Below are 54240 nucleotides of genomic sequence, written 5' to 3'. Positions count from 1 at the left end.
AATCTCGTTTAAAAAAGTGGCTGTTGCAGAAAAAAACACAGTTACAGAAGAAAGTACAACATCTGTTGATGATGCTCATGTTGAAATCCAAGTTGAGCAACCAGCGCCTGTACAAAAAACCGTTGCTGAAAAAGTGACGCCATCGGCAGAACCTGCTAAAGCACCAGCAGCATCGGCAGCACCAACGAAAAGACCTGTTGCCGCTGCTGCACCGAAAACAGAATCAAGCAGTATTCGTGTTGCCGTTGAAAAAGTTGACCAATTAATCAACTTAGTGGGTGAGCTGGTTATCACTCAGTCAATGTTGGCACAGCACAGTGGTAGTCTTGATCCAGCAATATATAGTGATTTACTAAGTTGTATTGCTCAGCTACAGCGTAATTCTCGTGATTTACAAGAATCTGTTATGTCAATTCGTATGATGCCGATGGAGTATGTTTTCAGTCGCTTCCCTCGAGTTGTGCGTGATGTTGCAGGTAAAATGAATAAGAAAGTTGAGCTAAACATGATTGGTAGCTCAACAGAACTTGATAAAAGCTTAATTGAAAAAATTATCGATCCTTTAACTCACTTAGTGCGTAACAGTCTTGATCACGGTATTGAAATGCCCGCTGATCGTGTTGCGGCGGGTAAACCGGAAGCGGGGCAATTAACCCTGTCTGCGGAACATCAAGGCGGTAATATTTGTATTGAAGTGACTGATGATGGTGCTGGATTAAACCGCGAACGTATTTTGAAAAAAGCGATTTCCTCTGGGCTTGCTGTTTCTGAAAATATGAGCAATGAAGAAATTGCTATGCTGATTTTTGCACCCGGTTTCTCTACCGCAGAAGTAGTAACAGATGTTTCTGGTCGCGGTGTGGGTATGGATGTTGTAAAACGAAATATCCAAGAGATGGGTGGTCAAATTCAAATCAGTTTTGAAGTGGGTAAAGGAACGCGCATTCGTATTTTACTTCCACTGACATTAGCAATTTTAGATGGTATGTCCGTTAAAGTTCATGACGAAGTCTTTATTTTACCATTAGGAACGGTAGTCAGTTCTTTACAACCGGAAGAAGACGATATTTATCCATTGGCTGGCGATGAGAAATTATTGCAGGTCAGAGGGGAATATTTACCACTGATTGAACTGCATCGTACTTTTAATATTGAAGGCGCTCAAACTGATATTACCCAAGCAATTGCGGTTATTGTTCAGAGTGCCGGACGTCGTTATGCTTTATTGGTAGATCAATTAGTTGGCCAGCATCAAGTTGTTGTTAAAAATATAGAAAGCAATTACCGAAAAGTTCCTGGTATATCTGCTGCAACAATTATGGGCGACGGTAGTGTGGCTTTAATTCTTGATGTACCAGAATTGCAACGTTTAAGTCATACACAAATGACGAATAAGAAAAAGAATACAACTGCAAGCGCAGTCATTTAATAGTGAGGATAAAATAAGATTATGGCTTCGGAACATTTCGAGAAATTATCCGGTGAAACTGTTGGACAAGGATTTCTAATTTTTACGCTGGGCGATGAAGAATATGGAATTGATATTTTAAAGGTTCAAGAAATTCGCGGATATGACCAAGTTACACGTATTGCTAATTCACCTAGCTTTATTAAAGGCGTAACTAATTTACGGGGCGTTATTGTTCCGATAGTTGATCTGCGTATTAAATTTTCACAAGAAAGTGTAACTTATAATGACAATACTGTTGTTATTGTGGTTAACTTATTAAATCGAATTGTAGGAATTGTTGTTGATGGCGTTTCTGATGTTCTTACGCTAAAACCAGAGCAGATCTGCCCCGCGCCAGAGTTTGCGGTCACAATGTCTACTGAGTATTTAACAGGTTTAGGTACTTTAGATGAAAGAATGCTTATTCTTGTGGATATTGAAAAATTACTCAATAGTGAAGAAATGGAATTAGTCGATAGCGCAACAATTCAAGCTAAATAAGTTTTGTTTTTTTTAAAATAATCTAAATACTGTTCCGGTAATTTTGCCGGAATAGCTATTTCTATCTTTTTTTATTTTATTAGCGAGTGCTAAAGCATTAAATTAACTTTAAGTAAAATTAAAAGATAAAAAAGAACTAATAATTTTAGTTAAGTTCTATTTTATTATTTATCAACTTATAAGTAGCTATCACCTAGCTATAATATTTTTCTACTGACGGAAATAACTTTAAAGTTTTTTATACTTATAATTTTAATTAAAAACAGTATTACCACCGCTTTCTAATGGAGCAAAAATGCGACTAAGGCGAAATGAATCCTATAAAGTTTCTCTTAAGTCTGCCGATAACTTGCTCATTACCATTTATTATAAAAAGGGAAACTATGTTTAGCCGAATGAAAATAGTGACTGGATTATTATCCATTCTTCTGTTGTTTGGTGTTTTGCAGTTTGTATCTGGGGGTGTTTTTTACTCAAATATCGTTGAGACAAGAAATGACCTGAATAAAACACTAACAATACAGGATCAACGTGAGCGTCTAGATGAAAGCTGGGCTAACTTACTACAAGCGCGTAATAATATTAATCGTGCAGCGATTAGTTTTTTATTACAAGATAAAAATCTTAATGTAGATGATTCTCTGTCTGTTGACTATTTGACGGGGCTTGCTCGTAAAAATATGTCTCGTGCAGACGAGAAATTTAAAGAATTTGAAAAGAATATTACCGCTTATCAAGTTCACTCAGAAGATGATGTTCGTAGCTTAAAAGGGCGTTTTATCGAATATTTCTCTGCATTAAACCAACTAGAAATTTTACTTCAAGATAGAAACTTAAAAGACTTTTTTGAGCAACCAACCACGGGTTATCAAGACGCTTTTTATAAAGAATATCTTGCATATGTCATGCGCAATGAAAAATTTAACGAAGAGTTAAATGTGGCACTAGAAGCCTCTCATCAACGTACTGTCATTACTATGGTTGTGTTAGCTATTATCGTTATCTCGGCATTAATTCTATGCTGGTTTGCATTACGTAATGCCTTAATTAGACCATTAAATTCACTTCTATTAAGTATTAAAACCTTCTCTGAAGGTGATTTACGTCCAAATATCGAAGTGAATGGTCGCAATGAAATGAGCTTGTTAGCAAATGGTTTAAAACATATGCAACAAGAGCTTATTCAAACTGTTCGTGGTGTCTATCAAAGTACGGAAAACATTTATAACAGTACAAGTGAAATTGCTGCTGGAAATAATGACTTATCTGCTCGTACAGAAGAGCAAGTGGCTTCGTTAGAAGAAACTGCTGCAAGTATGGAACAGTTAACGGCGACCGTGAAACAGAACGCGGACAATGCTCGCCAAGCAAGTAACCTTGCTAATGACGCCTCAGATATTGCCCGCCAAGGCGGAAAAGTTGTTGCTAATGTGGTGCAAACGATGCACGACATAGCCGGAAGTTCTCAGAAAATCACCGATATCACAGCTGTTATCGATGGCATTGCATTCCAGACCAATATTTTGGCACTGAATGCAGCTGTTGAAGCTGCAAGAGCCGGTGAGCATGGTCGCGGATTTGCGGTAGTTGCCGGTGAAGTTCGTAACCTTGCACAGAGAAGTGCAGAAGCTGCTAAAGAAATAAAAACACTGATTGAAGATTCTGTAAATCGTACTGAAACGGGTTCTGTACTCGTTGAAAGTGCGGGTGAGACGATGACGCGTATCGTGGATTCAGTAACGCGTGTTACTGACATCATGGGCGAAATCGCTTCTGCATCAGATGAGCAAAGCCGAGGTATTTCACAAGTTGGCCTTGCGGTTTCTGAAATGGATCGTGTCACTCAGCAAAACGCCTCTTTAGTAGAACAATCTGCAGCCGCTGCTGCTGGTCTTGAAGATCAAGCAGTTGCATTAACCCGCTTAGTTTCAATCTTCAAATTACCGGGTCAGGAAGAAAAAACGCTAGAAAGAAAGGAATCGGATGCAACCCCTGTAGTTAAAGCCGCTGCTCCACTTATAAAACCAGGAACCTCAGAAAAGAAAAAGAGCAGCAGTGTTGAAGATCCCGCTAACTGGGAAACTTTCTAACAACAACAAGTGGCTGACAAGCGGTGGCTTTTAACCACCGCTTTAAACGAGGTGAAGGCATGTTTAGGTTTCGCAAATTAAAGATATCCACCAGTCTCTATTTATTACTGATGATGTTTTGCGTTATGCAGGTGATTTCTAGTGGTATTTCGCTAGGGATCGTTCATTTGAATAACGAACAACTCACCAAAGTAGATATAGATACATCTAAGCGAGATGAATTAGGATTAAGTTGGGCATCTTTAATACAAACACGTAATGCGATTAATCGTGTAGCTATTGCAGTGAAAACTGAACAGTCAACGGATTATATTCAATCTATTGAATCAATTGCACTTTCACGTTTGGAAACGGCGAATACTCATTTTCAAAATTTCCTTGCTGAGATAAATAAAGAGGCAATCCCAACAGAAGAAAAAGAAATCGTTGAAGCTGTAAAAAACGATTATCACGTTTTATATGGTGCATTAACTGAATTACATAGCATGTTAAAAAACAATAACTTCCAAGGTTTTTTAGATCAACCAACGGAACGTTATCAAACAGCGATGGAAAATTCATTTAATACCTATATGAATTATGTTCAGAGCGAAATTACTGAATCTATAGAGCAGGGACATCGCTCTTATACTATTGCTATCTTGATGTTTATCGGTGCAATAGCGATGGTTATTGTTGTATCACTCGCCGCTCATCGCTGGCTAAGTTTTAATATCATTAAGCCTTTCGCAAGTTTAAGCCGTTATTTTAATGATGTTGCTACCGGTAAATTAAATCGTGAAATTCTTGTCTTCACCGATGATGAAATAGGGGATGTGTTTAGACGACTACGAGATATGCGTGGTGAGCTCGCGCGTTCTATTCGTATCGTTCGAGACAACAGCCATGCTATGTATTCTGGTATTCAAGAAATTTCCAAAGGAAATACGGATTTATCCTCAAGAACTGAACAACAAGCTGCTTCGTTAGAAGAAACTGCGGCAAGCATGGAAGAGTTAACAGCAACGGTAAAACAAAATGCTGATAACGCCCTGCAAGCGAGCAAGCTCGCAGAGTCTGCTTCTGAAACAGCCATTCGTGGTGGCCAAATCACGAATAGTGTTGTTGAAACCATGGATGCGATTACACAAAGTTCTCAAAAGATAGGGGCTATTATCAGTGTGATTGATGGTATTGCGTTCCAAACCAATATATTAGCACTTAACGCGGCGGTTGAAGCTGCTCGCGCGGGTGAACAAGGACGTGGATTCTCTGTTGTTGCTGGAGAAGTTCGTAACCTTGCTCAACGTAGTGCTGATGCTGCAAAAGAAATTAAATTGTTGATTGATGAATCTGTTTTACGTGTCTCTCAAGGTTCTCAACTCGTTAATAATGCAGGGCAGACAATGGAGGAACTCGTCACATCAGTAAATAAAGTCACTGAGTTAATGGCAGAAATTGCCTCAGCTTCTGATGAACAAAGCCGAGGTATTCACCAAGTCGCTGATGCAGTCAGTCAGATGGATCAGGTGACACAGCAAAACGCTGCTTTGGTGGAGCAATCAGCATCTGCTGCCGCAGCATTAGAAGATCAGGCTAATAACCTTGTTAATGCTGTATCGGCATTCGAGTTGCCTGACACGGATGAGGATAATAACTCTTCATCCCTAGAAGGTAATGGGTTGAAAAAAGCAGATAAAAAATCATTTTTTAAAAAGACCCATTAAAAAACAATGAAACGTAATGTTACTGAAGTCTTATCAGATATCGCTGCTCAACCGTTGGATATTTTTACCCAACGGTTTATGTTGTCCGATGATCAGTTCCAATCTATATGCCAATTGATTTATCAAAAGGCAGGTATTGTGCTGACTAACAACAAAAGGGAGATGGTTTATAACCGTCTCACTAGGAGGTTACGTGAATTACGGATGAATAACTTTGGTGACTATCTTGCGTTTCTTAAAAGTGATGTACGCAACCCTGAATGGCAAGAGTTTGTAAATGCATTAACAACCAATCTCACCGCATTTTTCAGGGAAGCGCATCATTTTCCTATTTTGGCAAAACATGCCAGAAAAAGAGCAGGAGGCGTCTACCGAGTATGGTGTGCAGCTGCATCTACTGGAGAAGAACCTTATTCAATTGCGATGACTTTACGCGATGTTTTTGGAAATAACCCTTATAAAACCAAAATTATTGCCAGCGATATCGATACTAATGTGTTGGATAAAGCACGAAAAGGTGTTTACCGACAGGAAGAGCTTAAAACATTAAATAATGAATATTTGAAAAAATATTTTCTCAAAGGTGTCGGCGATTTTGAAGGATACGTGAAAATTAGACAGCAAATTAGCGAGATGGTCTCTTTTCAGTATTTGAATTTACTCGATAAGCAATGGGATTTAGAAGGCAGTTTTGATGCGATTTTTTGTCGTAATGTCATGATCTATTTTGACAAAGCGACACAACAAACCTTACTTAACCGCTTTACCTCATTACTTAAGCCAGACGGAATGCTGTTTGTTGGACATTCTGAAAATGTAAGCCAGCTTAGCAAGGATTTCTACTTGCATGGGCATACCGTTTACGGGCTGACACCAGCAAGGAGAGGTTATGAATAAAATAACGGTACTCTGTGTTGATGATTCGGCGCTAATGCGTCAAATCATGCGAGAAATCATCAACAGTCATAGCGATATGGAAGTTGTTGATTGTGCACCAGATCCTATAGTGGCTCGTGACTTAATAAAAAAGTACAACCCACAGGTATTAACGTTAGACGTTGAAATGCCACGCATGGATGGTATTGATTTCTTGGAAAAACTGATGCGATTAAGACCAATGCCTGTCGTTATGGTCTCATCATTAACAGCAAAAGGCTCAGAAGTGACGTTAAAAGCGTTAGAACTGGGCGCAGTTGATTTTGTGACTAAACCACAGCTTGGTTTGCGTGAAGGTATGATGGCTTATAGTGAACTGATTGCCGAGAAAATTCGTGCTGCTGCACAGGCACGAATTAATCGCCGAGAAGTACAAGCACCTCCTTCTAAATCATTGTCATTTACACCGATGATTTCGAGTGAAAAGTTGATTGCAGTAGGCGCATCAACTGGTGGCACAGAGGCTATTCGTAATTTTCTAGAACCATTACCTATTACCAGCCCTGCGATATTAATTACGCAACATATGCCCGCAGGGTTTACACACTCATTTGCAGAACGATTAAATCGTTTATGCCAAATTAGTGTAAAAGAAGCAGAAGATGGCGAACGTGTATTACCTGGGCATGCTTATATTGCGCCAGGTGATTATCACATGGAGCTTCGTCGTAATGGTGCTAACTACCAGATCCACATTAATAAAGAGCCTGCGGTCAATCGTCATCGTCCTTCCGTCGATGTGCTATTTAGGTCTGTCGCAAAATATGCGGGACGTAATGCCATCGGTGTGATTTTAACCGGAATGGGAAGTGATGGTGCTGCTGGTTTATTAGAGATGCGTCGCGCTGGTAGTTATACCTTTGCACAAGATGAAGCGAGTTGTGTCGTCTTTGGTATGCCTCGTGCTGCGGTTGAATTAGGCGCAGTAGACGAGGTGAAAAGCATAAGCGCAATGAGTAAAGCTGTTCTGATGAAAATCAGTAGCACACAATCATTGCGTATCTGATTAAGTTCAGTTTAAAAAGCAACACAGTAATTTGCCGATATATTTTGAAGGAGTTTTCAATGGCAAGTAAGGATCTGAAATTTTTAGTGGTTGATGATTTTTCAACAATGCGCCGCATAGTTCGTAATTTGCTAAAGGAATTAGGATTTACGAATGTAGAAGAAGCAGAAGATGGTGCTGACGCGTTAGCTAAATTACGCAATTCGGCAATCGATTTTGTGATCACAGACTGGAACATGCCAAACATGGATGGTCTAGAGCTTCTTAAAAATATTCGTAGTGATGCGGGACTTGCAGCAACACCAGTACTCATGGTGACCGCTGAAGCTAAAAAAGAAAATATCATTGCAGCAGCGCAAGCTGGTGCAAGTGGATATGTTGTTAAACCTTTTACAGCAGCAATTCTTGAAGAAAAACTAAATAAAATTTTTGAAAAACTGGGCATCTAAGGAGTCGCAATGAGTGGGAATCCAATTATGCCGAAAGATAATATTGAAATGACATCTGATATTATCAGCCGGATCGGACAATTGACGCGGATGTTACGCGACAGTTTGCGAGAATTAGGATTGGATAAAGCAATAGCCGAAGCAGCAGAAGCCATCCCTGACGCTAGGGAACGACTGGACTATGTTGCTCAAATGACCGCTCAGGCAGCTGAGCGTACATTGAACTGTGTCGAAGCTGCGCAGCCTAAACAGGATGCGTTAAGTGCCGATGCGACTAAGCTTACTGAACGTTGGGACCAATGGTTTGAACAGCCAGAAGAGCTGAAAGATGTACGCTCTCTTGTAACAGATACCCGCAATTATTTGCGGGATATCCCTGAGAGTACGGCTTTTACTAACAGTCAGTTATTGGAAATTATGATGGCACAGGATTTCCAAGATCTGACCGGCCAGGTAATTAAGCGCATGATGAGTGTCGTTCAAGAAATTGAAAAACAACTTGTGATGGTCCTAATGGAAAACCTGCCACCAGAGCAACTTGAAAAGTCTAATGTGAAGAAAGAGACTGACTCTTTATTAAATGGTCCACAGGTTAATAAAAACAACGCTGGTGTGATCAAAAATCAAGATCAAGTTGATGATTTACTGGAAAGTTTAGGTTTCTAACCTTCTAATGAGTTTTAGGGCGATAAGGACGTTGAGATATGCAGGACGCATTCGCTCTATGCTCAGCTCTTTTAGGATGATGTATTTTATGGATAAAAAAGTACGTAATAATGCTTTAATAGCCCACGCTATTGAAGAAAATGTAAGCCGCTTTTTTTAAGCGGCTTTTGATGTTGTCGAAATAATCATCAAAAGCAAAATTACTCAATTTTACTGTGAATTTTGCTGATTTCCTTATAATCAGCGTCAATATTGCTTATATCTCCATTTTTATCATTGAGTTGTTTTTCCAGTGCATACCGTCATAGCCCAAAAAGCCCCGTAAATTTGCGATTGTTCAGCCCATCAATTTCCTCTGAATTTGTCATGCTTAGAGTCATTTCATTCATGCTTTTAATCTCAATATCTAAATCGGACAGACTGTGGCTGAAGATAGCGATCTCGAAAAAACAGAGGAACCCACACCCCATAAACGGGAAAAAGCCAAAAAGGATGGACAAATTGTCCGTTCTAAAGAGCTATCGTCCGTATTAATGATCTTGGGGGGCGTGAGTTTGCTGTGGATGAGTGGTGGATTTATCACCCGTGGGCTACATGCCATGTTAACAGAAGGATTTACGTTTAATCATCACCTTATTGGTAATGAGAATTTGTTGATCCCTCGATTTGGTAGCTTGATTAAACAAGCTGTTTTTGCGCTATCTCCCGTGTTTTTGGGGTTAGTGATCGTGGCAATTGGTGGCTCTGCCTTATTAGGCGGGATTAACTTTAGCAGTAAATCCATTAAGTTTGATCCAAAAAAATGGAACCCTATTTCTGGGTTAAAACGCATATTTTCAATGAATGCGTTGGCTGAATTATTTAAAGCGATACTGAAATCAACTTTTGTGGGGATCGCCGCAACCGTTTTTTTATGGCACAACTGGAACGATATTCTCCATTTGATCACACTGCCACCGCTTAGTGCGCTAGCCAATGCAATGCAACTGCTGATTTTTGCCGTCTACATTACGGTTTTTATGCTGATACCGATGGTGGCATTCGACATTATTTTCCAAATTCGTAGTCATTTGAAAAAGCTACGTATGACGCGCCAAGAAATTAAAGATGAATTTAAACAGCAAGAGGGTGATCCGCAACTTAAAGCGCGTATCCGTCAGCAACAACATGCGATGTCTCGTCGCCGAATGATGGCGGATGTACCGAAAGCAGACGTTATTGTTACGAACCCAACACATTATGCTGTTGCACTGCAATACAACGACAAAATGACCGCACCTAAAGTTTTAGCAAAAGGTGCAGGGGCTATTGCGTTAAAAATTAAAGAGATTGGTGCAGAAAATCGAATTCCGCTTCTAGAAGCACCACCGCTTGCTAGGGCGTTATATCGTCACAGTGAAATAGGTCATGCAATACCTTCAACCCTTTATGCTGCGGTTGCCGAGGTGCTTGCATGGGTTTATCAACTGAAACGATGGAAAACCGAAGGTGGTTTAAAACCTAAACAACCTATGAACTTGCCAGTGCCTCCCGCACTGGACTTTGCTGGAGAAGATAATCGTCATGGCTAATTTGGCCTCATTACTCCGCTTGCCGGGAAATTGGAAAAGTTCTCAGTGGCAGATACTGGCAGGGCCAGTGCTTATCTTGTTGATACTGTCAATGATGGTATTGCCATTGCCACCTTTTCTATTGGATTTATTATTTACCTTTAACATCGCACTCTCCATCATGGTGCTGTTGGTCGCAATGTTCACTCGACGTACTTTGGACTTTGCTGCTTTCCCTACTATTTTGCTGTTTACTACGTTGTTACGTTTATCATTAAACGTGGCTTCAACACGTATCATCTTAATGGAAGGACATACAGGGCCAGATGCTGCGGGACGCGTTGTTGAAGCCTTTGGCCATTTCCTTGTTGGCGGTAACTTTGCTATCGGTATTGTGGTCTTTATCATCCTTATTTTGATTAACTTTATGGTTATCACTAAGGGGGCGGGACGTATTGCTGAAGTAGGTGCGCGTTTTGTGTTAGATGGAATGCCGGGTAAACAGATGGCAATCGATGCTGACCTGAATGCAGGCATTATCAACGAAGACGAAGCAAAAAAACGCCGTAAAGAAGTTTCATTGGAATCCGACTTTTACGGTTCAATGGATGGTGCGAGTAAGTTCGTTCGTGGTGACGCCATCGCAGGCTTAATGATCCTTGTGATTAACGTGGTGGGTGGTCTTATTGTCGGTGTCGCTCAACACGGGATGGCATTAAACGATGCTGCAACGACTTATACTCTTTTAACCATCGGTGATGGTCTGGTTGCTCAAATTCCTGCATTGATTATCTCAACAGCAGCGGGTGTTATCGTTACTCGTGTTGCAACAGATGAAGATGTTGGGCAACAGATGGTTACCCAACTGTTTGACAACCCTCGTGTTCTACTGTTAACCGCAGGTGTGCTAGGTCTGTTAGGTTTAGTACCAGGAATGCCTAACTTTGTTTTCCTTTTCTTCACCGCAGCATTAGGTGGATTAGGTTGGTATATCTTACGTCGCAACGCTAACCCTGAAGTGCATCAACAAAAAGAGATGGAAGAAGTTGAAAAACAAAATCGTGTTGTTGAAGCTTCATGGGAAGATGTACAACTTGAAGATCCATTAGCGATGGAAGTAGGGTATCGCTTAATTCCAATGGTAGATAGTCGCCAAAATGGTGAGTTGTTAGGCCGAATTAGTGGTATCCGTAAAAAGTTTGCTCAGGAAACGGGGTATCTTCCTCCTGTTGTTCATATCCGAGACAATATGGAATTAAGACCTTCTTCTTATCGCATTCTAATGAAAGGGGTTGAAATTGGTCATGGTGAAGCGCATCCAGGTCGTTGGTTAGCAATCAATCCGGGTAATGCCGTTGGCTCTTTAGAGGGCGATATTACTCAAGAGCCTGCATTTGGTTTACCTGCTGTTTGGATTGATGACAGCTTAAGAGAGCAAGCTCAGGTTCAGGGCTATACCGTTGTTGCTGCAAGTACCGTTATTGCAACACATTTTAACCATGTATTAGCGAAATATGCATCGGAATTATTTGGTCGTCAAGAAGCACAAATGCTGTTTGATAGGGTGAGTAAAGAGCTCCCTAAAATGACAGAAAATATGATCCCAGATATGCTTTCACTCACTGTATTGCACAAAGTATTGCAAAACCTGCTGTCTGAACAAGTGCCTATTCGTGATATGAGAACCATATTAGAAGCCTTAGCAGAGCATGCACCAGATCAAAAAGATCCGGCTGAATTAACGGCGGTTGTTCGTGTTGCACTTCGTCGTGCGATTACACAACACTGGTTTGGCGATCAAGATGAAATCCAAGTCATTGGGTTAGATGCAAGCTTAGAGCGTATTCTTGTTCAAGCAATGCAAAGTGGCGGCGGTTTAGAGCCAGGACTGGCTGAAAATATTGAACAACAAGCAGCGGATGCGGTACGTCACCAAGAGATGTCAGGTGGAGCTCCTGTATTATTAGTCAATCATGCGTTACGTTCATTATTGTCACGTTTCTTACGCCGTAGCCTGCCACAATTAGCTGTATTGTCGAATATGGAAGTCAGTGAAGGTCGCCATATTCGTATGACATCAATGATTGGTGGACAACCTCATTAATCATTCTCGCTAATATGTCATTATCTAAATTTAAGGCCACTTTATTAAGTGGTCTTTTTTGTGTTTGTAATGGTTGATAAAACTGAAGAGTGCGATGGGTTAGTGTGTTAGAAAAGGTGCGGTAATAAAGGCTCAAATAAAAGCCAATGTTTAGAGAAGAAAATGATGTGCCACTAAAAGATGATAGATAACAGTGCTAGTGTGATCTGCTGGTGGCTTAAAGTGAGAGGTGTTTTATTGGAAAAGCAAAACGCTATCAATATTGATAGCGTTTCGTGTGAATTCTGATAATTATTGAAAAAACCTAAACCTGAATTTTACGCCCAGCCAGTGTTGAACGCTGTGCTTGCCCATCAGAACCATAAAGGGTTGGGCTGTGGTTCTTCTGCAAAAAACGGATAGCATCACTATTACGAGAGATGTGTTGATCGAGTAGTAATCCGTTATGTTGATTTAGATATCTTAACTCCGCCGTGATGTCTATTATCTGTGTCCATAAATCAGATAAGAACGGCAACCCTGTATAAGGTTTTTCTACACCGGCTTGTTGGCTTAGCGTATGACGCTGTTGGTCTGTATGACCTAAAGCAGACAAGACAAAATTCTTCTGTTCAGTCACTTCGTGCAGGGCATTGATATCAATATTACCTGCGCATAATAACTGTTGTTCAGCACGTAAAATACCCGCAATGGTATTAAGCTGTGATAATTGAAGATCTAAAGTCTGGCGGAGTTCTTCCATCATAATCATTAAAATATTATTGAGTTATGCTTTCAGCAGCTTCACGGAAAAGAGCATCCGCAATTTTACCACTGTCCATGGTTAATGTTCCGTTGGCAATTGCTTCTTTCAAGTGAGCAACTTTCTCAACGTTAATGTCTTTATTTCCAGGTTGAACAAGTTTTTTCTGCGCTTCACTAAGTTTTACAGAAGTGTCGCCTGTTGCAGTTTTTTGTTCAGTTGTTCCCGATTTACGAGAGCCCTGAGTGATTTCACTCGGGTTGCGTTGTGCAATTGCGTTAATCGGAAGCAGTGGATTTGCGCGTTCAATACTCATAGGAAAATCCTTTGTTAGGCATCAATTAATAGTCAGATGAAGCCATTGTAAAACAACCTATGTGTTTTCGCCTATCATCTTGTTTCTTTATATCGGCTGTGAAATCAAAAACTTTAATCTTAGTCGTGATACTCGTTATACTTTAAGTTGTAGCGTTGTTAGCTACATTCACTCGCACTAGTCACACTACTCGTCATACTTCAAGCCGTAGCGGTGTTGACCGCATTCACTCACACTAGTCACATACTTATGTATGCTCCTAGCGATTCGTTCATTTGTCGCCTAGCTACAACTTGAGTTATTTAGAGTATCTATATGCGATGCTTTAAATATGCGATGTTTTAAATTATTGTCTAACTACAGCTTTAATTATTTAGAGTGAAAAATGTAGCGCAAGAGAGTTTACCTTGGCTTGCCATAACTGAAACGGGTAACAAGCAATTCAATATAGGCTTATTCTGCTTATCAGCTTTTTTATCCATTAAAGAGGGATGCGTACAGAGCCGTTTTCAAGTGCTTCGCCAGTGACAATTTGGCCTGATTTAACTCTCACTCGAATGGTTTCGTTGGCAACCGCGTTGTTTACAGCTTTGCCTTCATAACGGATCTGAAAGTGAGGGCCTTGTGCAAATACGGTGACGGTTTGTCCTGCCAAAATAGCCCAAGGGCGACGAACCATTGTGGAGGTTAAAGGTTTTCCTGCGGATATTTGTCGCATTGCGATCGCATTTTTAATTAATGCGGGATCACGTAATACATCATAAGGTAATTTTTCTAATTCGCCCGTTGCCGTACTAATAGCAGACGTTTCAATAATATCATCACGATTGATGTCTTTTTTCGCGATTAAGTATTCACCATTAACGCTAACATCAATTTGAATAAAACGACGTTGCTTATCGCACTGAATTGGGATTGAAAGACGTCCCCAATTACGAGAGCCAGCATGACGTTGGATCTCTTGTGTTTGGCAGACAGGCCATTTCTCTTCTGGCGTTAAAACTGTCACAGTCACTTTATCGTCTTGTTGGTGAAGTGCGACAAAGAAATCTTGCAGTTCTTCAGGCAGTGATTTCGCGATACTCACATTCACCATAAAGAAAAAAGAAAATAGACCGATAAGAGTTCTAACTAACATAATTTGTATCACCTTACAGAGTTGATGCTAATTGTGCGTTTGTCATTATTTAGCAATAACAGTGTACATCGACTTTGCACGCCTTAAACGCATAAATAGCAATCCAATTTACGCCTATTCCTCCAATCATCTTTTTTTTGAGCGTTTATTCTGTCAACTGAAATTGTTTTATCAGCTGAGGTAAGTGGCTTAGCCACCAAGGATAGAAGATGCTCGATAAATTAGAAAATACGTTTCATTTTCAACAAGAAGCGCTCTCAATACGCAATAAACGCCAAGAAATTCTCGCTGCGAATATCGCAAACGCAGATACCCCAGGCTTTCAGGCTCGTGATATTGATTTTGCTTCTGAATTGAAGAAAACCATTGAAAACGGACGTACTGGTAGTCATGGCATGCAATTGGCGATGACATCAGAGCGCCATATCCCGATCAAACCCGGTTATCGCTTAGAAGCGGACTTACTCTATCGCGTGCCTCATCAGACTGCGATGGATGGTAATACCGTGGATATGGACATGGAACGTAGTAATTTTGCTGACAATAGCCTTAAGTATCAGGCTGATGTGACATTTATTAATTCACAAGTTAAAAGCATGATGTCTGTATTGCAACAGTAGGGTAAAGAGCATGTCTTTATTTAGTATTTTTGATATTTCAGGTTCAGCACTTTCAGCGCAATCTCAACGTTTAAACGTAAGTGCTAGCAATATGGCAAATGCCGACAGTGTTGCGGGCCCAGATGGTGAACCTTATCGTGCAAAACAGGTTGTTTTTCAGGTAAACGCACCTGCTGGTCAAGAAGTTGGTGGTGTTCGTGTCACTGAAGTGGTGGATGATCCTGCTCCATTTCGCATGGAATATCAGCCGGGACATCCTTTTGCCGATGAAAAAGGGTATGTACGTATGCCGAATGTTGATGTTGTGGGTGAAATGATTAATACCATTTCTGCTTCAAGAAGCTACCAAGCTAACGTCGAAGTGATGAACACGGCAAAATCGCTGATGCAAAAAACACTGATGATAGGTCAATAGGGAGAATAAATTGTGGGTATTTCCTCCTCAATGAATGAACCTTATGATAATACCATTATCGGGGATACACCTTCTTCATACCATACGAAAAAAAGTGGTAGTGAGGATATTAAAGGGAATTTCCTGACACTTCTCATCACTCAGATGAAAAATCAAGATCCAACAAACCCAATGCAAAATAATGAGTTAACCTCCCAGTTGGCTCAAATTTCAACCGTTGAAGGCATTGAAACACTGAATAAAACAGTGAATAACATTGTTGGACAGATTGATCAAAGTCAGGCGTTGCGCGCTTCTTCTCTAGTAGGCCGTGGTGTTATGGTCTCTGGGAATAAAATTGTTGTCTTTCAGCCAACCGACGGTAAAGGTGAAACTGAAAAGCCCAGTGATGGGGATGACACAATTCCAACACCTGATACTCAAAATGAAAAAACGCGCCAGCAAATGGGAATATATAAATCAGGTGATACTGACCCAACTGCGCCTAGCGATGAACACCTATTTTCAACACCTTTTGGTTTTGAATTACTCAGTCCAACCGATTCTCTTACGATAAACATCACTAATGCCAGTGGTGCTACCGTTCGTACAATCCAAATGGACAAAAAGATGCTACCGGATGTTTATAACTTCTCTTGGGATTGTACTGATGAAGATGACAATCCTGTTCCAACTGGCAGTTATAAATTTACCGTTAACGCCACGCTTAATGATGCTCAGGTCCCTGTTAAGACACTGAATTATGCGCTGGTGAATAGTGTGTCCATGGTGGATGGTGGTGCCCGCCTTGATATTGGCTTAGGTAATACCGTTTCATTGGATGAAATTCGTCAGGTTCTTTAACTAACACATATTCAACTTGGAGGGCGCATGTCCTTTTCACAAGCAGTAAGTGGTTTAAACGCAGCCGCCGCTAACTTAGATTCTATCGGTAATAATATTTCTAACTCCGCAACCTATGGCTTCAAAGGTGCAACTGTCTCTTTTGCTGACGTTTTCGCCGGCTCTGGTGCAGGTCTAGGTGTTAAAGTGGCAGGCATTAGCCAAAACTTTAAAGACGGTAGTATCACAACCACTAACCGCCCAACAGACGTAGCGATTTCTGGCGGTGGTTTTTTCCGCATTGAAGACCAAAACGGTGGCGTTTTCTATTCACGTAATGGCGAATTCGGTAAAGATAAAAATGGTTTCCTGACTAATATGCAAGGTATGCGTATTACAGGTTATCCAGTACAAGTTGTTGATGGTAAAAACGTTGTTCAAAAAGGGGCAACACCAACACCTATCGTTATTCCTACCGATATGATGAATGCCAGCGCAACCAACAAAATTGATATGGCGGTTAACCTGAACTCTGGTGAAGATAAACCCGCTAAAGCTCCATTTGATGCTAAAGATGGTGATACATATAACTTTAGTACTAACGTTACCACTTACGATAGCTTAGGTAATGAACATAATCTGAACTTATTCTTTGTAAAAACGAATGACAATGAATGGAAAGTTTATGGACAAGATACATCAACTAAGACTGCTGGTGGTACTCCAACTCTTCACCAAGATTTAGGGACTTTAAAATATACTAAGTCAGGTGTATTAGAGAGTTATACCGCAGCGGGTGTAACACCACCAGCATTACCAAGTATGTCTATTGATTCTTTAAATGGTTCTGCTGTAGGCAAAATTGAACTTGATTTCACCGGTAGTACCCAACAAAAAGTTGCTGAATCAAGCGTTTCTAAATTAGCGCAAAACGGTTACCAAGCGGGTGAATTCACCAATTTCCGTATTGAGCAAGATGGCTCCATTATGGCGACCTACTCAAACCAACAAAGCCAAGTTGTTGGTCAAATCGCACTCGCTAACTTTGCAAACCCAGGCGGCTTAAGCTCACAAGGCGACAACATGTGGTCTGAAACTAACGGTTCAGGTTCACCAATCGTGGGTGTTGCAGGCGCTGGCGTATTCGGCAAATTAACCAATAACGCATTAGAAGCGTCTAACGTGGATATGAGCCAAGAGTTAGTCAACATGATCGTTGCTCAACGTAACTATCAATCAAACGCACAAACCATCAAGACTCAGGATCAGATCCTGCAGACTCTGGTTAGCTTGCGCTAATAACGCAGGAAATAATCTGTTATGGATCATGTGATTTATACCGCGATGGGCGGCGCCAGACATTCGATGGAAAACCAAGCTGTCGTGGCGAACAACTTAGCAAACGCATCAACGCCGGGATTCAAAGCGCAGCTTAGTGCAATGCGAGCCGTACCTGTCAATGGCGATACCTTACCAACTCGTACATTAACGGTAGCCTCAACGCCAGGTAGCGATCAGAGTCAAGGAACGATGAACTATACCGGCAGATCAATGGACGTTGCTTTAAGTGATAACGGCTTTTTGGCCGTTCAACTTGAAGATGGCACAGAAGCGTATACCCGAAACGGGAATATCCAACGCAACGCTGATGGCATGTTAATGGTACAAGGGCGTTTGTTAATGGGCGATAACGGTGCGATTGAAGTGCCTGCTCAAGCAAACGTCAGTATTGCCAATAACGGTATTGTGACTGCGCATGTACCGACTGATCCACCGAAAATGTTGGGTCAAATTGGTCGTTTGAAAATGGTAAAACCAGAGCAAAACGACTTAGTTCGTGGCGATGATGGTTTATTCCATTTATCCCCTAAAGGGGCTGCGCGTGCCGGTGAGGAATTACCTGCGGATGATAGCGTGAAGGTGCTAGCTGGTGTTTTAGAAGGCAGTAATGTTAATCCAGCAGAAGCCATGGTCGATATGATAGCAAACGCAAGACGTTTCGAAATGCAAATGAAGGTTATCCATAGCGCTGATGAAAATGCGCAAAAGGCTAACCAATTGCTATCACTGAGTTAAATAGTGTAAGGGGAAAACCATGATCCGTTCTTTATGGATTGCTAAAACTGGGTTGGATGCACAACAAACTAACATGGATGTGATTTCCAACAACCTCGCAAACGTCAGCACCAATGGCTTTAAACGCCAACGTGCGGTTTTCGAAGATTTACTGTATCAAACGATCCGCCAGCCGGGTGCAATGACATCAGAACAGACGAATGCACCGTCAGGTTTACAAATTGGTACAGGTGTTCGTCCTGTTGCTACTGAGCGTTTACATAGTCAAGGTAACTTGGCTCAAACAAACGGTACTCGTGATGTGGCGATTAAAGGACAAGGTTTTTTCCATGTTCAGTTACCTGATGGTACCGATGCTTATACTCGTGATGGTTCTTTTCAAATGGATCAAAATGGGCAATTAGTGACAACTAGCGGTTTCCAAGTTGTTCCAGCCATTATTTTACCTGATACCGCCAAAAAAGTGATGATTGGTCGTGATGGTACTGTCAGTGTTGAAATTGAAGGCTCACCTGCACCACAACAAGTGGGTCAATTGACGCTAACAACCTTCATTAATGACAGCGGATTAGAAAGTGTTGGTGAAAACTTGTACTTAGAAACCGCAAGTTCTGGCGCACCTACTGAGAATGCCCCAGGTATCAACGGCGCAGGCTTGTTGTATCAGGGATATGTTGAAACCTCTAACGTTAACGTAGCTGAAGAGCTGGTCAATATGATCCAGACTCAACGTGCTTATGAAATTAACAGTAAAGCGATTTCAACATCTGATCAGATGTTACAGAAACTAACGCAACTCTAATTTCGTTTGTTTATTAGCCTGGCAGGGGTTCCTGTCAGGCGTATTACTAAAAGAGTATCGAAGATGGATACAAAGGTCATTACTGACAATTCTGGGGCAAGAAAGCTTAGTGTCAGATGGCGTCGTCATCAACGTTTAGGTACCGCCCTGTTGGTACTGACACTGGCAGGATGCGCACATATACCCAAAAAACCGTTAGTAGAAGGTAACACAACGGCGGTTCCAACGGCACCAACAGCACCTGCACCTAATGGCTCTATTTTTCAGTCAGCTCAGCCTGTTTATTTTGGCTATCAACCTCTATTTGAAGACAGACGTCCTCGAAATATTGGCGATACGCTAACGATTACATTGCAAGAAAACGTGAGTGCAAGCAAAAACTCATCCGCAAATGCGAGCCGTAATGGCAAAGCAGGATTCCTTGCTTCGATCACGCCAAGATTTTTGGAAGGATTGTTTGGTAATAGCCGTGCTGATATGGGAATGGAGGGAAACAGTGACTTTGGCGGTAAAGGTGGCGCAAATGCAAACAATACCTTTAAAGGCACCATCACTGTTACCGTCGATCAGCTTCTTGCCAATGGAAACCTGCACGTTATCGGTGAAAAGCAAATTGCTATCAATCAAGGTACTGAATTTATCCGTTTTTCAGGTGTTGTGAACCCAAGAACAATCAGTGGTGCTAATACCGTAAATTCAACCCAAGTTGCTGATGCTCGTATTGAATATATCGGAGACGGTTATATCAATGAAGCACAGTCTATGGGATGGCTACAACGCTTCTTCTTAAATGTATCACCTTTTTAATGAGTAGGGTCCAGATGAAAAAAATAGCGATGAGCCTTTTCTTTATCGTGATGACATGTGTCGGTTTTTCCGCTCATGCCGAACGGATCAGAGATCTCACCTCTGTTGAAGGGGTAAGAGAAAATGCGCTGATTGGTTATGGTTTGGTTGTGGGATTAGATGGAACGGGTGACCAAACAATGCAAACCCCGTTTACCACGCAAAGTCTGAATAACATGCTCTCACAATTGGGGATCACAGTACCACCTGGCACCAATATGCAATTGAAAAACGTTGCAGCGGTAATGGTAACTGCAAAATTACCGCCTTTTGGTCGTACAGGGCAATCAATCGACGTCGTTGTTTCATCCTTAGGTAATGCCAAAAGCTTACGTGGTGGTACGTTGCTGATGACACCATTAAAAGGTGTCGATAATCAGATTTATGCTTTAGCACAAGGCAATATTGTTGTCGGAGGAGCAGGTGCATCTGCGGGTGGTAATAGTGTTAAAGTGAACCAGTTAGCGGGTGGACGCATTAGCAGCGGAGCTATCATTGAACGTGAACTGCCTTCGCAATTTGGTCAAACAGGTCTGCTGAACCTACAACTGAATGAAGAAAACTTCACTTTGGCACAACACATCTCTGATACCGTTAATAAATTGCGCGGTGTAGGTACAGCTATTCCTTTAGACGCTCGTACAGTTCAATTGCGTGTTCCTATTGGTAAAAGTGAACAAGTACGTTTTCTGGCTGAAGTTCAAAACCTTGAAATTAAACGTGTTGTTGCAGATGCGAAAGTGATCATTAATGCAAGAACAGGTTCTGTTGTTATGAATCGTGATGTGACATTAGGAAGCTGTGCTATTGCTCAAGGCAACCTTTCCGTTACGGTTGATAGCCAAGTTAATGTAAGCCAACCTAATACTCCGTTTGCAGGGGGTAGCACTGTTGTAACGCGTAATACTAGCGTAAATATGAGTGAACAAGGTGGTTCATTACAACAAGTGAATGCAAGCGCAAGCTTAAACGAAGTGATCCGCACATTAAATGCACTTGGTGCAACACCAACAGATTTAATGTCAATTTTGCAAGCAATGGAAAGCGCGGGTTGCTTACGTGCGAGACTGGAGATTATCTGATGAAAGATTTATCTCTGCTTTCTTCAATGCCGACGATGTCTGCGCCGGCATATGACAGTAATGCATTGAATAAACTTAAATATCAGGTTGGGCAAAATGCTGATCAGCAAGGGCTGCGCCAAGTGGCGCAGCAACTTGAAGGTGTTTTTGTTCAAATGATGTTAAAGAGCATGCGTGATGCTATTCCTCAAGAAAGCATGTTCAACTCAGAAAGTACCAAGATGTACACCTCTCTTTATGATCAACAAATCGCTCAAGACTTATCACAAAAAGGCTTGGGCTTTGCTGACATGATAGAAAAACAACTTTCTGCCAAAGTCACGCTAGACCCAAGTGAAATGGCGGGCAAAACACCTATGCCATTAGATGGTAGTGATATATTTCAATCCATGCCAACGCAAGCATTGGGGCAAATTTATCGTGCGATGCAGCCCTATCAAAATGCAGTTGAAAGTACGATTGGCAAGCTTAAGGGCTTATCTGAAAGCAGTGCTTCTTTTGCTTCAAAACTGTTAGGGCCTGCAAAACAAGCCACAGAAGGTACTGGTGTACACCATCTTTTAGTTGTTGCTCAGGCTGCACTTGAATCAGGTTGGGGTAAGCGTGAAATTCTAACTGGTGACGGTAAACCGAGTTATAACCTGTTTGGTATTAAAGCAGGAAGTAGCTGGAAAGGGCCTGTTACGAATATCATGACAACTGAAGTGATCGATGGTAACTCGATTAAAATGCGTGACAATTTCCGTGTTTATGGCTCGTATGTTGAAGCTATTCAAGATTACCTTAGATTGATCACTGAAAGTCCTCGTTACGCTAAAGTACCTCAAGCTCAAACTCCTGAACAAGCGGCTTACCGTATCCAAGAAGCAGGCTATGCTACCGATCCGGGTTATGCCAAAAAACTGGTTTCAATTATTGGTCAATTAAAAGGAAGTGGTGAGCAAGTTGCTAAAACTTATACTCACGATTTAAGCGACCTATTTTAATCATTTTCCCCTCAAGTTTAGAGGGGAAGAACCGATAATAAAGACCAGAGCATCCATTTAACTTGCCAGCTATGCTCCGTGCATACGGGTGATGACTAAACGTAAAAGGATAGACAAATGTCCAACAGTTTAATTAATACAGCGATGAGCGGACTTAATGCGGCACAAGCTGCGATGAGCACTGTGAGTAATAATATCGCTAACCAAAATGTGAAATGGTACAACCGTCAAATGACTGTTTTTAATGAAAACAGTGGCACAATGACCGGTAATGGTTATATCGGTAATGGTGTTAATGTTAGCCGTATTCATCGAGAATATAACGAATTCCTTGCTGGCCAAATGAACCGTGCAATGGCAAAACAAAGTGCTTTAAACAGTTATACCAAAAATATCTCACAAATTAATGATTTGTTAGCAGATAAAGGGAATGACGTTTCGAGCGCAATTGACGAATTTTTTACAAGCTTACCTAACGTTACCAATAACGCAGAAGATAATCCTGCGCGTACAACCGTTATTGGTAAAGCGGAAGCGATGGTTAATATGTTTGCTAAAGCAGACCAATCATTGCGCGATCTAGAAAAAGATATTAATAGTCAGGTCACTAACACCTCTAAAAATATCAATGAATATACAAAACAGATCGCAAAATTAAATAATGAAATCAGTCGTGCTAAAGGCTTTAATGGCGCTGAACCTAATGATTTATTAGACCAACGTGACCGTTTAGTTCAAGAGCTAAACACACTGGTTGATGTACAAGTGACTCAACAAGACGGTGGTTTTGTTAACGTCACATTTGCTAATGGTTTGCCATTAGTGTCTGGTACTCGCTCTTATGAAGTTTCTGCTATTCCATCTAATAAAAACAGCGAACGCCTTGTTATTGGTTATAGCAACGGTATTGATGAAGTTCGTGAAGTGGATGCAAAACGTATTAAAGGTGGCGAACTCGGCGGTGCTTATCGTAGCCGTGAAGAAGTGTTAGATCCAAGCCGTAATCAATTAAACCAATTAGCGTTAGTGTTGGGCGATCAATTTAATAAACAGCATGAGCAAGGTTTTGATTTAAATGGCGACAAAGGTGGAAAATTCTTTGACCTTGGTGGCGCTCATGTTATGCCAAACGGCAAAAACAAAGGTAATGCCACCTTTGATGTGAAATATACTGACACTAAAGAAGTAAAAGCGGCTGATTATACGGTTAAATATGACGGCAGCAATTGGAATGTGACGGTAGAGCCGGGTGGTCGTAAAGTTGCATCTAAAGTTGGTGCAACGGGCGAATTAGAATTCGAAGGGATGAGTATCAAAGTCAATGGTACACCACAAAAAGACGATTCCATTGTCGTTCAATCTGTGGGTAACGTGATTGCTGGTATGAAAGTTGCTTTGACTGATCCTAGCAAAATTGCGGCAGCAGGTTCTAAAGATACTGGCCCAAGCGATAACGAAAACATGAAAAAACTGTTTGAGTTACCCGATGAAAAAATTATTGATGGTAAAACAACAATTGCTGGTGGTTATGGCTCATTGATCAGTATGGTCGGTAATAAAGTGAATACCGCTCAAGTTGACTTTGATGCTCAGGTTTCTATCACTAAAAGTATTGTAGAACAACAACAGTCTGTTTCTGGCGTGAACTTGGATGAAGAGTATGGCGAGATGTATCGCATTCAAGAATATTACATGGCAAATGCGAAAGTTATTCAAACAGCAAACAGTATGTTTGATGCGATTATGCAAGTTCTCTAAGCCTTCATCAGAATAAGGAATAACACGGTGCGTTTAAGTTCAAATCAAATTTTTAGTCAGCGAGTGGACAATATCACCAGTTCGCAAAGCAAATGGATGACTGAAGGAAATAAAATCTCCAGTGGTCGTCGCGTTGAAAAACCATCAGATGATCCAATGGCGGCTTCTCAAGCGGTGATGGTTAAACAATCTGAATCGCGTAATCAGCAGTATGCGACAGCTCGTGGATTTGCAAAAAACAGTATGTCTTTGCAAATGAGCTTAGCAAGCCAAATGGTGAATATTACAACCAAAATTCAAGAAACACTGGTTGCAGCAGGTAATGATGCAACATTAAGTGATGAAGACCGTTCGTCTTTAGCTGAACAATTAGCTGGTTTAAAAGACCAGCTAGTGGGTATTGGTAATACAAAAGATGGTGTGGGGCGTTATATTTTTGCAGGCTTCCAATCAGACAAACCTCCTTTTGTCGCTGATGCAACAGGCAAAATCACCTATCAAGGCGGTGATAAGCAAATTACCCAAAAAGTAGATAGTAATATTGAAATGGTCACTAACTTTACAGGGATCGAAACATTACAATCTTCAGGTAGTAAAGGGACAGAGCCAGACATTTTTAATGCCCTTGATGATGCGATTACAGCATTGCGTGACCCTTTAACAGGTAAATCACAAGCTGAGCGTGATGCTGCATTAGATAAAATTGATGCGGCAAACCGTATTAACCGTGCAACGCTAAATAATATTTCTAGTGTTGAAGCTAAATTAGGCTTACAACTTCAAGAGCTTGATAATTTAGATGATTTAGGTGCGGATACGTCTTTAAGAAATGCAAAACGTTTAAGCGAATTGCGTGATTTAGACTGGACACAAGCAATTTCAGATTATTACCAAGAAGAGTCTGTATTACAAGCTTCTTATAAAGTCTTTAACGACATGAAAGATATGTCGATGTTCAAAATGTATCGCTAATTATTTAGTTCGGTTCTAAGACATTTTGATATCACCCCTGGTATTTATTTATCAGGGGTTTTTTTTTATTGAATACAACAGATGAGTTCATTTCTTTAATGCTAGAAATAAAGTGTCTTTTTGTATTGAAGAGGCTTTAAAACCATTATGAAGATAAAACTGTTTTGCATTTTCTGTAAGAGCATGAACCATAATCGTTTGAACGCCCGCATTGACCGAGGGTTTACGGCGTTTTTCGCTAAAATGATGACAGGTATAATGATATACAAGGATTGTGGAATAAATGACCATTGATGGCTAGAGTGAAAACAGATTAATTTTAATGAGTGAGATGAAAAATAACTAATTAAAAGTTAATAATCCGAAATCTCAAGAAACCAACTGTTGCAATATCAATGTAATACGATTAAACGTATCGCTAAAGACACGCTCTGTAAACACAGGTAATGCAGGCATAATCATGGATAATGCTAACATACCGATAGTCAGCGTAAGAGGGAAGCCAACCACAAAGACTGAAAGTTGTGGTGTCATTCGGTTTAGAATACCTAATGAAAGGTTGAGTACTAAAAGTAGAGTGATTAATGGCATGGCTAACATCATACCGTTAATAAAGATTGTGCCACCACTTTGAACTAAAGTGAGAATACCTAATGAGTTAAACGTCTGATTTCCAATAGGAACAACATAGAACGTATCAACTAATATAGACAATAGCCATAAATGTCCATCAAATACCATAAATAATAGCATTGTTAGCATATTAAAAATACGTGCCAGAATAGGCATATTAGGGCCGCCTGATGGATCGACGAAGGTGGCGAATGAAAGCCCCATCTGTAAGCCAATCACTTCACCAGCATGACGAACAGAAGCGAACGCCAACTGCATTGATAACCCTAAAATTGTGCCAATTAGAATTTGTTGCAACAGTACCCAAAAGGCAATAAGCGAGAATAAAGGTACATTACTTTGCGGTAAGCCTGGTGCAACTAATGCAGTAATTAAAAAGGCGAGCGCAATGCGAAATTTTTTAGGTGTCTGCTTTTCACTAAATAGCGGTGCAGTGCTAAAAAGGGCGAGTATACGCACAAATGGCCAGAAAAAATCACTAATGTAGCCGTTAAGCATTTCACTGGTCAGGGTTATCATTGCTATTAACCAATCATCCCAGGAATGCCAGTAAATAAGTTATGCATATAATCGACAAGTAAACTTAACATCCAAGGACCCGCAACTAAAATAGCAGCTAATACAGCAAGAATTTTTGGAATAAACGACAATGTCATTTCGTTTATCTGCGTTGCAGCTTGAAGCATACTGATCACAAGACCCGTCACTAGAGCGGACAATAAAAGAGGGCCAGCTAGTGATAAAGCGATTTTCATCGCTTCAGTACCTAGTGCTAAGACGGATTCTGGTGTCATGGGGTTACCTCTGCGCTAATTGAAAAAGCTTTGTGCAAGCGAGCCTAGTATTAATTGCCAACCATCTACTAAAACAAAAAGCATGAGTTTAAATGGCAATGAGACTGTGGCAGGTGGCACCATCATCATACCTAGCGCCATTAATACACTGGCAACAACTAAGTCGATAATAAGAAAAGGAATAAAAATCATAAAACCGATTTGGAAGGCGGTTTTTAACTCACTCGTAATATAAGCAGGCACCAAAATACGCATTGGTACACTTTCGCGAGTTTCAAACGCAGGCGCATCGGCAAGACGAGCAAACAGAGCTAAGTCAGTTTCACGCGTTTGTTGCATCATAAACTGACGCAAAGGTTTAGAGCCATTCTCTAAGGCTTGCTCGAAGGTAATTTGATCTTCAGTAAATGGCATATAGGCATCTTGATAAATTTTATCAAAAACCGGTGCCATAATGAAAAAGGTCATAAATAACGCCAAACCAAGAACCACTTGGTTTGGTGGTGCAGAAGGTGTACCTAAAGCATTACGTAGTAATCCAAGGACAATAATAATGCGGGTAAAACTTGTCATCATCAGCAAAATAGCAGGAATAAACCCCAACGCTGTAATGAAGATTAATGTTTGTACTGGTAATGACCAACTTTGACCACCACCCGGTAAAGGCTGTGTAATAACACTCGGAAATTGGGCAAACGCACTGGTAGGTAACAAGATTAAAACCAGCACACTAGCGAAGAGACGCCAACGCTTTAATGCGTTAAAAAAAGTGACACACTGATGCATTATGAGTTGCCTTTATCTCGCTTTAGCGTTTTTTGTAATATTTGAGTAAACAATGGCGATGTTGGTGATGAGTTCGCTTCCTGCGAGGCTTTATCAGGGATGGGTAATTTATGCAGCAGATTTACCTGCGATGCAGTTACACCTAATACGAGCCATTCCTGTTCTACTTCAACCACCACCACACGTTCTTTTGCACCTAATGAACAACTTGCTTTAACGCTAAGTTGTGCTGTCGTTCCTTTAAATGAACCACGGGTAAAGCCAAAACGGCGAAATAACCACATAGCAACAATAATAAGAACGATAATGCCTGCAAGTGCCGTGCTAACTTGAGCAAGACTTTGACCTACAGGCAACGGCTGTGTAGGTGTTTGAACAGTTTGTGTTGTAGCGGGTGCGGTAGTATTTACCGCACCTTGGCTGGAAAAGGAAGGAAGCTGTTCCATAGATTAACGGCTCAGACGACGCATACGTTCTGATGGCGTAATGATATCGGTAATGCGAATACCGTATTTATCAGAAACAACAACAACTTCACCTTGAGCGATTAAATAGCCATTGATAAGAATATCAAGAGGCTCACCAGCTAAACCATCCAGTGAAACGACAGAACCTTGTGACAGGCTCAGTAATTTTTTAATGGTCATTTTGGTACGGCCTAACTCTACTGTTAATTTGACTGGAATATCCATAATCAAATTGATATCAGATAGATGGTTCAGCGTATCGTCTTCAGGTAAAAGATGTTCAAATAGATCGGAACTATTATCCTGGCTTTTCCCAGTTTGCTGTTCCATTGCATCAGCCCACATATCCTCAGCCGATTGTGAATTATCAGTTGGGCGATTTGCATCACTCATTGGTTTGTTCCTCATCCAGAGCGTTTAAAACAGGGTTAATTAGGTGTTCAACACGAAGGGCATATTGCCCATTTACTGTACCGTATTGGCTTGTTAATACGGGCACACCATCAACATGTGCAATCAATCTTTCTGGTCTATCAATTGGGATAACATCCCCAGCTTTAAGTGTTAGCACTTTTGATAAACGCAGTGGGATGTCAGCAAAGTTTGCGACCAGTTCTAGCTCTGAATGCTGAACTTGGTTGACTAAACTATCTAACCAAACCCCATCTTCTTGACGAACATTTTCAATTGGTGGATTAATCAGTCGTTCACGTAATGGTTCAATCATGGCAAATGGAATACAAATACTAAATTCCCCAACCATTGAACCAATTTCCACCTGAAAAGGTGTTGTAACAACAATGTCATTCGGTGATGAGGTGATATTGGTAAATTTCACCTGCATTTCAGAACGAACATATTCCACCTGAATTTTGAATATGGAATCCCAAGCATCACGGTAGGCATCAAGTGCCAGTTTCAACATTTTGTTGATGATCCGCTGCTCTGTGTTGGTAAATTCACGTCCTTCCACAGGGATTGGAAAACGGCCATCACCACCGAACAGGTTATCTACCGCGATATAAACCAGATTGGGTTCAAAGGTAAATAATGCTGTTCCTCGTAAAGGCTTTAAATGCACCAAGTTAAGGTTTGTTGGCACAGGTAAGTTACGAGCAAAGTCGTGATAAGGGTGAATTTTAACGCCACCAACAGTAATGTCAGGACTCCGACGGAGCATGTTAAACAGCCCCATACGGAATTGACGTGCAAAGCGTTCGTTAATAATTTCTAACGACTGTAAACGTTCTCGAACCACACGACGTTGCGTGTTGGGGTCATAAGGCTGAATATCCGGTTCATTCGGATCCTTCGCTATCGCAGGTTCCCTGTTCGCGCTTTTTTTGGCGTCGTCACCTGATGTGTCATCATTCAGCAGAGCATCAATCTCTGCCTGTGAAAGGATATTATCGCTCATAATGATTATCGCAGAATAAACGTGGTAAACAGTACATCGGAGAGGATCTGTTCAGATTCTCCCGGTACGAGAGTCGGTCTCAGCGTTTCTTTTACATCCGTCATTAGCTGGAGTTTTCCATTGTCTGTCGCAAGCTTATTAGCCTGTTGACGAGAAAGCAGTAATGACAAGCGGCTACGAACCTCAGGTAAATAATCATGTAGACGTTTACGAGTTTCTTCATTATGTAATCTTAATGTGATCCCTATGTAGAGCACTCTGTCTAAGTGTTCTTCGTCATCAATTAAATTTACCGTAAAGGGTTCTAATGACATAAAAACGGGTGCTGGTATAACTTTTTCCTGATTTGTGCCCGCTGAACCTGATTTAGCATGCTTCAATGCCCACCAACTATATCCACCGAATGCCGCTGCAATAATGGCGATCACCAATAATACGATGATCAGAATTAAGCTATAGCTTTTACGTTCATTGCTGTAATTAGACATGGACAGTTAAATTCCTGTTTTGTAGTGGATACGTGTTCACTGTTGTGGACTTCCATATCCATCTAAATCAACCTTAATTATCCCGCTATTTCTGTTTTTTAATTGCAGAAACAGATAGGGAAAAAACCATTAACTCTTACGTTTATTGACATAGGGTGTCCTCCCAATACATTTGTATTAGGCAAAAATATCAACACCACCACGAGCAGATGCTAATTCTTGAGGCGTAAGGGTTATCTTTTGTAGTGCCGTTTCAGAGGCTAATTGCAGAGAATTACCCTCGCTTCCTTGATGATTATCGGCACCATCTCCACTAAATTGAGAGGAATCTGACATATTTTGTTGTTGCCAACTGTCATGAGTGTCGCTAGACACCTGACTCTGCGTGAGCTGGATCCCATTTTCAGAGAGAGCTTGACGCAATTGATGCATGGCATTTTCTAATACAGAACGAACTTGTCCGTTTTGTGAAGCAAGGTGCAACTGCGCTTGCCCATCTTCTATTTTCATGCGGATATGCAATGAACCTAGCTCTTCAGGGTGTAAACGTAGCTCTGCCTTTTGTAAGCCATTACGGCTAAACATCACAATTTGTTGATTTAGTTGCTGTTGCCACTCTTGTGTTCCCACTTGTGCATTTAATACCTGTGTTGCCATCGGTGAAAATTGCATTTGTGGTTGTGTTGAAGAGTGAGCATGACCCGTAATGCTTTGCGAAGCCAAAGAAGAAGAGGTAGAAAGGGTGTTGTGAAGATCGCTTTCTACAACACGATTACCTGTCACCATTTGCTGAGCAACATTGTCCGCTAATTTTGCATTTGCAACTTGCTTATCGCCGTTTAGCAATGCATTCACTTTTTCTGCTGTTGGCGTTAAAAGTGTCGCGATGCTATCTACTTTTTTCGCAGAAGGCTTTTCTGTTTGATTAGCAGAGACAAGCGTACTTTCTGTTGCTAATGTCGCCGTCTCTGGGCGTAGCTGGGTTAACAAGGACTTTTCATCTGATTTTGATAGATTAAGCTTGTCGGTAAGGTTGAAGTCCGACATATCACCATCTTTTGAAATAGTGCGTGCTAACGAGGCTAAATCTTCACCACGTTTAACTGATTGAGGCTGTTGTAATGCTTGAGTCAGTTGCTCTGAGGGAAGGCTAAGCCGTTTTAATCCAGGTAGTCCTGCTAACTGAACGGGAAGTTCAGCAGCAAGTTCTTCTGCTGACATTAATAAAGAAGGGGTTTTATTTTCAACAATAGCCGCAAATTGTTCATTATCTGGCAAAGTCAGAGTCAATTGAGATTTCTCAAAAGATGGCTCTTCTATCACATTGGGTTCTGTGGTGACAGACGCAAGATGACTACCGTCTTCTTTTGTTTTGTCTTCATCAGAGTGTGAATGTGCTTTGTTTTCTTTCGTTGAATGGTTTGTGATATTGGCTGTCTTTTTATCACTCTGTGTATTTTGGGGTTGAGAGCCCAAAAGCTGAGCAAATGTCGGGGCATTATCACCGGGCTGACTATTTGAAGCGGATGTCGTTCCCGAAGAGGTTGCAGCGACATCCATGGTCAGAAGCGTTATCTCCATCAAGTTGTTCTCCGTAAAGTACTACGCTGTGCGTACTCGTCCATTTGTTTCTGTTCAATACGATCAAGATGTCGCTTACGGCTATCTTCAGCACGTTGCTCCAAAGTCTCAAATGCATTGAGTCGTTGCTGTTTTTCTCTCCATTGTTCAGTTGCAAGATCGAGCTGCGCCTGCCAATGTTGAAGTTGTTGTTTATGTTGTTCGATAGTCAATTCGAGCGTTTTGAGAAATTGTTGGTAGTTTTGCCACGATGCTGACGACATCCCCCCCAAATTCAACGTTTCATTTAGACGTACACGGTATTCATCCTGATACCCAATCAACATATTGAGTTGCTGTTCCATTTGTTGATGACTCTGCCGGACCTGAGCCAGTTGAATAGCGGCTTGCTCAGCCGCTGTCTGTGCCAGTTCTCTCAGTGTCACTAAAGGTGACTGCTCCCGCATTGGAACCCTCTTTACTTTCTCTGATTATGTTCAGAATTAGTTTACTGTGATCAGTTGATTAAGTTGCTCACATGCACTTTGATAACTGCATTGCTCTTGGATATCTTGCTGTAAGAACTTCGCGAGGGACGGATAAAGTGCAATGGCTTTATCAAGCATAGGATCACTACCCGCAGCATAAGCACCTACGTTAATTAAATCGCGGTTACGTTGATAGCTAGACAAAAGCTGTTTAAATACTTGTACGCGACGATAATGTGTTTTATCAATCAGTGATGTCATTGCACGGCTAATAGAGGCTTCGATATCGATAGCAGGGTAGTGCCCAGATTCTGCCAGAGAACGCGAAAGCACAATGTGACCATCTAAAATCGCACGAGCAGAGTCTGCAATTGGATCTTGCTGATCATCACCTTCAGTTAAAACAGTATAGAACGCCGTGATAGAACCACCACCATCAACGCCGTTTCCCGCACGTTCGACGAGTGCAGGTAATTTAGCGAAGACAGAAGGCGGATACCCTTTGGTTGCAGGCGGTTCGCCTACAGCAAGAGCGATTTCACGTTGCGCCATACTGTAACGTGTGAGTGAGTCCATAATCAGTAAGACATGTTTTCCGCGATCACGAAAATCTTCTGCAATACGCGTTGCATAAGAAGCACCTTGCATACGAAGAAGTGGTGATACGTCAGCAGGCGCTGCTACAACCACTGAGCGTGCTAAACCTTCAGTACCGAGAATATTTTCGATAAAGTCTTTAACTTCACGTCCACGTTCACCAATTAATCCAACAACAATGACATCAGCTTGGGTAAAACGCGCCATCATGCCTAATAGCACACTTTTACCTACACCAGAACCTGCAAAAAGCCCCATACGCTGACCACGACCCACGGTTAACAGTGAGTTGATTGCACGCACGCCTACATCCAGTACATCAGTAATAGGGGTACGTTGTAGTGGATTGATAGGTGGAGTGATCAGTGGCGCACGATAACCTGTATCGGGTGGTGGTAAACCATCTAAAGGATAACCAGAGCCATCTAAAACACGCCCTAACAGCGCATCGCCAAGAGGCAATTGGCGACCTTCATTTTCACCACTCGGAGTGGCCTGTGCATAAACACGAGCACCCGGTGTTAATCCCTCGACTTCCTGTAAAGGCATTAACAACATTTGGCTACCATTGAACCCAACGACTTCACTTTCAACTTCTTCAACAGTTTTACCAATGGTACGTTCTATTAAACACGTAGAGCCAAGGGGCATAACAAGCCCCTTAGCTTCCATGACTAAACCTGTTGCTCTGGTTAAACGACCATATTGACGTACACGCGGAATTTTATTTAAACGTGCTTCTGCATCACTGAGTTTTTCTAACCAACGCCCCAATCTTGCTGTCATTACAACGCCTCCGGAGCAGCAAGACGACAAAGCTCATGCCAACGAGTTGCAATCGTGGCATCAAGATCGCCATCATTTGTCACAACACGGCATCCACCAACATGAATACTGTTATCGGCAACTACTTTCCAACCATGAGCAGAAAGTGAATCACCCAGCTCTTTTTCAATTTGTGGAATATGTTTTGGGTTAACTCTTAACTGTGGGTTGTTTGAGAACATTTGTTCTTGTTGCAACATTAAGGTTATTTGCGCCAGTAATGCAGACCCATCACAAACAGCAGGCTGACCCAGAACTTCTTTTGCCGCTGTGAGGGCGATTTGCATTAAACGTGAAGCAATAACACTGTCTAACCCATTTAAAGAGTGCCTAAATTCAGCCAACAATCCTTGCCATTCATTAATTAATGGCGATTGTTGAGCAATGCCTTGGCGAATACCTTCTTCAATACCTGATTGTAATCCAGCCTGATAGCCTTCCTGATAACCCTGGTTTTTCCCTGCCTCAAAGCCTTCAGCGTGGCCCAATTTTTGAGCCTTTTCTTTCATGTCATCAAGCATATTAATTTGCTCAAGGACTTTCTGTTGCTGAACGACTTCTTTTTCCTGTTTTTCGACTTCCTTTTCGTCTTCTGTCGTGTCCTCGACATTTAATGCCCAATCAGTGAGTTCTTTGGGAACCCAAGGCTTCCAGTTAGTATCAGTATGTTTATCAGACATAGGTATCGTCTCCTCCATGAAGAACAACCTCACCAGTCTCTGCTAATTTGCGTACCACAAGCAGAATTGCTTTCTGCTCTGCTTCCACTTGAGACATACGAACAGGGCCGCGAGAACTCAAGTCATCACGCATGATCTCAGCAGCACGTTGCGACATATTGGCAAGGAAGTGATCGCGCAGCTCTTGATCGCACCCTTTCAATGCCACAACCAAGGAGTCGGATTCCACTTCCTGTAGAATGCGCTGAATTGAACGGTTGTCGATATCGATAAGGTTTTCGAACAGGAACATTTCGTCGATAATTTTTTGTGCCAATTCACCGTCGTAATCGCGAACTGCAGTAATGACATTCTCTTCTTGCTGGCTCTTCATCAAGTTGATGATTTCAGCAGCAGTACGAACACCACCCATTTTACTGCGTTTGAGGTTTTGACCATCAAGCAGGTTATTCAGTACTTCAGTTAACTCTGCTAATGCTGACGGCTGAACACCCCCAAATGTCGCGATACGAAGCATTACGTCATTACGCAGTTTCTCATCGAACAGTGCCAGAATATCTGCCGCTTGACCTCGTTTAAGGTGAACCAAGATGGTTGCGATAATCTGCGGATGTTCGTCGCGGATAATATCGGCAGCCATTTGTGGTTCCATAAAGTTAAGCGTTTCAATCCCTGTTGAAGTTTCTCGTGTTTCAGAGATCTCATCTAACAGGTTATTAGCGCGTTCTTCACCCAAGGCTTTAACAAGAACAGAGCGCAAGTAGTCATTTGCATTCACGTTCAATGCGGCATATTGAACCGCATCTTCTTCAAAGCTTGCCATAACATCAATTAATTGCTGATTTGAGATATGGCGCATTGATGACATTGCAATACTGAGTTGCTGAACTTCTCGTGTACTTAGATGTTTAAATACTTCCGCCGCTCGGTCTTCACCGAGAGTTAGTAACATAACGGCGCTTTTTTCGGTTCCAGTTAAGTTATTACTCATTGCTCTTTACTCATCCATTGACGAATTACCATTGCGACGACACGAGGATCTTTCTCTGCCATTTCACGGATACGTTGGCTCTGCAATTCGGCACTCACACGTTTACGTGCTTGTTTACGTCTTGCTTCGTCATCTAATTCTGCTTCATCAACATCATCTTTAACTTGTAGCTTGGTTTTCAGCACGGCTTTCTGTGCAGCAATTTCAGCTTCACGGCGTTTTTCAAGCTGTGGTTTCACCAGTTTGCGCCATAAGATCCATGCGATGATGACAAGTAATAACCAGCGACCTAAATCTAATGCTTTCGCAAGAATATCTGGGTTTTCCCATACAGGAACGGTGATCACTTTCTCTTCAATATCGTTAAACTGGGAGTTCACGACACTTAAAGAGTCACCACGCTCTTGGGAATAGCCCATCGCTTCACGAACAAGTCCTTCAATTTGCTGAATTTGCTCATCAGTTAGCGGAACAAGTTTAGTTTCAACAACAGGCTCTTCGCCTTCAGCGGCTTCTTTCTTATCTTCAACTGTTTTGTAGTTCACAATAACAGCGACAGAAAGACGCTCGACATTACCTACTGGACGCTTGATATGGCGAATTCGGCGATCAACTTCATAGTTGGTTGTTTCATCTAAACGGCTATTACTGTTTGGATTACGCGTTAATGTGCGATTTGTACCCGTTGCATTGGCGTCATCTGCTTTCTCACCTTCTTGCGCTTTTGGCGCTTCAATAGGTGCTTGTGGTGGAGCAACAGGTTGATTAGATAATGCACCAGGAACGCCGCCAGCTAACATGCCACCATTCTGCTCACTTTGGCTCAATTGTTTTGAACGCACTGCGGCTTGATTTGGTGGCTGGTTTGGTTTGTACTCTTCAGCAGTCTCTTCTGTATGAGAGAAATCAACTTGAGCAGTCACCTGTGCATGAACGTTTCCACGACCCACAATTGGGCCTAATAACGTTTCAATACGTTGCTGATAACGGCTTTCTAGCTCTTGAACATATTTCAGTTGGATAGAATTAAGATCACGACCTAATGCATCAGGTTGTGTCAATAATTTGCCGCTTTGGTCGACGATGGTCACACTGCTATCAGGCATACCTGCAACACTGCTCGCAACGATATGCACGATGGCATTAATTTGACCTTCATCCAGCGCTCTACCCTGTAAAAGACCCACCGTAACGGATGCAGAAGGGGATTTCTGTTCACGAACAAAAAGAGATGGTTTTGGTAGTGCTAAATGAACTCGGGCATTTTGTACAGGACCTAATGTCTCGATAGTGCGAGCAAGCTCACCTTCAAGTGCACGTTGATAGTTAATCTGTTCACTAAATTGGCTGATCCCGAACTTTTCTTTATCTAACAGTTCAAAACCGGCAGCACCGCCTTTTGGAAGCCCCGCTTGCGCGAGTTTCAGGCGTAATTCATGAACCTGATTGTCAGGCACCATAATCGCTGCGCCATTTTGTGACAAGCGATAAGGTACATTCATCTGTGTTAACTGTGTGACAATTTCGCCACCGTCTTTATCGCTAAGATTACTATAAAGCACCTTATAATCAGGGCTTTGTAACCATAAAAATGCAGCAACAAAAATGGCAATAGCCGCCGAACCCGCAATAATGAGCGGAATTTTCGGATCGGCTTTTATCCGGTTAATAATGGCGTTAAAACCCTTATTCTGGTTCACAACGTCGGTTTTTTCGGCATTCATAGACAATCCTTGCCTTGTAGTTCGGGATGAATACTAAAAGCGTGGCGTAACAAAACAGACTCCCCTTACGCAAATAAATAAACCTACTCTCAGGTGTCTCATTATTGGCCTTTTGCGTTTCATTTAATGGCGTAATTAGCCCTTAACTTTTGCGTTAATTACTCGCTTTGGAATGAAGCCCCTGTGTTAGGGTATAACTCGGTAAGCGTGTTGGTTCACTTCCTTACTATGACATTGATTCAGTAATTGAATTAGATGATTAACGCAGAGGTTTATATGTCAATTCCAGCTATTGAAAGTGTTCTGGATAAAATGCAAATCCAGACTTTGCAAGCATCCAATATTGCGAAACCCCAGCCAGTACAAGCAGGATTTGCAACTCAGCTTGTTCAAGCCGTGGGTAAAATTAATGAAACTCGAGTGAATGCAACCAACAAAGTTCAAGCGTTTACCTTAGGTACTCCAGGTGTTGAATTAAACGATGTGATGGTGGATATGCAAAAATCCAGTATTTCATTACAAATGGGTGTACAAGTGCGTAATAAGTTAGTCGCTGCTTATCAAGAAATTATGAGCATGCAGGTGTGATAGTGTTAACTATTTGATATAAAACGAATGTTATCTTTATTGTGACTCGATGGGGACACATAGGGGGCGGAATCATTCAATTTTTGGTTTAATAGCGATATTTGGTCTTGATCGTTCTCAGGCATCCAAGCTCCATAAACATCGTGTACCATTTTTGATGACGAGTGCCCCATCTGTGTTGCAATGAATGCAGGATTCGCCCCAGCAGATAACATCCAGCAAGCATAAGTATGCCTTGTTTGATATGACTTTCTATGCCTAACACCAGATCTTCTAATTAATGATCTCCATATTTGCGAGAAGCCTCCTGGTGAGTAAAATTTAGTAAGAACACCATTCACGCTAACAATAGATGGTTGGAAAACAAATGTGCATGAGTCAGTTCGATATTTATTAAACTCACGAGTTTTTACTTTAACGTCAATTGGCGCTGTCATCTTTGTATATAGAGACTGATCCTTTAAGCAGTTAAAGGCTGGCTCTAATAAGCTAATTATCCTATCAGTGCTCGCACCTGTTTTCGGGTATGAAAAATCGGAAGGGCCACAAACATTCCTTCTGACCATTATTGTCTTTTTAACTAGATCTATATCCTCCCATGCTAATCCTGTTAGCTCACCCGGCCTTAGTCCTGTATATACAGATAGAATGAGCATGTTTCTAGATTGATTATTCTGACATGCTAGCAACAGCCTCTTGAATTCATCTTCAGTCAGAGGGTCAGGAATAGGCTTTTCTTTTTTCAGATAGCCACAGTTAACAGTAATATCATCGTTAATATATTTGTTTCTATAAGCAAATCTAAATAATGATAAAAGCATGCGCATATAGTTATTTACAGTAGCAACGCTTCTACCATCATCTCGTGTTGGTCTATATTTGTTAGGTAACTGATGATCTGTAAGTAGCTTATTTCTAATTCTTAGCAAATCAGCAGGGGTATATGTTGAAATACTTTTCTTACAACTAACAAATTGCATTAGTGAGCGAGAAATAGAGTCATAGCGACGCAGTGTACTTGTTGCTATCTCTGTTTTCTTCAGCTCCATATACAAATCAACAAGCTCTATGAAGTTAATATCTTTTGAATATGAAGAACTTCTCTTGTCATCTGGAAACTCATCATCAAAAACAAATGTTCCCATTTTTATCTTGTAAACAATAGAAGCCCTATATTCACCAGCAATTTTTCTATTCTTTGCTGTATCTGGCATGGCCAGCCATTTCCTGATCCTCTTTCCTTTATAAACGAAATTTATTCTGAGGGAGCCATTGTGCAGCTCAACCCCAGTCGGATATTTAATCATTACATCACCTCGGTTGCTTCTTTATTTGTCTCTCAATCCATGTGTTGATGGCCTGATGATTGTACATGCATTCTGAGTTTGGCTTTGGTTCTCCTTCTGGCGATACGTGAATATATTCTCTGCCAATTGCCCATGAGCTTTCCCTAGCTCGCTTTATTGTTCCCGGCTTCATTCCTGTGATAGCAACTAAAACTGGTTCTGTCACCCATTTATTAGGCATCAACTGAGTTAAGTTATCCATCTTTCTCTTCCTTTTGCAGATTTCTGATGTATTGGCACATAACATCTTTGGTGTTGTACTTTGTGTGATTTAGAGGTTTAAACTTTGGTGTGTATTTATCGAGGATCTGAGTAGTTAGTTTGTCGTTGGGTATTCCGTGACTTCTGAGTTCGATTAAGCATTCCTTTGCTATTTGCCTTCGTGCGTTTTCCATTGCCTGTGCATTCATAGTCTTTGCCTTTTATTACGCAATGTGACCATATATGATTTACGACAGTTTTCTATTTCCACAGGGTAGATATTCTTTCCTATCTTTATTTTGTGACTAACGATTATTCCTGTTCTATTGTATTTCTTTTTATGGGCTTCCAGTGCCTCATTAATAGCAATCCTTTCTGTGGGCGTGACTTCACCGCGAATTATTAATCTCATAATTCACCTATGCTATTTAATTATTTCCGATAACCTTTTACTGATATATTCCCGTTTTTCTTTCTAACTATCCACGCCTGCATATTTCCAACCATATATGCATATTCGTTTTCATCTCGCATTAAAAAATCAGATAGACAATTGCCAGTGAATCGAATTAACTCGTTGTCATCTTTATTTTTAACCGTTATTGTTATTCTCATTCTCCGCATCCTTCATCATTAAGAATAATTCCATAGCGCCACGGTATAAGCTTTCATGCTCAACCTGACCAACTGAACCATGGCAGCACATCCAGCCACTTGAGCTTTTAATCATCGATATTTCATTCTCAATAATAATCGGCATTGCGTCAGACGGGCTACCGCATGGGTCGAAATACCCATGAGGTAAGAAATCACCACCATCAATACCTGCAAGGTAAACTTCTTTTTTATCTGGGCACCAATCATAGTTATCCTTACCCAGCATAATGTGAGCTACTTTTAAATTAATCTCGAAGTCAGATAGTTCGGTGTATTTATTCATTATATAATCCCGTTTGCTTGGCTGATAATTCAACTTCGTTGTGGAATGTATTTAATTGATTTATTAAGTCAGTATTTGGATTATCAGTATTTAATAGCTCTTTCCATAATGCAGTGCATAGAACTTGAAGTTTATTTCCTATATCTTCATTTCTAAGTCTTATCATTCCAACATCTTGAGCATCCCAATTAATACGATTAAGTAATTGCTTTCGTTTATTCAACTCTCATCACCTCACCACAAATAATAGTTAAATCCCTCACTGACATTAAATATTCAGCACGTTTATTGCATTCCGATTGCGTGTATATATCTTCCGTTGCAGGTATAGCAGAACCCTGTATTAGCATGAGTAATACATATCCGATTATTTGCATGGTTATTTAATCTAATTTATAGAGTGGTATATTTATTTTTTCACTTCTTTCTTCATTAAGATGGGTATATCCATATTCCTTGATATTATCAAAACTGCATTCCATTATATAACCAACAGGCTGTAAGCTATTAATGCGCAATAGCTCATCGCATACATCAATTATTTCTTGCCAGTTATATTCATCAACCCCCTCACCAGCGTTTATTTTGTTTTTTAAATATTTTGCTATCTTAAATATCTCATTATTCATTTTTTATTTCCATTATTTAATTTATCAGCCTTTTCTTGTGCGTCTACAATTGAAATAAATCCTTTTTCAATCATATTTCCATTTAATAAAATAACTGGTTTGCCGTTAATTAGTTCTGCTTTGTATTTATTATTCATTTTTTATTTTCACTCCGTTATCCAATAATGCTATTTCACACGCTGATATTCCACTGTTATATCCATCAGTGAAATAATCATAATTACCTACATTTTTCTCTCTTTCTGGTAGAGTTAATAAGAGTGAGTCGCGTGATGCTTGCCATACATCGAATAGATTTATCGTTGATGATTTATTCTTACTGCGCCACTCTTCAAATTGCTGTCTTGATGTATCCATCATTCCACCTTTCTATATCCAGCTTTATATAAACGCTCGGCATGTGCTCTGGCTGTTCCCATTCCCATATCAACTAAACCTAAGTCACCAGTTGATAAATCAATTGCCATTTGCTCAATTTCTTTTTCTGCTATTTCCTTGCGCTTTTCATCTGCCATTTCTTTCACTAAATCAGAACACTCAAAACAAATATTTGCCGTATGACCTTGGATTAAATTATCTTTTCCGACATTCTCTCCACAAAGGTTACAAACATCCTTAGGGTCTGGTTCTGGCAGTGTGAATTTCATAAATTGCCCATAATGTGTAAAACTGTTCATATTCACTCCTCTTCATTGCATCCCTGCGAGTTAAATTAATCTTTCGTTAAATCAAATGCGTCATTAACAATGGATTGATCAACAATGTAATAATTTTCTTCGTTATCACTTTCGCACTCACTGCAATTTGTGAAAATATCAATAATCGCCTGTTTCAAATTTGCGTTTTCTTCTTGTAACTGTTCAATAGTCATATCTATCTCCTGTTTGCATCCTTGCACTGAGTCCTAATTCCAATCAGATATTTCTTCTTCGATTAAGTCGTCTATTTCGCCATTAGTGGCTTCTTCGTTGAGAAACAAACGAGCTTCGGTAATATATTTTTCTCGATTCTCGTCAAAGAACTTTGAAAATTCAGGTGACCATCCATGGCGTTTACCATCAAAATCAACGTGAGCATTACCCTCTGCCATGCTTAGAATCATCATGTCAGCAGTAATGACTCCACATTCACGACAGAATCCCTTTAAGTCGCGTTTTCTGTAATAAGGTGAAACCTTAGAATCACAAACACTCTTGAATCGTTGCTTCCATCTCTGAATGCAACGACCGTGTAAACTTTTCATGGTTATATCCTTTGGTTAAATCACATAAATAGTGTGGCGTGGGTAGGGGAGTCCGATAGGAGCGAAAGGAATATCGTCATCAAAGTCCATTGGTGGCTCATGGTATTGTGGAGTTTGTTGTTTAGGCTGTTGCGGTTGCTGTGCTGATTGCTGCGGCTTCTGGCTTCCTGCCTGATTACCACCGTTACCGCCTAGCATCTGCATTGTTCCGCCAATATTGACCACTACTTCCGTTGTGTATCGGTCTTGCCCGCTTTGGTCTTGCCATTTTCTGGTTTGTAGAGAACCTTCGATGTATACCTGACTTCCTTTTCTTAGGTATTCACCTGCAACTTCCGCTAATTTCCCGAAAATTACCACTCGATGCCACTCAGTTTTCTCCTTCATCTCGCCAGTCTGCTTGTCACGCCACGATTCCGATGTGGCCAATGTGAGATTTGCAACAGCGCCACCACTCGGCATATAGCGGATTTCTGGATCCTGCCCTAAGTGACCAATGAGAATACATTTATTCACGCCTTTACTTGCCATTATGCAGCTTCCTTAAGTTCTTTAATTCGAATACCTGTTACACGCTCACATTCCTTTTGTGATTCAGTACCAGCCAATGCATTCCATGCTTTTTTGTACTCATCCATGATTTGTGACTGATTTGTAGCTGTGCCAAGGAAGTTAGTGTAATCAGCTAACACCTGATCTGCCGTCCGTGGCGCTACGTTATGAATTTCCGCATCTGCATCAATTGCTGTTTCTTCTGTTGGAATACAGAACGCTTGAAATGCCGCGTATTTATATGCAATCGACATGGCTTTATTTGTGGCTTTATCTCCGCTATCCATAGCCTCACCATAAGTCACTACCGTGTGCTTACTGCCATCTTCCGTGGCAACAAAATCAAATTCAGCCTTAACCACAACGTAGAATAGCTGACCACCTCTTTGTGTTTGTCTTTCCGTGACTGAGCGTTCAATGATCCGTGGAAGAATAAGCAATCCATGCTTAACTAAAGCTGGTGCAAGAGCGTTATATACAGCGTCAATCCCTCTGAACATAAACCCTTGCTGTTGATTTTTACTTCCTTTCTTTATTCCTGTTTCAGCCATTTCCTTGGCTACATTGCTAATCGCTTTATATACAGCAGTCATGTTAATCTCCAAGATACTGACCTTGACGCCGATCGCTTCCGTAGTAATCGATTTCAATATTGCGACTAGATACAGAATTCCTTTCTGCATCGCGTAATGCCTGAATGTGAGGCGGTAGAGGAGGGTGATTTTTCGATGCGTCCAAGTTCATGTGTAGCAGTTCCATTGCAAGTCGCTTTTCTCTCTCCTTCACGCTCGTATTTGGCAAATGACCATCAATCATTGCAATAGCTTGAGCCAGAGCTTCCTTTCTGTTTTTTGCTAATGATGGAGATGTTAATTGAGGGTATTTATCGGTAGGGTAGGAATTAGAAACGTTCATTGAAAATCTCCCTGAAAGTCCTTCATTGGCAATGACAATCCTTGTCGTCCTAACACTTCCGTTTGATACATAAATTCATCGTGTTCGCGTTCCTGCGATTCTTTACGCTTCCCGCGTAATTCTTCTAACCATTGTTTTGAGTTGCTCATCACGCCTCCTTAATAAACAGCACCCAATGCGTTTTATCGTTCTTGCCAACACGCTGGACTATTGTTGGTTTTTGGTCGGTTAGCGCTAAAACTTGCTTTGTGGTTATTTGTGTTTCATTCCACTTGAATGCCAATGTTCCGTTTGGCTTGAGCACTCTAAATGCTTCACTAAATCCTTTTGATAAATCGTCTTTCCATGACTCTTTATTTAATCGCCCATACTTTTTAAACATCCATCCGTTGGGGCCAACCCTGATTAAATGAGGTGGGTCGAATATAACTTGATAAAAAGAATCATCAGGGAAGGGTAGGTTTTTAAAATCAGCGATAATGTCTGGTGTGATATTTAACTTCCTTCCATCACATAAGATATGTTTCTCTGCGCGGATGTCGCTGTAAATTGCTCGGTTATCTTCCTTATCAAACCAGAACATGCGACTGCCACAGCACATATCCAAGATGGGGCTCATGACTACCTCCTTACGTGAACGCATACTCTCCACGCGTATTAACCTGACGTAAAATTCGATTTGTCTTTTCGCATTGCTGTTTAAATTTCCAATCATCAAACAATAATTCGACTTGTTGCTCAGTCATTTCAGACTCGCGAAGTAGGGTGAATATTTGTTGCTTTGCGTGTTTCTGCTTTGCGTTCATGTTGTACTCCATATGCTGTTTTTAATGTTTCGTTTGCTTTGCGCCATCCATTCTCATCCTTGAGAAAGCGTGCAATCCCGGCTTGCGATTGAGCTAAACAAAGTTTGTATTTATCAATATTCATGCTTACCTCTGGATGTGCGAAACCTGCGCTAATCTTGCGATAGCGATAGGGTGGTTATCTGGTGTTGGTGCGGTGGGTTAGTAGTGAATTTTTACGTTTGATACTAGGTTTTTAGCGATAGCGATAATGCAATTCTTGGCGCACTCTTCTGGAATGCCAGCATCAATTAAATCTTGCATGGCTTTATTGTTAACTGTTTTCTGATGTTCCTTATCAGCCTGACGTTTAGCTTCTTCCTGACACTTACGTTCTTCTTCTGCTAATCGCGCTTGTTCTGCTTCCCGTGCTTTCTTGCGTTCGGCTTCGATAGCTAATTGCTTCTCACGTTCAGCTCGTTCCTGAGCTTCTTTAGCATCACGTTCTGCCTTTTCCTTGGCTTCTTTTGCTGCTTGCTCTGCACGTTGAATAGCTTCCTGCTTTTCACGCTCTGCACGTTCGGCTGCTTCTTTTGCTTCGCGCTCACGCCGTGCTGCAGCTTCAATTTCTTGCCGTGCCTTTCGTTCAGCTTCGAATCTTGCCTGTTCCGCAGCTTGTCGCTTCATTTCTTCTTCACGAGCAATGCGCTGGCGTTCTTCTTCGGCTTTGCGTAAATCAAACAGCTCGTTCATTTGCAGAGCTTCTTCATGATCAACTTCGACTTGCTTCTTAAGCGCTTCGGCTTCTTCGCGAGCTTTTTCTTGCGCTTCCCATTCTGTTAGTGGTTTGCGAATTCCATCACTCAGTAAGTCAAGTTCGTCTCGAAATAGCTTACGTGCGGCATCTACTTTCTTAGGTAATTCTTTCAGGTCATTAACAACCAGTTTGCCAGCCTTATCAATAGCTGTTTTTGTTTGAGTAACTTTGTACGCCAGAGATGCAAAAGCCTTTCGGTTTTTAGCTACTGAGAAATCACTATCGAGTTCTTTACGCTCTTCTTCTGCAAGAGACTTAATGTGCTCTAGCATCTGATTTACTTTTTCTGGCGCTGTAAATAAATCTAGCGCTGTCGCTTGTTCAATTACGACTAATTCATTTGCCATTTCCTATGTTCCTTATGTGCGTATTCCTCACTATTAATAGCGATATGAATGATTAAGTGGTGGGTTACTGTTGACCGAGGGCTTTTGCGATTACAGCGTCAACGATGTCTAAATCATCGTCATCATCTGGTTTATAGCTTGCAATTTTATTGCGAAGTCTTATTAACTGCTCTAACAACTCTGGTGCTGATGCGATTAGATGGGCGTTAGCAATTTTCTCTTTTGCACTCAGCTCTACATATTCCCCATCTACACACGTTTTCCCAACAGAACAATCAGCTATTTGCCATCCGTCTGTTTTGTCTGATTTAATTCCGCTTGCATTTGTAGGGTTTAACTCCGTAAAAATATCAGTTCCATTCATACAAAACCAAGGCGCAGGCGTACCTTTAAACTCCATATCACCCCCTAGCCTTTAACATTGCATCTGCCATGAGGTAGGATTCTTTAGCAACCCATACCACAGATTGTTCGGTTACATTATCAATCATGCAGTGGTTGGATAAGATTCCATTCATAGCAGCCATTGCGAACTGGTCGCGTAATGATGCCGAGGTAATAGACCCATCACTCGCGTAATGTGCGTCGTAGTTTTTATCTGTCATACTCCCTCCGTTATTAACTAAATACGCATTGGCATAATCAATACCGATACCGGTTTGTACGGGTTGAATATGTCGCAAATAATTGCGTCTTGACCTGTTTTGAATTGAAGTTCGATAGCTGGCATTTTAGGGTTAACATACTTTGCTATCTTCTGTAACTTAGCGAGAAATGAAACGTTAATGCCTATTTTGAATGGTAAGTTTTCTTTAATTTTTCGTGTTTTTTCGATTAACTTGTCGATATGCGGGAAACGACCATCGATAACACTACACATTGAAACGCCTATTAATATATTTTCATCTGAAAACAGCCTAACAATTCCGTCATCAGTATCGAAAATTGCATAATCGAATTGTTTTGTTGGTAATTTGCCGACTGACAAAATAACTTCATTTTCAATTTCGTTATCGTGTTCGCCGTATGCCAACATATAACCATCTGTGCCAGCCACTTTGCCGTTAGGTAGAAAACAGATACCGCAAATGTAGTAGCGAATATCTCTTATTGCCATACACTCCATGACAGCAAGTAGAGTGCCTCTATCTATCTTTAACTCCATCTCTATCTCCTATCTATTAATCACCAAGCCATTCAAGATGTTGCAATTCCTGAATAACTCGTTCGTCTGTTGGCTCTCTGTTCTCTTTATTACATTCCTTGCAATTGGTTGCTGCTACTGGTTGACCCATGCAGCCACATTCACAACCTGAGCAACAGGTAATAAACTCAATGCCGTCTTGGCAATATTTGTTGCTACATTTCATTGCGGCTCCTATCTATTAATCAACTCACCACAGCCCACAAAATGGACTGGGATTAGTTAACTGTGCCTGCTTTTAACCACATCAGGCGAGGTGGTTCCTTACTTTCCACAGTCAAGGAAAATTGATATATTGGTTATTCCACAGTCAATATAAGGAATGATTTAAATGGCAAATTTTATTGTTCGTATTGAGCTATATAATGCGGATTATGACGATTACGAGACTCTTCATAAAAGAATGGAAGGTATTAAATTTTATCGATACATTATGTTTGCAAATGGTAAAAACCATGATTTACCAAACGGTACATACTTTGGTAAGCGTGACTTGACGACCTATCAGTTGCTTTCAGAGGTTAAAAGAGTCGCAAAACCGCTATCTAAATCAAAAGATCCATCAATATTTTTATGCTCCTTTAACGATTGGAATGCATCACTTTATCCATCAAAATGATTACCACCATCAACAGGCGTTGAATTTTCATCAGGCTGGTTAGCCTGATTAATACGCAGTACATTAATGGCTAATTTAATGGCATCCTTGAATGTGATGCCTTCATCTATTGCTATTTCTTTTATTAAATTCTCTAATTCTTCCACGTTATTTCTCCTATCTAGCCGTAACCCCGAACTCACTGCTCGGCTGTTTTTTCAGTTTTAATGTTTTACGTGTATCTGGTGCTGATTTGAGTTCCAGAACCAAGTTTGCTATCGGGCAGTCCGTGCCGTTATATGCCGTATGAGGCTTATTTCTACGCTCTGCGATCCATGCCTTGCGTCGCTTTTCCTGTCGCTTCTTAGAGTTCATGTTAACCTCCTGTTTACTCACCATAGGCCACTCATTGAATGACCTATAATTAGTATTAAACACCTGACCTTGTCCGCCGCTTGCCCGAGAATGCCATGCCCCCTTGAAGGCTGGAGATTGTCGAGGAGCTGAGTTATGCAGATCTCTCCGCTCAACGCCAAGTGTGATATCCAAATTGTTAAAGAACATTAGGCTGTATTTCATGTTGCTTGCCTTTGATGAGTTATATTTAAAACTATAGTTGTTTTATTGTCAACAACCAAAGTTGTTTGTATTGGTGTTTTTATATTACCTTGGTTTTATTTGGTTGTTTTTGTTGGTAATTTATTTTCAAATAAATCTCAGATTGGAATGCAGATCACTTCTTTGGCGGGGAGAGGGCACAAAAAAGCCCTCGCGAGGAGGGCTTATATAATAATTTAAAGGCTATTCTTCATTTTTTTGTGTTGATGTACGTTCTAGTTGATCTGCCTTTCCTTTGTATACACCAGCCAAATAACCAGCCAATACACCGCCAGCTATTTTAGCGAGTTCAATTGCATATTGAGCATTGCCAGTATACATAGAAATAATCACGACTAGAACAACACCAACAGCAACCAAGCATTTAAAGTAAACTTTTTTAGTTTCTAAGCCACTAAAAAAACGGCTTTGCGTCTCTCTATCTTCTTTTTGAGCCTCAATGGATTTAAGCGCAATTTCCTTATTGCTCGCAATTTCTTGTCGTCTTATTTCTAATTCTTGGGTCTTAAAATCAATTTCTTTAGATTTTAGCTCAATCTCTTTAGATTGTACTTCAACAAATTTTTCAATAGCTGCTATTGGATTTGGCTTGTCTTTCTTAGGTTGCTGTTGATTTTTTTCCTGATCATCAACTATTTGTGATGGCAGTTCTGAAGGTTCATTCGTGCTCATATATTAATTTCACAAAGTACAGGCGTTCGGTATGTTACCTTAAATGCCCCAAAATTATTATCACCGAGTTTTGGTGCTACGTACTCAACTCTTTCTATGTTATCTGTATGGCTCTGAATTATTTCTAAATATTCAGATGGAGAGACTTTTTTAGATTTAATTGGTTCGAGTACTTTTTTGTAAAAATCTTTTCTTCTCTGATTGATTCTCATATGACCTCCTGAGGATGACCCCTAAGTCTAAATTAGCATTTCCATATATCTAACTTACAAAACGAGGGGGCAAAAAATCTATCATTAAAAAGCCATCAATTCAATTTAAAGTAGATTAATACCAGATTCCCGTCAAGATAAAATAAAAAACTAACACCCTAAAACGTGTCGTCAGGCCATTGGGTTAACCATGGAACTTATATTTTATTGATTGGCTAACTAGCACTTTAGCGTGGATATAAAGACCGTTAATGGCTTCTTCATCTAAATACCAAGTCTCATACCTTGAGTTATCTGATATGACAGCTAGGCGCTTATGTTGCTTCTGTAATCTCTTTATGTAGAGTTGGTTATCAAGAACGAACACGTAAATCCCGTCACCGTCAAAAAAGTTTGTGGTTATATCTACGAATATCTGATCTCTAGGCTCAAATGTTTCTGACATAGAGTCACCTTTTACAGTGATCATCTTTATCGTATTTGAAGGTCTACCACCGAATAATCTTTTGGCTTCATCCGCTGAATACTCAATAGCCGTGATTGTCTCAATGAAATCATCGATAATCATCACTCCTGGTCCTGCGCTAGCTTGAATGTCTAGTATCTCAACCTTATAAGCATTACTAACACCAGATCCAGCCTCTGAATGTGTAGCAGTATTTACATTACTTACTTCGGATGTATGGACAGTAGGCAGTGTTGGATCATCGCCATTACCAGACGACAGCCACTCAGGAGAGACTCTCAAAACCTTAGCTATTTCTATTAGCTTAGTTGAGTTTTGCGCGCTTCCAACCTCAATCTTTTGAATTGCGGCTTGGGATACACCAACAGCTTCGCCTAGTTCCTTTTGAGATAGGCCAGACAATCTTCGAGCCTTTTTTAATCGTTGTGCAAGAGTAGTTTTCATATTCATAAATATACAACCACAGTTGTTGTCATTCAAACGAATATAGTTGTTGATTAAAAACAACTAAGGTTTTATTATATAAAAATAAACAACGGAGGTTTTTTATGAATGAAGCAATTAAAACCGCCATTGATATCGTAGGGACACAGAAAAAACTAGGTGAAGCGTGTGGTATTACACAGCAAGCAGTTTTTAAGTGGCTACATAACAAGGCAAAAGTATCACCTGAACACATCCCGTTAATTGTTAAAGCTACAAATGGTCAAGTTAAAGGAAAAGACATTCGCCCTGACTTACCACACTTATGGGATTTGGGTAATAAATACTGGTAACACCATCGCTCTTTAATAATCAATCCGCACATGCATCGTGTGCAAACTTAACTCACAGGATCGTGAGTCACGGACTAATTGTTTTTCTAAGAAGGAATTTAACAAATGGAATTATCAAACGAACGCAAATTTCGAGAAATCGAATCAAAAATCATGAAAGGGATACTTGTTACTGGCGCTAGAGAAGTAGCGAAAAGAACGGGTATTCACGAATCACAAATATCTCGCTGGCAATCTCAACAATCTAAAACGCAATTAAGCTTCATACAACGTTGTGCAAGGCTTTTAGTTGCTATTGGGTATGAGACACCAGATGACACAGTGATATTGCAAGGTGATGAGGCTAGAGCATTAATTCAGATGCTTGAGCATGTCAAAGCACCAAAAAGAAAAGCCCCAGCGGTAACTGAGGCTTCTCAACAAATGGACTTAACCATTTAACTTAGCAAATACACTGTATCAATAACCAGTAATTACGACAAGGGAAATTTAGGTTTCTCTTGTCTGATACAGCTTCGGAATAAGGGAATTATACCATGAAACAACGATTTAATCATAGTGCTGTGCATAAAAACAACGCTAGAAATCGCTTTAACAGATTGGTGACTCAGGACGGTGTTAAGTGCCTAAGAGCAATACTTGAGGATGCAAAAATACGCACTGAACATCGTCAACAGGTACTAGGAGGCAAGAGCGATGAATAGCAATGTTGCATACGCTGACTTTGGTAATCAACGACGGCAAGAGAGGTCAACAGTGGCAAATCTTGAAGATGGTTACACAAGAATAGCCAACGACCTATTTGAAGCTGTTATGTGTGCAGATTTAACAGCAAGACAACTAAAAGTCGTTATGGCGATCATCAGAAAGACATACGGCTTCGGCAAAAAGTTAGACCGTATTACAAACACTCAGATAGCTGAAATGACAGGTATTCATCATACTCATGTTTGCAAAGCGAAGAATGAAATGATTGCTATGAATATTGTTATTTCATCAGGTAATAAAATTGGAATTAACAAAGATTTTACTGAGTGGAATTTCAATATTAGCCAAATTAGCGAAACATTAGCTAAGTCGGCTAATAAAACATTAGCTAAAACGGCTAATTCACATAAGCCAAGTCAGCTAAACACAAAAGAAACTATTACAAAAGAAAAGAAAGAAAGTAATACACCCCTTACCCCTCACGAGGTGAAAGGGGGAGAGTCGGTAAAACCTACCAAGAGAAAATCAACTCCAATTAACTACGATGAATATCTCAATGCCTACAACGAGGAAGTTGGTGACAGACTGCCTCATGCTGTGGAAGCTAACGAGAAACGTAAAACACGGATCAGGAAGATAATCAAAAACCTTGCAACGGCAAATGTTGATGGTTGGCGAGCCTACGTTAGAGCCTTTGTGCGAATGGCTAAGCCATTTTATTTTGGTGAAAACGATACAGGTTGGACGGCTGATATTGATTATCTGCTAAGAGAAACAACGTTGACAGGTGTTCGAGAAGGTAAATTTGCTGACAGGGGGTTTTAAGTGATCAATACGGAATTTGAAGCAAGTGTTATTGGCGGTTTGTTAATTTCAGGGTTAACACCTGATGCCTCGGATGTTTTGGCCACTTTAGAGCCTGAATCATTTTCAGTTAGGTTCTATCGAGAAGCCTATCAAGTTATTCAAAAACAAGCCAAGTCTCGCGGTGTCATCGATATGATGATGGTTGCTGAAGGAATGGGAAGTGAACACCTAGCAAGCATCATTCAAACAGCCAAGGATTGCCCTAGCGCAGCCAACCTGAAAGGCTATGCCAAGATGGTGACCGATAATCATAACCGTAGAGCTATGATCCAGTTGATGGATTCTGTGCGTGGTGTGATTGAAAACGGAACCATTGAGCAAGCCAGTGAGGCAATGGAAAGTTTTCTTGCTCAGGCATCTGATATGCATTCCTCGAAAGGTGATATTGCTCCCGTTCATGTTTCATCGCTAATCGAAGATTACACGGAAGTTTTACAAGAGCGTGTTAATAAAGGTGAGGAGTCGGACACGTTAAAAACTGGGATCCGAGAATTAGATGAAATTATGGGAGGCATCAACCCTGTTGATTTGGTCATTATCGCCGCTCGACCAGGAATGGGTAAAACAGAAATCGCGCTGAAAATTACAGAAGGCGTTGCGTCTCAAAATGTTATCGGCACTGACACCAAGAAAGGCGTTTTAATTTTCTCGATGGAAATGGATTCTCAGCAAATTGTAGAGCGTCAGATTGCAGGATCAGCAAACCTATCTGTTAGCGCATTGAGAAACCCATCTCGTATGAGTGACGAAGATTGGGGAAGGGTATCTATGGGTGCAGGTAATTTACTTGGTCTGAATGTCTGGGTCGTCGATGCCAGTAAGTTAACCGTTGAACAAATCACCGCAATTTCAACACGACACAAGAAACGCCATCCTGAATTATCGTTAATCATGGTTGATTACTTAGGGTTAATCGAGAAGCCTCGTGCAGAGCGTAACGATTTGGCTATTGCTCATATTTCTGCAACGTTGAAAGGTCTGGCTAAAAACATCAGAACGCCCGTTATTTCACTAAGTCAGCTATCTCGCGATGTTGAAAAGAGACCTAACAAACGACCTACCAATGCGGATTTAAGAGACTCAGGAAGCGTAGAGCAAGATGCGGATAGCATCATCATGCTTTATCGCGATGCAGTCTATAATGAGAACTCCCCCGCAGCAGCTTACGCAGAAATAATTGTGACAAAAAACCGATTTGGGAAATTGGGAACTGTTTATCAATTATTCAAAAATGGTCACTTTCTTGACACCGATCAGGCTCAAGCATCAAGCATCTGTCAACAAAGTAGCAGACCACAACAACGCCGATTCCAAGGTGCCAACGTTTAACACGCAAGAGGATTTTTAGATGAACTTATTAAAAAGCACTGTCACCAAGGTATTAGGTGATCCGGTTCGTCACACTTACAAATCTGATGATGGAACAGAAAATGAATATTACCTAACTCCAGTCGAGTGTAATTGCTGGGGTAATATTTCAAACACAAAAGTAATGACTAATACCTTAGAGCAAGCCAAGGCAATTAAAGTCGGCTACGAGTGGGAATCGTGAGGATTTTTAGATGAAATGGCATCAGAAGGCACTCGTCAGGGTATTTAGTAGCAACATTCTTACATTTCTATTTCAACTCATTGCTTGGTGTTCGGTATCACTTTTAATCGCGATAGATAAATTAGGCGAGTTTAATCTTCATGTTTATCTAGGGGCATTACCAATAGTGATTATTCAGGCATTAGTGATGACCTATCTAATCAGTTGGGCGTTTAAATTTTGCACTAAGAATATCAATATTAATTAGAGGATTGAGTGATGAAAGGAACAACGTTAACAGTACTGAACAAAGCCTACTTGCGCCAAGGTAGATTTATAGCGGGTCGATATATTCATGCGAACATTAAATATTTCATAGATAAAACAGACGCAATATTTTTTGAGCTTGAACTGGCAGCCGATAAGCAGAGGCCGAGAGGCAAGGCGTATCAGAGAATCAATGATATTGAAAACGCATCTAGAATGGCGAAATTTAAAGCGTTACAACTAAAAGTAACGGTAAGAAAGGGAGGCATCTAATGCAGGGAACTAATTGGGTTAAGGTGAGTGAGAGATTGCCTGAAATGGACACGCCAGTAATTGCTGGGTGGTTCAGAGGTGAAGAGTTTGTATACCACGTTTTTATGCGTTCTGATACATGCGGAGAAGGTTGGACATGGTCAATCTCATTCGATAATTACATAAGTTGCGGTGAGGATTTCATAGAGGATGATGACTATTCAATGATAACTCATTGGCAACCAATGCTTAGCCCACCAATGCCAGAGAGTGAATGATGGAATCACCACTTGCAAGAATGATTAAGCAACAGGTGTTCGACACTAACGTTACTCGTTTAGTTAAGCTCAATGATGAGCAATGGGATTTCATACTGAATGACCAAGACAATGATGGAGCTTGGGCAGGAGGTCATTTTTTCGGTCACGATTATGACGAATGGGAGATTTTAGTTGCCCACAATATCAAATATGTGAAAACAGGATTACGGGAGCCGTTGTTATGAACGAACTCAAGAAATGCCCGTTTTGCGGGAGTAGTAACGTAGAAGCTTTTTGCCAGTATGAAGAAGATTGCCCTGACCGCTCAGCGATTGTGCGCTGTCATAACTGCGATGCGCAATCTGCTCAAATGATTGGGAAAGGTAAAATAGCTATGGCTATCGCAGCATGGAACAGGAGAGCTAACAGTGAGTGATAAGCAAATGCATTTGTACGCCCATTTATATTGTTCTAATACGCGAGGGGATACTGAGTTAGGCATAACAGAGTCAGAATGGGAAGCTATGAGCGAGGACGAGCAGCAGGAAATTATAGGTCAATACATGGCAAATATTGTTGATATGTGGGTAGCTCCAAAGGAAGATTAAAAAATAGGAGGCTAACTTGGAAGTAGATTTCCTCTTCCACGAATCAACCAAAAATACCGCATGGCAACACCTCAAAGAAGTTCTAGCAACAAACCAGCCACACCGAATCATTATCAAGCCTTGGAAAAACAAGCGCTCACTATCTCAAAATTCCACTTTCCATTTGTGGTGCTCAGAGATAAGCAAATACCTATGTAAGAACAACGCCAATTACACACCTGAAACCGTCAAGGAGATGCTTAAGCACTCGTTCCTAGGTTATGAGGTGGTTGATATGGTTGACGTTACTACACAACTTACAGAGCGCGTAAGGACACTTCGAAAAACATCAAAACTTGATACAGGTGAAATGTTC

Annotated in this window: 78 protein-coding genes and 1 pseudogene (1 of these 79 only partly in view); 35 read left to right on the top strand and 44 right to left on the bottom strand. The window is 40.9% G+C overall.

Annotation, left to right across the window (positions count from 1 at the left end):
- The 10 genes from cheA to flhA all read left to right on the top strand — a co-directional run.
- Positions 1 to 1429, top strand: the 3' portion of a protein-coding gene (gene cheA / locus ABN212_RS16690; protein ID WP_198619823.1) for a chemotaxis protein CheA. Its footprint begins 743 nt before the window's first position; the window shows 1429 of its 2172 coding nt (coding positions 744-2172); its start codon lies beyond the left edge, outside the window; it ends in the stop codon at positions 1427 to 1429.
- A gap of 21 nt (positions 1430 to 1450) precedes the next feature.
- Positions 1451 to 1951: a chemotaxis protein CheW gene (cheW, locus tag ABN212_RS16685; protein WP_023581802.1), complete on the top strand. Its 501-nt coding sequence runs from the start codon at positions 1451 to 1453 to the stop codon at positions 1949 to 1951.
- Between the two features lie 383 nt (positions 1952 to 2334).
- Entirely contained in the window at positions 2335 to 4041 is a 1707-nt protein-coding gene (locus tag ABN212_RS16680) for a methyl-accepting chemotaxis protein (protein ID WP_160230501.1), read from the top strand.
- A gap of 59 nt (positions 4042 to 4100) precedes the next feature.
- Positions 4101 to 5747 (top strand): methyl-accepting chemotaxis protein, encoded by a 1647-nt coding sequence (locus ABN212_RS16675; protein ID WP_198619824.1) that lies wholly within the window; start codon positions 4101 to 4103, stop codon positions 5745 to 5747.
- Positions 5748 to 5753: 6 nt separating this feature from the next.
- Positions 5754 to 6644: a protein-glutamate O-methyltransferase CheR gene (gene cheR, locus ABN212_RS16670; protein ID WP_109373806.1), complete on the top strand. Its 891-nt coding sequence runs from the start codon at positions 5754 to 5756 to the stop codon at positions 6642 to 6644.
- Positions 6637 to 7689 carry a protein-glutamate methylesterase/protein-glutamine glutaminase gene (locus tag ABN212_RS16665; RefSeq protein WP_109373805.1) on the top strand — a complete coding sequence of 351 codons (1053 nt, stop codon included), beginning with the start codon at positions 6637 to 6639 and terminating at the stop codon, positions 7687 to 7689. The genes cheR and ABN212_RS16665 overlap by 8 nt, the downstream gene beginning before the upstream one ends.
- A 59-nt stretch (positions 7690 to 7748) precedes the next feature.
- Positions 7749 to 8138 (top strand): chemotaxis response regulator CheY, encoded by a 390-nt coding sequence (cheY, locus tag ABN212_RS16660; protein ID WP_023581807.1) that lies wholly within the window; start codon positions 7749 to 7751, stop codon positions 8136 to 8138.
- Positions 8139 to 8147: 9 nt separating this feature from the next.
- Positions 8148 to 8804, top strand: a complete 657-nt coding sequence (gene cheZ / locus ABN212_RS16655; RefSeq protein WP_023581808.1) for a protein phosphatase CheZ — start codon at positions 8148 to 8150, stop codon at positions 8802 to 8804.
- Between the two features lie 422 nt (positions 8805 to 9226).
- Complete coding sequence (gene flhB, locus ABN212_RS16650; RefSeq protein WP_198619825.1) at positions 9227 to 10375, top strand: flagellar biosynthesis protein FlhB; 1149 nt, start codon at positions 9227 to 9229, stop codon at positions 10373 to 10375.
- Complete coding sequence (gene flhA / locus ABN212_RS16645) at positions 10368 to 12458, top strand: flagellar biosynthesis protein FlhA (protein ID WP_198619826.1); 2091 nt, start codon at positions 10368 to 10370, stop codon at positions 12456 to 12458. Before flhB ends, flhA begins: the two co-directional genes overlap by 8 nt.
- Positions 12459 to 12762: 304 nt before the next feature.
- On the opposite strand, the gene ABN212_RS16640 is transcribed toward flhA, so the two are convergent.
- The 3 genes from ABN212_RS16640 to flgA form a co-directional block, all read right to left on the bottom strand.
- The gene (locus ABN212_RS16640; RefSeq protein ID WP_232799390.1) at positions 12763 to 13200 is read right to left on the bottom strand and encodes a flagella synthesis protein FlgN; all 438 of its coding nucleotides are present in this window, start codon (positions 13198 to 13200) and stop codon (positions 12763 to 12765) included.
- 16 nt (positions 13201 to 13216) lie between these two features.
- A complete protein-coding gene (flgM, locus tag ABN212_RS16635; protein WP_109396479.1) occupies positions 13217 to 13516 on the bottom strand; it encodes a flagellar biosynthesis anti-sigma factor FlgM in 300 nt (99 codons plus the stop codon).
- 481 nt (positions 13517 to 13997) lie between these two features.
- Positions 13998 to 14654: a flagellar basal body P-ring formation chaperone FlgA gene (gene flgA / locus ABN212_RS16630; protein WP_198619827.1), complete on the bottom strand. Its 657-nt coding sequence runs from the start codon at positions 14652 to 14654 to the stop codon at positions 13998 to 14000.
- A gap of 209 nt (positions 14655 to 14863) precedes the next feature.
- Here flgA and flgB point away from each other — a divergent pair, with 209 nt between their 5' ends.
- The 11 genes from flgB to flgL all read left to right on the top strand — a co-directional run bounded on the left by flgB (position 14864) and on the right by flgL (position 25033).
- Positions 14864 to 15274 (top strand): flagellar basal body rod protein FlgB, encoded by a 411-nt coding sequence (gene flgB, locus ABN212_RS16625; protein ID WP_072068529.1) that lies wholly within the window; start codon positions 14864 to 14866, stop codon positions 15272 to 15274.
- 10 nt (positions 15275 to 15284) lie between these two features.
- The gene (gene flgC / locus ABN212_RS16620; protein ID WP_006533173.1) at positions 15285 to 15689 is read left to right on the top strand and encodes a flagellar basal body rod protein FlgC; all 405 of its coding nucleotides are present in this window, start codon (positions 15285 to 15287) and stop codon (positions 15687 to 15689) included.
- A 12-nt stretch (positions 15690 to 15701) separates the two neighbouring features.
- On the top strand, positions 15702 to 16532 hold the full coding sequence (locus ABN212_RS16615; RefSeq protein ID WP_198619828.1) for a flagellar hook assembly protein FlgD: 831 nt from the start codon (positions 15702 to 15704) through the stop codon (positions 16530 to 16532).
- 27 nt (positions 16533 to 16559) lie between these two features.
- Positions 16560 to 17810: a flagellar hook protein FlgE gene (gene flgE, locus ABN212_RS16610; protein ID WP_198619829.1), complete on the top strand. Its 1251-nt coding sequence runs from the start codon at positions 16560 to 16562 to the stop codon at positions 17808 to 17810.
- Between the two features lie 21 nt (positions 17811 to 17831).
- Positions 17832 to 18587 (top strand): flagellar basal body rod protein FlgF, encoded by a 756-nt coding sequence (locus ABN212_RS16605; RefSeq protein ID WP_198626598.1) that lies wholly within the window; start codon positions 17832 to 17834, stop codon positions 18585 to 18587.
- 19 nt (positions 18588 to 18606) lie between these two features.
- Entirely contained in the window at positions 18607 to 19389 is a 783-nt protein-coding gene (flgG, locus tag ABN212_RS16600; RefSeq protein ID WP_109373796.1) for a flagellar basal-body rod protein FlgG, read from the top strand.
- A gap of 63 nt (positions 19390 to 19452) precedes the next feature.
- A complete protein-coding gene (locus ABN212_RS16595; protein WP_023581820.1) occupies positions 19453 to 20196 on the top strand; it encodes a flagellar basal body L-ring protein FlgH in 744 nt (247 codons plus the stop codon).
- Between the two features lie 14 nt (positions 20197 to 20210).
- The gene (locus ABN212_RS16590; RefSeq protein WP_099075765.1) at positions 20211 to 21317 is read left to right on the top strand and encodes a flagellar basal body P-ring protein FlgI; all 1107 of its coding nucleotides are present in this window, start codon (positions 20211 to 20213) and stop codon (positions 21315 to 21317) included.
- Complete coding sequence (flgJ, locus tag ABN212_RS16585) at positions 21317 to 22303, top strand: flagellar assembly peptidoglycan hydrolase FlgJ (protein ID WP_109373795.1); 987 nt, start codon at positions 21317 to 21319, stop codon at positions 22301 to 22303. The genes ABN212_RS16590 and flgJ overlap by 1 nt, the downstream gene beginning before the upstream one ends.
- 117 nt (positions 22304 to 22420) lie before the next feature.
- Positions 22421 to 24061 (top strand): flagellar hook-associated protein FlgK, encoded by a 1641-nt coding sequence (gene flgK / locus ABN212_RS16580; protein WP_198619831.1) that lies wholly within the window; start codon positions 22421 to 22423, stop codon positions 24059 to 24061.
- A gap of 27 nt (positions 24062 to 24088) precedes the next feature.
- Positions 24089 to 25033, top strand: a complete 945-nt coding sequence (flgL, locus tag ABN212_RS16575) for a flagellar hook-associated protein FlgL (protein ID WP_198619832.1) — start codon at positions 24089 to 24091, stop codon at positions 25031 to 25033.
- Positions 25034 to 25120: 87 nt separating this feature from the next.
- Here the strand turns inward: flgL and ABN212_RS16570 are convergent.
- The 14 genes and pseudogenes from ABN212_RS16570 to fliF all read right to left on the bottom strand — a co-directional run.
- Positions 25121 to 25246: pseudogene (locus tag ABN212_RS16570) on the bottom strand (GNAT family N-acetyltransferase); the annotation flags it as partial.
- Between the two features lie 156 nt (positions 25247 to 25402).
- Positions 25403 to 26185, bottom strand: a complete 783-nt coding sequence (fliR, locus tag ABN212_RS16565) for a flagellar biosynthetic protein FliR (protein WP_098942426.1) — start codon at positions 26183 to 26185, stop codon at positions 25403 to 25405.
- Positions 26186 to 26190: 5 nt separating this feature from the next.
- On the bottom strand, positions 26191 to 26460 hold the full coding sequence (gene fliQ, locus ABN212_RS16560) for a flagellar biosynthesis protein FliQ (RefSeq protein ID WP_069367481.1): 270 nt from the start codon (positions 26458 to 26460) through the stop codon (positions 26191 to 26193).
- Between the two features lie 15 nt (positions 26461 to 26475).
- A complete protein-coding gene (fliP, locus tag ABN212_RS16555; RefSeq protein ID WP_232797659.1) occupies positions 26476 to 27246 on the bottom strand; it encodes a flagellar type III secretion system pore protein FliP in 771 nt (256 codons plus the stop codon).
- Positions 27246 to 27692 (bottom strand): flagellar biosynthetic protein FliO, encoded by a 447-nt coding sequence (gene fliO / locus ABN212_RS16550; protein ID WP_198632221.1) that lies wholly within the window; start codon positions 27690 to 27692, stop codon positions 27246 to 27248. The genes fliP and fliO overlap by 1 nt, the downstream gene beginning before the upstream one ends.
- 3 nt (positions 27693 to 27695) lie before the next feature.
- On the bottom strand, positions 27696 to 28106 hold the full coding sequence (gene fliN / locus ABN212_RS16545) for a flagellar motor switch protein FliN (RefSeq protein WP_006533153.1): 411 nt from the start codon (positions 28104 to 28106) through the stop codon (positions 27696 to 27698).
- The gene (fliM, locus tag ABN212_RS16540; RefSeq protein ID WP_109373789.1) at positions 28099 to 29130 is read right to left on the bottom strand and encodes a flagellar motor switch protein FliM; all 1032 of its coding nucleotides are present in this window, start codon (positions 29128 to 29130) and stop codon (positions 28099 to 28101) included. Before fliM ends, fliN begins: the two co-directional genes overlap by 8 nt.
- Positions 29131 to 29135: 5 nt before the next feature.
- Positions 29136 to 29618 (bottom strand): flagellar basal body-associated protein FliL, encoded by a 483-nt coding sequence (gene fliL, locus ABN212_RS16535; RefSeq protein WP_349443458.1) that lies wholly within the window; start codon positions 29616 to 29618, stop codon positions 29136 to 29138.
- A 177-nt stretch (positions 29619 to 29795) separates the two neighbouring features.
- Entirely contained in the window at positions 29796 to 31199 is a 1404-nt protein-coding gene (locus tag ABN212_RS16530) for a flagellar hook-length control protein FliK (RefSeq protein ID WP_349443457.1), read from the bottom strand.
- Positions 31199 to 31645, bottom strand: a complete 447-nt coding sequence (gene fliJ, locus ABN212_RS16525) for a flagellar export protein FliJ (protein ID WP_006533149.1) — start codon at positions 31643 to 31645, stop codon at positions 31199 to 31201. The genes ABN212_RS16530 and fliJ overlap by 1 nt, the downstream gene beginning before the upstream one ends.
- Positions 31646 to 31681: 36 nt before the next feature.
- Positions 31682 to 33049: a flagellar protein export ATPase FliI gene (gene fliI / locus ABN212_RS16520; RefSeq protein ID WP_198619835.1), complete on the bottom strand. Its 1368-nt coding sequence runs from the start codon at positions 33047 to 33049 to the stop codon at positions 31682 to 31684.
- Positions 33049 to 33768, bottom strand: a complete 720-nt coding sequence (gene fliH, locus ABN212_RS16515) for a flagellar assembly protein FliH (RefSeq protein ID WP_109373785.1) — start codon at positions 33766 to 33768, stop codon at positions 33049 to 33051. The genes fliI and fliH overlap by 1 nt, the downstream gene beginning before the upstream one ends.
- Entirely contained in the window at positions 33761 to 34759 is a 999-nt protein-coding gene (gene fliG, locus ABN212_RS16510; RefSeq protein WP_109373784.1) for a flagellar motor switch protein FliG, read from the bottom strand. The genes fliH and fliG overlap by 8 nt, the downstream gene beginning before the upstream one ends.
- Positions 34756 to 36483 (bottom strand): flagellar basal-body MS-ring/collar protein FliF, encoded by a 1728-nt coding sequence (gene fliF / locus ABN212_RS16505; RefSeq protein WP_198619836.1) that lies wholly within the window; start codon positions 36481 to 36483, stop codon positions 34756 to 34758. Before fliF ends, fliG begins: the two co-directional genes overlap by 4 nt.
- Before the next feature lie 276 nt (positions 36484 to 36759).
- On the opposite strand from fliF, the gene fliE reads away from it, so the two are divergent.
- Positions 36760 to 37071: a flagellar hook-basal body complex protein FliE gene (gene fliE, locus ABN212_RS16500; RefSeq protein ID WP_004248328.1), complete on the top strand. Its 312-nt coding sequence runs from the start codon at positions 36760 to 36762 to the stop codon at positions 37069 to 37071.
- 5 nt (positions 37072 to 37076) lie between these two features.
- On the opposite strand, the gene ABN212_RS16495 is transcribed toward fliE, so the two are convergent.
- From ABN212_RS16495 to ABN212_RS16390, 22 genes are all read right to left on the bottom strand, one after another.
- Entirely contained in the window at positions 37077 to 38378 is a 1302-nt protein-coding gene (locus ABN212_RS16495; RefSeq protein ID WP_349443456.1) for an Arm DNA-binding domain-containing protein, read from the bottom strand.
- Between the two features lie 4 nt (positions 38379 to 38382).
- On the bottom strand, positions 38383 to 38619 hold the full coding sequence (gene xisR, locus ABN212_RS16490) for an excisionase family protein (protein ID WP_098942432.1): 237 nt from the start codon (positions 38617 to 38619) through the stop codon (positions 38383 to 38385).
- Positions 38620 to 38823: 204 nt separating this feature from the next.
- Complete coding sequence (locus tag ABN212_RS16485) at positions 38824 to 39030, bottom strand: DUF4060 family protein (RefSeq protein ID WP_069367891.1); 207 nt, start codon at positions 39028 to 39030, stop codon at positions 38824 to 38826.
- 180 nt (positions 39031 to 39210) lie between these two features.
- Positions 39211 to 39558 carry a phage protein NinX family protein gene (locus tag ABN212_RS16480; RefSeq protein ID WP_349443455.1) on the bottom strand — a complete coding sequence of 116 codons (348 nt, stop codon included), beginning with the start codon at positions 39556 to 39558 and terminating at the stop codon, positions 39211 to 39213.
- Positions 39551 to 39781, bottom strand: coding sequence for a hypothetical protein (locus ABN212_RS16475; protein WP_349443454.1), 231 nt, complete (start codon positions 39779 to 39781; stop codon positions 39551 to 39553). Before ABN212_RS16475 ends, ABN212_RS16480 begins: the two co-directional genes overlap by 8 nt.
- A 160-nt stretch (positions 39782 to 39941) precedes the next feature.
- A complete protein-coding gene (locus tag ABN212_RS16470) occupies positions 39942 to 40187 on the bottom strand; it encodes a hypothetical protein (protein WP_290011843.1) in 246 nt (81 codons plus the stop codon).
- Complete coding sequence (locus ABN212_RS16465; protein ID WP_290011842.1) at positions 40184 to 40324, bottom strand: hypothetical protein; 141 nt, start codon at positions 40322 to 40324, stop codon at positions 40184 to 40186. Before ABN212_RS16465 ends, ABN212_RS16470 begins: the two co-directional genes overlap by 4 nt.
- The gene (locus ABN212_RS16460) at positions 40317 to 40544 is read right to left on the bottom strand and encodes a hypothetical protein (protein WP_349443452.1); all 228 of its coding nucleotides are present in this window, start codon (positions 40542 to 40544) and stop codon (positions 40317 to 40319) included. The genes ABN212_RS16465 and ABN212_RS16460 overlap by 8 nt, the downstream gene beginning before the upstream one ends.
- Entirely contained in the window at positions 40544 to 40864 is a 321-nt protein-coding gene (locus ABN212_RS16455; protein ID WP_349443450.1) for a hypothetical protein, read from the bottom strand. The genes ABN212_RS16460 and ABN212_RS16455 overlap by 1 nt, the downstream gene beginning before the upstream one ends.
- A gap of 35 nt (positions 40865 to 40899) precedes the next feature.
- Positions 40900 to 41058 (bottom strand): hook protein, encoded by a 159-nt coding sequence (locus ABN212_RS16450; RefSeq protein WP_349443448.1) that lies wholly within the window; start codon positions 41056 to 41058, stop codon positions 40900 to 40902.
- Between the two features lie 33 nt (positions 41059 to 41091).
- Positions 41092 to 41292 carry a hypothetical protein gene (locus ABN212_RS18915; RefSeq protein ID WP_432807469.1) on the bottom strand — a complete coding sequence of 67 codons (201 nt, stop codon included), beginning with the start codon at positions 41290 to 41292 and terminating at the stop codon, positions 41092 to 41094.
- A 153-nt stretch (positions 41293 to 41445) separates the two neighbouring features.
- Positions 41446 to 41961, bottom strand: coding sequence for a single-stranded DNA-binding protein (locus ABN212_RS16440; protein ID WP_349443446.1), 516 nt, complete (start codon positions 41959 to 41961; stop codon positions 41446 to 41448).
- Positions 41961 to 42575: an ERF family protein gene (locus ABN212_RS16435; protein WP_349443445.1), complete on the bottom strand. Its 615-nt coding sequence runs from the start codon at positions 42573 to 42575 to the stop codon at positions 41961 to 41963. The genes ABN212_RS16440 and ABN212_RS16435 overlap by 1 nt, the downstream gene beginning before the upstream one ends.
- 1 nt (position 42576) lies before the next feature.
- Positions 42577 to 42897: a hypothetical protein gene (locus ABN212_RS16430; protein ID WP_349443444.1), complete on the bottom strand. Its 321-nt coding sequence runs from the start codon at positions 42895 to 42897 to the stop codon at positions 42577 to 42579.
- Positions 42894 to 43046 carry a hypothetical protein gene (locus ABN212_RS16425; protein WP_202608804.1) on the bottom strand — a complete coding sequence of 51 codons (153 nt, stop codon included), beginning with the start codon at positions 43044 to 43046 and terminating at the stop codon, positions 42894 to 42896. The genes ABN212_RS16430 and ABN212_RS16425 overlap by 4 nt, the downstream gene beginning before the upstream one ends.
- Positions 43046 to 43516, bottom strand: coding sequence for a class I SAM-dependent methyltransferase (locus ABN212_RS16420; protein ID WP_349443443.1), 471 nt, complete (start codon positions 43514 to 43516; stop codon positions 43046 to 43048). Before ABN212_RS16420 ends, ABN212_RS16425 begins: the two co-directional genes overlap by 1 nt.
- Positions 43517 to 43526: 10 nt before the next feature.
- Positions 43527 to 43703: a hypothetical protein gene (locus ABN212_RS16415; protein ID WP_201288462.1), complete on the bottom strand. Its 177-nt coding sequence runs from the start codon at positions 43701 to 43703 to the stop codon at positions 43527 to 43529.
- A 201-nt stretch (positions 43704 to 43904) separates the two neighbouring features.
- Complete coding sequence (locus ABN212_RS16410; RefSeq protein WP_349414823.1) at positions 43905 to 44846, bottom strand: cell envelope biogenesis protein TolA; 942 nt, start codon at positions 44844 to 44846, stop codon at positions 43905 to 43907.
- Between the two features lie 64 nt (positions 44847 to 44910).
- On the bottom strand, positions 44911 to 45246 hold the full coding sequence (locus tag ABN212_RS16405) for a hypothetical protein (protein ID WP_349443442.1): 336 nt from the start codon (positions 45244 to 45246) through the stop codon (positions 44911 to 44913).
- A 1-nt stretch (position 45247) separates the two neighbouring features.
- Entirely contained in the window at positions 45248 to 45451 is a 204-nt protein-coding gene (locus ABN212_RS16400; protein WP_349443441.1) for a hypothetical protein, read from the bottom strand.
- A gap of 17 nt (positions 45452 to 45468) precedes the next feature.
- Complete coding sequence (locus tag ABN212_RS16395) at positions 45469 to 46011, bottom strand: hypothetical protein (RefSeq protein WP_196534536.1); 543 nt, start codon at positions 46009 to 46011, stop codon at positions 45469 to 45471.
- 16 nt (positions 46012 to 46027) lie between these two features.
- A complete protein-coding gene (locus ABN212_RS16390) occupies positions 46028 to 46216 on the bottom strand; it encodes a hypothetical protein (RefSeq protein WP_349443440.1) in 189 nt (62 codons plus the stop codon).
- A 165-nt stretch (positions 46217 to 46381) separates the two neighbouring features.
- Between ABN212_RS16390 and ABN212_RS16385 the strand changes: the two genes are divergently transcribed.
- The gene (locus tag ABN212_RS16385) at positions 46382 to 46669 is read left to right on the top strand and encodes a DUF2622 domain-containing protein (protein WP_349443439.1); all 288 of its coding nucleotides are present in this window, start codon (positions 46382 to 46384) and stop codon (positions 46667 to 46669) included.
- Here ABN212_RS16385 and ABN212_RS16380 read toward each other — a convergent pair.
- From ABN212_RS16380 to ABN212_RS16360, 5 genes are all read right to left on the bottom strand, one after another.
- A complete protein-coding gene (locus ABN212_RS16380; protein WP_155289771.1) occupies positions 46654 to 46815 on the bottom strand; it encodes a hypothetical protein in 162 nt (53 codons plus the stop codon). The genes ABN212_RS16385 and ABN212_RS16380 overlap by 16 nt on opposite strands.
- Positions 46816 to 46825: 10 nt before the next feature.
- A complete protein-coding gene (locus ABN212_RS16375) occupies positions 46826 to 47023 on the bottom strand; it encodes a hypothetical protein (RefSeq protein WP_349443438.1) in 198 nt (65 codons plus the stop codon).
- 426 nt (positions 47024 to 47449) lie between these two features.
- Positions 47450 to 47938 carry a hypothetical protein gene (locus tag ABN212_RS16370; RefSeq protein WP_349443437.1) on the bottom strand — a complete coding sequence of 163 codons (489 nt, stop codon included), beginning with the start codon at positions 47936 to 47938 and terminating at the stop codon, positions 47450 to 47452.
- The gene (locus tag ABN212_RS16365; RefSeq protein ID WP_349443436.1) at positions 47935 to 48150 is read right to left on the bottom strand and encodes a hypothetical protein; all 216 of its coding nucleotides are present in this window, start codon (positions 48148 to 48150) and stop codon (positions 47935 to 47937) included. Before ABN212_RS16365 ends, ABN212_RS16370 begins: the two co-directional genes overlap by 4 nt.
- A 184-nt stretch (positions 48151 to 48334) precedes the next feature.
- The gene (locus ABN212_RS16360; protein WP_432807470.1) at positions 48335 to 49060 is read right to left on the bottom strand and encodes an XRE family transcriptional regulator; all 726 of its coding nucleotides are present in this window, start codon (positions 49058 to 49060) and stop codon (positions 48335 to 48337) included.
- A 104-nt stretch (positions 49061 to 49164) separates the two neighbouring features.
- Between ABN212_RS16360 and ABN212_RS16355 the strand changes: the two genes are divergently transcribed.
- From ABN212_RS16355 to ABN212_RS16300, 12 genes are all read left to right on the top strand, one after another.
- A complete protein-coding gene (locus tag ABN212_RS16355; protein WP_036907955.1) occupies positions 49165 to 49392 on the top strand; it encodes a transcriptional regulator in 228 nt (75 codons plus the stop codon).
- Positions 49393 to 49497: 105 nt separating this feature from the next.
- Positions 49498 to 49833 carry a CII family transcriptional regulator gene (locus tag ABN212_RS16350; protein WP_123822243.1) on the top strand — a complete coding sequence of 112 codons (336 nt, stop codon included), beginning with the start codon at positions 49498 to 49500 and terminating at the stop codon, positions 49831 to 49833.
- A gap of 255 nt (positions 49834 to 50088) precedes the next feature.
- Positions 50089 to 50925: a replication protein gene (locus ABN212_RS16345; RefSeq protein WP_349443434.1), complete on the top strand. Its 837-nt coding sequence runs from the start codon at positions 50089 to 50091 to the stop codon at positions 50923 to 50925.
- A 3-nt stretch (positions 50926 to 50928) separates the two neighbouring features.
- Positions 50929 to 52296, top strand: a complete 1368-nt coding sequence (locus ABN212_RS16340; protein WP_152691668.1) for a replicative DNA helicase — start codon at positions 50929 to 50931, stop codon at positions 52294 to 52296.
- Between the two features lie 19 nt (positions 52297 to 52315).
- On the top strand, positions 52316 to 52519 hold the full coding sequence (locus ABN212_RS16335; RefSeq protein WP_349443433.1) for a hypothetical protein: 204 nt from the start codon (positions 52316 to 52318) through the stop codon (positions 52517 to 52519).
- Positions 52520 to 52529: 10 nt separating this feature from the next.
- Positions 52530 to 52766, top strand: a complete 237-nt coding sequence (locus ABN212_RS16330) for a hypothetical protein (RefSeq protein ID WP_349443432.1) — start codon at positions 52530 to 52532, stop codon at positions 52764 to 52766.
- An 11-nt stretch (positions 52767 to 52777) separates the two neighbouring features.
- Positions 52778 to 53038, top strand: a complete 261-nt coding sequence (locus ABN212_RS16325; protein WP_349443431.1) for a hypothetical protein — start codon at positions 52778 to 52780, stop codon at positions 53036 to 53038.
- Entirely contained in the window at positions 53038 to 53295 is a 258-nt protein-coding gene (locus ABN212_RS16320; protein WP_349443430.1) for a DUF551 domain-containing protein, read from the top strand. Before ABN212_RS16325 ends, ABN212_RS16320 begins: the two co-directional genes overlap by 1 nt.
- Positions 53292 to 53522, top strand: coding sequence for a hypothetical protein (locus tag ABN212_RS16315; RefSeq protein WP_349443429.1), 231 nt, complete (start codon positions 53292 to 53294; stop codon positions 53520 to 53522). Before ABN212_RS16320 ends, ABN212_RS16315 begins: the two co-directional genes overlap by 4 nt.
- Positions 53519 to 53713, top strand: coding sequence for a Lar family restriction alleviation protein (locus ABN212_RS16310; protein WP_210850018.1), 195 nt, complete (start codon positions 53519 to 53521; stop codon positions 53711 to 53713). The genes ABN212_RS16315 and ABN212_RS16310 overlap by 4 nt, the downstream gene beginning before the upstream one ends.
- Positions 53706 to 53885, top strand: a complete 180-nt coding sequence (locus ABN212_RS16305; RefSeq protein WP_223672579.1) for a DUF7167 family protein — start codon at positions 53706 to 53708, stop codon at positions 53883 to 53885. Before ABN212_RS16310 ends, ABN212_RS16305 begins: the two co-directional genes overlap by 8 nt.
- Before the next feature lie 16 nt (positions 53886 to 53901).
- On the top strand, positions 53902 to 54240 hold a 339-nt coding region (locus ABN212_RS16300; RefSeq protein WP_349443428.1), incomplete at its 3' end, for a recombination protein NinB.

This window comes from Proteus genomosp. 6 (genome assembly GCF_040139785.1).
Classification (GTDB): domain Bacteria; phylum Pseudomonadota; class Gammaproteobacteria; order Enterobacterales; family Enterobacteriaceae; genus Proteus.
Note: the sequence above shows the minus strand (reverse complement) of the source record. Positions and strands in the feature narration are given on the sequence as shown.

Bases quoted from the DNA above. Each gene is read 5' to 3' on its own strand.
- cheW (WP_023581802.1), top strand. From the start codon at position 1,451: ATGGCTTCGGAACATTTCGAGAAATTATCCGGTGAAACTGTTGGACAA.
- ABN212_RS16680 (WP_160230501.1), top strand. From the start codon at position 2,335: ATGTTTAGCCGAATGAAAATAGTGACTGGATTATTATCCATTCTTCTG.
- ABN212_RS16675 (WP_198619824.1), top strand. From the start codon at position 4,101: ATGTTTAGGTTTCGCAAATTAAAGATATCCACCAGTCTCTATTTATTA.
- cheR (WP_109373806.1), top strand. From the start codon at position 5,754: ATGAAACGTAATGTTACTGAAGTCTTATCAGATATCGCTGCTCAACCG.
- ABN212_RS16665 (WP_109373805.1), top strand. From the start codon at position 6,637: ATGAATAAAATAACGGTACTCTGTGTTGATGATTCGGCGCTAATGCGT.
- cheY (WP_023581807.1), top strand. From the start codon at position 7,749: ATGGCAAGTAAGGATCTGAAATTTTTAGTGGTTGATGATTTTTCAACA.
- cheZ (WP_023581808.1), top strand. From the start codon at position 8,148: ATGAGTGGGAATCCAATTATGCCGAAAGATAATATTGAAATGACATCT.
- flhA (WP_198619826.1), top strand. From the start codon at position 10,368: ATGGCTAATTTGGCCTCATTACTCCGCTTGCCGGGAAATTGGAAAAGT.
- ABN212_RS16640 (WP_232799390.1), bottom strand. From the start codon at position 13,200: ATGGAAGAACTCCGCCAGACTTTAGATCTTCAATTATCACAGCTTAAT.
- flgM (WP_109396479.1), bottom strand. From the start codon at position 13,516: ATGAGTATTGAACGCGCAAATCCACTGCTTCCGATTAACGCAATTGCA.
- flgA (WP_198619827.1), bottom strand. From the start codon at position 14,654: ATGTTAGTTAGAACTCTTATCGGTCTATTTTCTTTTTTCTTTATGGTG.
- flgB (WP_072068529.1), top strand. From the start codon at position 14,864: ATGCTCGATAAATTAGAAAATACGTTTCATTTTCAACAAGAAGCGCTC.
- flgC (WP_006533173.1), top strand. From the start codon at position 15,285: ATGTCTTTATTTAGTATTTTTGATATTTCAGGTTCAGCACTTTCAGCG.
- flgE (WP_198619829.1), top strand. From the start codon at position 16,560: ATGTCCTTTTCACAAGCAGTAAGTGGTTTAAACGCAGCCGCCGCTAAC.
- ABN212_RS16605 (WP_198626598.1), top strand. From the start codon at position 17,832: ATGGATCATGTGATTTATACCGCGATGGGCGGCGCCAGACATTCGATG.
- flgG (WP_109373796.1), top strand. From the start codon at position 18,607: ATGATCCGTTCTTTATGGATTGCTAAAACTGGGTTGGATGCACAACAA.
- ABN212_RS16595 (WP_023581820.1), top strand. From the start codon at position 19,453: ATGGATACAAAGGTCATTACTGACAATTCTGGGGCAAGAAAGCTTAGT.
- ABN212_RS16590 (WP_099075765.1), top strand. From the start codon at position 20,211: ATGAAAAAAATAGCGATGAGCCTTTTCTTTATCGTGATGACATGTGTC.
- flgJ (WP_109373795.1), top strand. From the start codon at position 21,317: ATGAAAGATTTATCTCTGCTTTCTTCAATGCCGACGATGTCTGCGCCG.
- flgK (WP_198619831.1), top strand. From the start codon at position 22,421: ATGTCCAACAGTTTAATTAATACAGCGATGAGCGGACTTAATGCGGCA.
- fliR (WP_098942426.1), bottom strand. From the start codon at position 26,185: ATGATAACCCTGACCAGTGAAATGCTTAACGGCTACATTAGTGATTTT.
- fliQ (WP_069367481.1), bottom strand. From the start codon at position 26,460: ATGACACCAGAATCCGTCTTAGCACTAGGTACTGAAGCGATGAAAATC.
- fliP (WP_232797659.1), bottom strand. From the start codon at position 27,246: ATGCATCAGTGTGTCACTTTTTTTAACGCATTAAAGCGTTGGCGTCTC.
- fliO (WP_198632221.1), bottom strand. From the start codon at position 27,692: ATGGAACAGCTTCCTTCCTTTTCCAGCCAAGGTGCGGTAAATACTACC.
- fliN (WP_006533153.1), bottom strand. From the start codon at position 28,106: ATGAGTGATGCAAATCGCCCAACTGATAATTCACAATCGGCTGAGGAT.
- fliM (WP_109373789.1), bottom strand. From the start codon at position 29,130: ATGAGCGATAATATCCTTTCACAGGCAGAGATTGATGCTCTGCTGAAT.
- fliL (WP_349443458.1), bottom strand. From the start codon at position 29,618: ATGTCTAATTACAGCAATGAACGTAAAAGCTATAGCTTAATTCTGATC.
- ABN212_RS16530 (WP_349443457.1), bottom strand. From the start codon at position 31,199: ATGGAGATAACGCTTCTGACCATGGATGTCGCTGCAACCTCTTCGGGA.
- fliJ (WP_006533149.1), bottom strand. From the start codon at position 31,645: ATGCGGGAGCAGTCACCTTTAGTGACACTGAGAGAACTGGCACAGACA.
- fliI (WP_198619835.1), bottom strand. From the start codon at position 33,049: ATGACAGCAAGATTGGGGCGTTGGTTAGAAAAACTCAGTGATGCAGAA.
- fliH (WP_109373785.1), bottom strand. From the start codon at position 33,768: ATGTCTGATAAACATACTGATACTAACTGGAAGCCTTGGGTTCCCAAA.
- fliG (WP_109373784.1), bottom strand. From the start codon at position 34,759: ATGAGTAATAACTTAACTGGAACCGAAAAAAGCGCCGTTATGTTACTA.
- fliF (WP_198619836.1), bottom strand. From the start codon at position 36,483: ATGAATGCCGAAAAAACCGACGTTGTGAACCAGAATAAGGGTTTTAAC.
- fliE (WP_004248328.1), top strand. From the start codon at position 36,760: ATGTCAATTCCAGCTATTGAAAGTGTTCTGGATAAAATGCAAATCCAG.
- ABN212_RS16495 (WP_349443456.1), bottom strand. From the start codon at position 38,378: ATGATTAAATATCCGACTGGGGTTGAGCTGCACAATGGCTCCCTCAGA.
- xisR (WP_098942432.1), bottom strand. From the start codon at position 38,619: ATGGATAACTTAACTCAGTTGATGCCTAATAAATGGGTGACAGAACCA.
- ABN212_RS16485 (WP_069367891.1), bottom strand. From the start codon at position 39,030: ATGAGATTAATAATTCGCGGTGAAGTCACGCCCACAGAAAGGATTGCT.
- ABN212_RS16480 (WP_349443455.1), bottom strand. From the start codon at position 39,558: ATGAATAAATACACCGAACTATCTGACTTCGAGATTAATTTAAAAGTA.
- ABN212_RS16470 (WP_290011843.1), bottom strand. From the start codon at position 40,187: ATGAATAATGAGATATTTAAGATAGCAAAATATTTAAAAAACAAAATA.
- ABN212_RS16465 (WP_290011842.1), bottom strand. From the start codon at position 40,324: ATGAATAATAAATACAAAGCAGAACTAATTAACGGCAAACCAGTTATT.
- ABN212_RS16460 (WP_349443452.1), bottom strand. From the start codon at position 40,544: ATGGATACATCAAGACAGCAATTTGAAGAGTGGCGCAGTAAGAATAAA.
- ABN212_RS16455 (WP_349443450.1), bottom strand. From the start codon at position 40,864: ATGAACAGTTTTACACATTATGGGCAATTTATGAAATTCACACTGCCA.
- ABN212_RS16450 (WP_349443448.1), bottom strand. From the start codon at position 41,058: ATGACTATTGAACAGTTACAAGAAGAAAACGCAAATTTGAAACAGGCG.
- ABN212_RS18915 (WP_432807469.1), bottom strand. From the start codon at position 41,292: ATGATGATTCTAAGCATGGCAGAGGGTAATGCTCACGTTGATTTTGAT.
- ABN212_RS16440 (WP_349443446.1), bottom strand. From the start codon at position 41,961: ATGGCAAGTAAAGGCGTGAATAAATGTATTCTCATTGGTCACTTAGGG.
- ABN212_RS16435 (WP_349443445.1), bottom strand. From the start codon at position 42,575: ATGACTGCTGTATATAAAGCGATTAGCAATGTAGCCAAGGAAATGGCT.
- ABN212_RS16430 (WP_349443444.1), bottom strand. From the start codon at position 42,897: ATGAACGTTTCTAATTCCTACCCTACCGATAAATACCCTCAATTAACA.
- ABN212_RS16425 (WP_202608804.1), bottom strand. From the start codon at position 43,046: ATGAGCAACTCAAAACAATGGTTAGAAGAATTACGCGGGAAGCGTAAA.
- ABN212_RS16420 (WP_349443443.1), bottom strand. From the start codon at position 43,516: ATGAGCCCCATCTTGGATATGTGCTGTGGCAGTCGCATGTTCTGGTTT.
- ABN212_RS16415 (WP_201288462.1), bottom strand. From the start codon at position 43,703: ATGAACGCAAAGCAGAAACACGCAAAGCAACAAATATTCACCCTACTT.
- ABN212_RS16410 (WP_349414823.1), bottom strand. From the start codon at position 44,846: ATGGCAAATGAATTAGTCGTAATTGAACAAGCGACAGCGCTAGATTTA.
- ABN212_RS16405 (WP_349443442.1), bottom strand. From the start codon at position 45,246: ATGGAGTTTAAAGGTACGCCTGCGCCTTGGTTTTGTATGAATGGAACT.
- ABN212_RS16400 (WP_349443441.1), bottom strand. From the start codon at position 45,451: ATGACAGATAAAAACTACGACGCACATTACGCGAGTGATGGGTCTATT.
- ABN212_RS16395 (WP_196534536.1), bottom strand. From the start codon at position 46,011: ATGGAGTTAAAGATAGATAGAGGCACTCTACTTGCTGTCATGGAGTGT.
- ABN212_RS16390 (WP_349443440.1), bottom strand. From the start codon at position 46,216: ATGAAATGTAGCAACAAATATTGCCAAGACGGCATTGAGTTTATTACC.
- ABN212_RS16385 (WP_349443439.1), top strand. From the start codon at position 46,382: ATGGCAAATTTTATTGTTCGTATTGAGCTATATAATGCGGATTATGAC.
- ABN212_RS16375 (WP_349443438.1), bottom strand. From the start codon at position 47,023: ATGAACTCTAAGAAGCGACAGGAAAAGCGACGCAAGGCATGGATCGCA.
- ABN212_RS16370 (WP_349443437.1), bottom strand. From the start codon at position 47,938: ATGAGCACGAATGAACCTTCAGAACTGCCATCACAAATAGTTGATGAT.
- ABN212_RS16365 (WP_349443436.1), bottom strand. From the start codon at position 48,150: ATGAGAATCAATCAGAGAAGAAAAGATTTTTACAAAAAAGTACTCGAA.
- ABN212_RS16360 (WP_432807470.1), bottom strand. From the start codon at position 49,060: ATGAAAACTACTCTTGCACAACGATTAAAAAAGGCTCGAAGATTGTCT.
- ABN212_RS16355 (WP_036907955.1), top strand. From the start codon at position 49,165: ATGAATGAAGCAATTAAAACCGCCATTGATATCGTAGGGACACAGAAA.
- ABN212_RS16350 (WP_123822243.1), top strand. From the start codon at position 49,498: ATGGAATTATCAAACGAACGCAAATTTCGAGAAATCGAATCAAAAATC.
- ABN212_RS16345 (WP_349443434.1), top strand. From the start codon at position 50,089: ATGAATAGCAATGTTGCATACGCTGACTTTGGTAATCAACGACGGCAA.
- ABN212_RS16335 (WP_349443433.1), top strand. From the start codon at position 52,316: ATGAACTTATTAAAAAGCACTGTCACCAAGGTATTAGGTGATCCGGTT.
- ABN212_RS16330 (WP_349443432.1), top strand. From the start codon at position 52,530: ATGAAATGGCATCAGAAGGCACTCGTCAGGGTATTTAGTAGCAACATT.
- ABN212_RS16325 (WP_349443431.1), top strand. From the start codon at position 52,778: ATGAAAGGAACAACGTTAACAGTACTGAACAAAGCCTACTTGCGCCAA.
- ABN212_RS16320 (WP_349443430.1), top strand. From the start codon at position 53,038: ATGCAGGGAACTAATTGGGTTAAGGTGAGTGAGAGATTGCCTGAAATG.
- ABN212_RS16315 (WP_349443429.1), top strand. From the start codon at position 53,292: ATGATGGAATCACCACTTGCAAGAATGATTAAGCAACAGGTGTTCGAC.
- ABN212_RS16310 (WP_210850018.1), top strand. From the start codon at position 53,519: ATGAACGAACTCAAGAAATGCCCGTTTTGCGGGAGTAGTAACGTAGAA.